Annotated in this window: 56 protein-coding genes, 1 tRNA gene and 1 pseudogene (1 of these 58 running past the window's edge); 24 read left to right on the forward strand and 34 right to left on the reverse strand. The window is 65.9% G+C overall.

Annotated elements, in window-relative coordinates:
* The first annotated feature begins 210 nt into the window (after positions 1-210).
* Genes J0F76_RS08480 through J0F76_RS08490 form a run of 3 tightly spaced genes read left to right on the forward strand, consistent with a single transcriptional unit; the run spans position 211 to position 1,993 of the window.
* A complete protein-coding gene (locus J0F76_RS08480; protein WP_207468080.1) occupies positions 211-765 on the forward strand; it encodes a thioredoxin family protein in 555 nt (184 codons plus the stop codon).
* Positions 738-1,442, forward strand: coding sequence for a phosphoglycolate phosphatase (gene gph / locus J0F76_RS08485; RefSeq protein ID WP_242690085.1), 705 nt, complete (start codon positions 738-740; stop codon positions 1,440-1,442). Before J0F76_RS08480 ends, gph begins: the two co-directional genes overlap by 28 nt.
* Before the next feature lie 38 nt (positions 1,443-1,480).
* Positions 1,481-1,993 carry a protein tyrosine phosphatase family protein gene (locus tag J0F76_RS08490; protein ID WP_242690086.1) on the forward strand — a complete coding sequence of 171 codons (513 nt, stop codon included), beginning with the start codon at positions 1,481-1,483 and terminating at the stop codon, positions 1,991-1,993.
* Here J0F76_RS08490 and J0F76_RS08495 read toward each other — a convergent pair.
* The 5 genes from J0F76_RS08495 to J0F76_RS08515 all read right to left on the reverse strand — a co-directional run bounded on the left by J0F76_RS08495 (position 1,990) and on the right by J0F76_RS08515 (position 7,658).
* The gene (locus J0F76_RS08495; RefSeq protein WP_242690087.1) at positions 1,990-2,322 is read right to left on the reverse strand and encodes an arsenate reductase family protein; all 333 of its coding nucleotides are present in this window, start codon (positions 2,320-2,322) and stop codon (positions 1,990-1,992) included. The genes J0F76_RS08490 and J0F76_RS08495 overlap by 4 nt on opposite strands.
* Positions 2,323-2,467: 145 nt before the next feature.
* On the reverse strand, positions 2,468-3,775 hold the full coding sequence (locus J0F76_RS08500; protein WP_207467908.1) for a DUF3422 family protein: 1,308 nt from the start codon (positions 3,773-3,775) through the stop codon (positions 2,468-2,470).
* A gap of 55 nt (positions 3,776-3,830) precedes the next feature.
* Positions 3,831-5,273, reverse strand: coding sequence for an NAD(P)(+) transhydrogenase (Re/Si-specific) subunit beta (locus tag J0F76_RS08505; protein ID WP_207467910.1), 1,443 nt, complete (start codon positions 5,271-5,273; stop codon positions 3,831-3,833).
* Positions 5,274-5,283: 10 nt separating this feature from the next.
* Complete coding sequence (locus tag J0F76_RS08510; protein ID WP_207467919.1) at positions 5,284-6,858, reverse strand: Re/Si-specific NAD(P)(+) transhydrogenase subunit alpha; 1,575 nt, start codon at positions 6,856-6,858, stop codon at positions 5,284-5,286.
* A gap of 173 nt (positions 6,859-7,031) precedes the next feature.
* Positions 7,032-7,658: a hypothetical protein gene (locus J0F76_RS08515; RefSeq protein ID WP_207467921.1), complete on the reverse strand. Its 627-nt coding sequence runs from the start codon at positions 7,656-7,658 to the stop codon at positions 7,032-7,034.
* A gap of 198 nt (positions 7,659-7,856) precedes the next feature.
* Here J0F76_RS08515 and pepN point away from each other — a divergent pair, with 198 nt between their 5' ends.
* Together pepN and J0F76_RS08525 are read left to right on the forward strand one after the other, a co-directional pair.
* Positions 7,857-10,448, forward strand: coding sequence for an aminopeptidase N (gene pepN / locus J0F76_RS08520; protein ID WP_207467928.1), 2,592 nt, complete (start codon positions 7,857-7,859; stop codon positions 10,446-10,448).
* Between the two features lie 42 nt (positions 10,449-10,490).
* A complete protein-coding gene (locus tag J0F76_RS08525) occupies positions 10,491-11,399 on the forward strand; it encodes a 1-acyl-sn-glycerol-3-phosphate acyltransferase (RefSeq protein WP_242690088.1) in 909 nt (302 codons plus the stop codon).
* Between the two features lie 23 nt (positions 11,400-11,422).
* Here J0F76_RS08525 and J0F76_RS08530 read toward each other — a convergent pair whose 3' ends face one another.
* A complete protein-coding gene (locus tag J0F76_RS08530; protein WP_207467935.1) occupies positions 11,423-12,283 on the reverse strand; it encodes a D-amino-acid transaminase in 861 nt (286 codons plus the stop codon).
* Between the two features lie 154 nt (positions 12,284-12,437).
* Here J0F76_RS08530 and J0F76_RS08535 point away from each other — a divergent pair, with 154 nt between their 5' ends.
* The gene (locus J0F76_RS08535; RefSeq protein WP_207467943.1) at positions 12,438-13,394 is read left to right on the forward strand and encodes an L-malyl-CoA/beta-methylmalyl-CoA lyase; all 957 of its coding nucleotides are present in this window, start codon (positions 12,438-12,440) and stop codon (positions 13,392-13,394) included.
* Between the two features lie 16 nt (positions 13,395-13,410).
* Here the strand turns inward: J0F76_RS08535 and J0F76_RS08540 are convergent, their stop codons facing one another.
* Genes J0F76_RS08540 through J0F76_RS08550 form a run of 3 tightly spaced genes read right to left on the reverse strand, consistent with a single transcriptional unit; the run spans position 13,411 to position 15,736 of the window.
* The gene (locus tag J0F76_RS08540) at positions 13,411-13,974 is read right to left on the reverse strand and encodes a DUF2585 domain-containing protein (RefSeq protein ID WP_242690089.1); all 564 of its coding nucleotides are present in this window, start codon (positions 13,972-13,974) and stop codon (positions 13,411-13,413) included.
* Positions 13,975-14,000: 26 nt separating this feature from the next.
* The gene (locus tag J0F76_RS08545) at positions 14,001-14,822 is read right to left on the reverse strand and encodes a TIGR02186 family protein (RefSeq protein ID WP_207467947.1); all 822 of its coding nucleotides are present in this window, start codon (positions 14,820-14,822) and stop codon (positions 14,001-14,003) included.
* A complete protein-coding gene (locus J0F76_RS08550) occupies positions 14,822-15,736 on the reverse strand; it encodes a sulfite exporter TauE/SafE family protein (RefSeq protein WP_207467949.1) in 915 nt (304 codons plus the stop codon). The genes J0F76_RS08545 and J0F76_RS08550 overlap by 1 nt, the downstream gene beginning before the upstream one ends.
* Positions 15,737-15,911: 175 nt before the next feature.
* On the opposite strand from J0F76_RS08550, the gene surE reads away from it, so the two are divergent.
* The 4 genes from surE (at position 15,912) to J0F76_RS08570 (ending at position 18,923) form a co-directional block, all read left to right on the forward strand.
* Positions 15,912-16,739, forward strand: a complete 828-nt coding sequence (gene surE, locus J0F76_RS08555; RefSeq protein WP_207467950.1) for a 5'/3'-nucleotidase SurE — start codon at positions 15,912-15,914, stop codon at positions 16,737-16,739.
* On the forward strand, positions 16,736-17,398 hold the full coding sequence (locus tag J0F76_RS08560; protein ID WP_207467952.1) for a protein-L-isoaspartate(D-aspartate) O-methyltransferase: 663 nt from the start codon (positions 16,736-16,738) through the stop codon (positions 17,396-17,398). Before surE ends, J0F76_RS08560 begins: the two co-directional genes overlap by 4 nt.
* A gap of 40 nt (positions 17,399-17,438) precedes the next feature.
* Positions 17,439-18,560: a LysM peptidoglycan-binding domain-containing protein gene (locus tag J0F76_RS08565; protein ID WP_207467961.1), complete on the forward strand. Its 1,122-nt coding sequence runs from the start codon at positions 17,439-17,441 to the stop codon at positions 18,558-18,560.
* Positions 18,561-18,626: 66 nt separating this feature from the next.
* A complete protein-coding gene (locus tag J0F76_RS08570; RefSeq protein ID WP_207467971.1) occupies positions 18,627-18,923 on the forward strand; it encodes a PRC-barrel domain-containing protein in 297 nt (98 codons plus the stop codon).
* Positions 18,924-19,170: 247 nt separating this feature from the next.
* Here the strand turns inward: J0F76_RS08570 and J0F76_RS08575 are convergent, their stop codons facing one another.
* Positions 19,171-19,515 carry a hypothetical protein gene (locus tag J0F76_RS08575; protein ID WP_207467973.1) on the reverse strand — a complete coding sequence of 115 codons (345 nt, stop codon included), beginning with the start codon at positions 19,513-19,515 and terminating at the stop codon, positions 19,171-19,173.
* Between J0F76_RS08575 and J0F76_RS08580 the strand changes: the two genes are divergently transcribed.
* Together J0F76_RS08580 and grxD are read left to right on the forward strand one after the other, a co-directional pair.
* The gene (locus J0F76_RS08580; RefSeq protein WP_207467978.1) at positions 19,508-19,750 is read left to right on the forward strand and encodes a BolA/IbaG family iron-sulfur metabolism protein; all 243 of its coding nucleotides are present in this window, start codon (positions 19,508-19,510) and stop codon (positions 19,748-19,750) included. The two genes, J0F76_RS08575 and J0F76_RS08580, sit on opposite strands and share 8 nt — an antisense overlap.
* Before the next feature lie 41 nt (positions 19,751-19,791).
* Entirely contained in the window at positions 19,792-20,154 is a 363-nt protein-coding gene (gene grxD / locus J0F76_RS08585; RefSeq protein ID WP_207467987.1) for a Grx4 family monothiol glutaredoxin, read from the forward strand.
* Between the two features lie 50 nt (positions 20,155-20,204).
* Here grxD and J0F76_RS08590 read toward each other — a convergent pair whose 3' ends face one another.
* The 3 genes from J0F76_RS08590 to J0F76_RS08600 all read right to left on the reverse strand — a co-directional run bounded on the left by J0F76_RS08590 (position 20,205) and on the right by J0F76_RS08600 (position 21,484).
* Positions 20,205-20,858, reverse strand: a complete 654-nt coding sequence (locus J0F76_RS08590; RefSeq protein WP_207467990.1) for a phage holin family protein — start codon at positions 20,856-20,858, stop codon at positions 20,205-20,207.
* Between the two features lie 9 nt (positions 20,859-20,867).
* Positions 20,868-21,305 carry an ElaB/YgaM/YqjD family protein gene (locus J0F76_RS08595; protein ID WP_207467992.1) on the reverse strand — a complete coding sequence of 146 codons (438 nt, stop codon included), beginning with the start codon at positions 21,303-21,305 and terminating at the stop codon, positions 20,868-20,870.
* Positions 21,306-21,407: 102 nt separating this feature from the next.
* Positions 21,408-21,484, reverse strand: a tRNA-His gene (locus tag J0F76_RS08600).
* Positions 21,485-21,586: 102 nt separating this feature from the next.
* On the opposite strand from J0F76_RS08600, the gene J0F76_RS08605 reads away from it, so the two are divergent.
* Positions 21,587-21,802, forward strand: a complete 216-nt coding sequence (locus tag J0F76_RS08605) for a DUF6324 family protein (protein WP_207467994.1) — start codon at positions 21,587-21,589, stop codon at positions 21,800-21,802.
* On the opposite strand, the gene J0F76_RS08610 is transcribed toward J0F76_RS08605, so the two are convergent.
* The 5 genes from J0F76_RS08610 to J0F76_RS08630 all read right to left on the reverse strand — a co-directional run bounded on the left by J0F76_RS08610 (position 21,783) and on the right by J0F76_RS08630 (position 25,503).
* On the reverse strand, positions 21,783-22,247 hold the full coding sequence (locus tag J0F76_RS08610; protein ID WP_207468004.1) for an MmcB family DNA repair protein: 465 nt from the start codon (positions 22,245-22,247) through the stop codon (positions 21,783-21,785). The two genes, J0F76_RS08605 and J0F76_RS08610, sit on opposite strands and share 20 nt — an antisense overlap.
* Positions 22,248-22,589: 342 nt before the next feature.
* The gene (locus J0F76_RS08615) at positions 22,590-23,555 is read right to left on the reverse strand and encodes a DUF481 domain-containing protein (RefSeq protein WP_207468006.1); all 966 of its coding nucleotides are present in this window, start codon (positions 23,553-23,555) and stop codon (positions 22,590-22,592) included.
* A 410-nt stretch (positions 23,556-23,965) separates the two neighbouring features.
* Complete coding sequence (locus tag J0F76_RS08620) at positions 23,966-24,280, reverse strand: hypothetical protein (RefSeq protein WP_207468008.1); 315 nt, start codon at positions 24,278-24,280, stop codon at positions 23,966-23,968.
* A gap of 71 nt (positions 24,281-24,351) precedes the next feature.
* Positions 24,352-24,840, reverse strand: a complete 489-nt coding sequence (gene nusB, locus J0F76_RS08625) for a transcription antitermination factor NusB (protein WP_207468010.1) — start codon at positions 24,838-24,840, stop codon at positions 24,352-24,354.
* A gap of 54 nt (positions 24,841-24,894) precedes the next feature.
* Entirely contained in the window at positions 24,895-25,503 is a 609-nt protein-coding gene (locus tag J0F76_RS08630; RefSeq protein ID WP_207468012.1) for a riboflavin synthase, read from the reverse strand.
* 122 nt (positions 25,504-25,625) lie between these two features.
* On the opposite strand from J0F76_RS08630, the gene J0F76_RS08635 reads away from it, so the two are divergent.
* The 3 genes and pseudogenes from J0F76_RS08635 (at position 25,626) to J0F76_RS08645 (ending at position 30,205) form a co-directional block, all read left to right on the forward strand.
* Positions 25,626-26,960 (forward strand): capsule biosynthesis protein, encoded by a 1,335-nt coding sequence (locus tag J0F76_RS08635; protein WP_341351573.1) that lies wholly within the window; start codon positions 25,626-25,628, stop codon positions 26,958-26,960.
* Positions 26,961-27,101: 141 nt separating this feature from the next.
* Complete coding sequence (locus J0F76_RS08640) at positions 27,102-28,202, forward strand: polysaccharide biosynthesis/export family protein (protein WP_374299518.1); 1,101 nt, start codon at positions 27,102-27,104, stop codon at positions 28,200-28,202.
* 7 nt (positions 28,203-28,209) lie between these two features.
* Positions 28,210-30,205, forward strand: a pseudogene (locus J0F76_RS08645) (capsular polysaccharide biosynthesis protein).
* A 3-nt stretch (positions 30,206-30,208) separates the two neighbouring features.
* On the opposite strand, the gene J0F76_RS08650 reads toward J0F76_RS08645, so the two are convergent.
* From J0F76_RS08650 to J0F76_RS08660, 3 genes are read right to left on the reverse strand one after another with little or no spacing between them, the layout of a single operon-like run.
* Positions 30,209-30,850, reverse strand: coding sequence for a CDP-alcohol phosphatidyltransferase family protein (locus J0F76_RS08650; RefSeq protein ID WP_207468014.1), 642 nt, complete (start codon positions 30,848-30,850; stop codon positions 30,209-30,211).
* A gap of 3 nt (positions 30,851-30,853) precedes the next feature.
* Positions 30,854-31,801, reverse strand: coding sequence for a phosphatidate cytidylyltransferase (locus tag J0F76_RS08655; RefSeq protein WP_207468016.1), 948 nt, complete (start codon positions 31,799-31,801; stop codon positions 30,854-30,856).
* Positions 31,801-32,442, reverse strand: coding sequence for a lysophospholipid acyltransferase family protein (locus tag J0F76_RS08660; RefSeq protein WP_341351574.1), 642 nt, complete (start codon positions 32,440-32,442; stop codon positions 31,801-31,803). The genes J0F76_RS08655 and J0F76_RS08660 overlap by 1 nt, the downstream gene beginning before the upstream one ends.
* Before the next feature lie 245 nt (positions 32,443-32,687).
* Here J0F76_RS08660 and J0F76_RS08665 point away from each other — a divergent pair, with 245 nt between their 5' ends.
* From J0F76_RS08665 to cysW, 4 genes are read left to right on the forward strand one after another with little or no spacing between them, the layout of a single operon-like run.
* Complete coding sequence (locus tag J0F76_RS08665) at positions 32,688-33,785, forward strand: sulfate/molybdate ABC transporter ATP-binding protein (RefSeq protein WP_207468030.1); 1,098 nt, start codon at positions 32,688-32,690, stop codon at positions 33,783-33,785.
* Positions 33,782-34,777 carry a sulfate ABC transporter substrate-binding protein gene (locus J0F76_RS08670; RefSeq protein WP_207468032.1) on the forward strand — a complete coding sequence of 332 codons (996 nt, stop codon included), beginning with the start codon at positions 33,782-33,784 and terminating at the stop codon, positions 34,775-34,777. The genes J0F76_RS08665 and J0F76_RS08670 overlap by 4 nt, the downstream gene beginning before the upstream one ends.
* Positions 34,778-34,779: 2 nt before the next feature.
* Positions 34,780-35,631: a sulfate ABC transporter permease subunit CysT gene (gene cysT / locus J0F76_RS08675; RefSeq protein ID WP_207468034.1), complete on the forward strand. Its 852-nt coding sequence runs from the start codon at positions 34,780-34,782 to the stop codon at positions 35,629-35,631.
* Positions 35,628-36,461: a sulfate ABC transporter permease subunit CysW gene (gene cysW / locus J0F76_RS08680; protein WP_207468036.1), complete on the forward strand. Its 834-nt coding sequence runs from the start codon at positions 35,628-35,630 to the stop codon at positions 36,459-36,461. The genes cysT and cysW overlap by 4 nt, the downstream gene beginning before the upstream one ends.
* Here the strand turns inward: cysW and J0F76_RS08685 are convergent, their stop codons facing one another.
* Complete coding sequence (locus J0F76_RS08685; RefSeq protein WP_207468038.1) at positions 36,462-37,784, reverse strand: sigma-54-dependent transcriptional regulator; 1,323 nt, start codon at positions 37,782-37,784, stop codon at positions 36,462-36,464.
* Positions 37,781-39,463, reverse strand: a complete 1,683-nt coding sequence (locus J0F76_RS08690) for a sensor histidine kinase (protein ID WP_341351575.1) — start codon at positions 39,461-39,463, stop codon at positions 37,781-37,783. The genes J0F76_RS08685 and J0F76_RS08690 overlap by 4 nt, the downstream gene beginning before the upstream one ends.
* Before the next feature lie 205 nt (positions 39,464-39,668).
* Here J0F76_RS08690 and J0F76_RS08695 point away from each other — a divergent pair, with 205 nt between their 5' ends.
* Positions 39,669-41,039 (forward strand): dicarboxylate/amino acid:cation symporter, encoded by a 1,371-nt coding sequence (locus J0F76_RS08695; RefSeq protein WP_207468042.1) that lies wholly within the window; start codon positions 39,669-39,671, stop codon positions 41,037-41,039.
* Positions 41,040-41,094: 55 nt separating this feature from the next.
* Here the strand turns inward: J0F76_RS08695 and J0F76_RS08700 are convergent, their stop codons facing one another.
* The 8 genes from J0F76_RS08700 to J0F76_RS08735 are packed head-to-tail and all read right to left on the reverse strand — an operon-like array spanning position 41,095 to position 49,873.
* A complete protein-coding gene (locus J0F76_RS08700; protein ID WP_207468044.1) occupies positions 41,095-42,054 on the reverse strand; it encodes a 2-hydroxyacid dehydrogenase in 960 nt (319 codons plus the stop codon).
* Between the two features lie 6 nt (positions 42,055-42,060).
* Positions 42,061-43,659 carry a gamma-glutamyltransferase gene (gene ggt, locus J0F76_RS08705; RefSeq protein ID WP_207468046.1) on the reverse strand — a complete coding sequence of 533 codons (1,599 nt, stop codon included), beginning with the start codon at positions 43,657-43,659 and terminating at the stop codon, positions 42,061-42,063.
* A gap of 33 nt (positions 43,660-43,692) precedes the next feature.
* Positions 43,693-45,291 carry a GMC family oxidoreductase gene (locus tag J0F76_RS08710; RefSeq protein WP_207468048.1) on the reverse strand — a complete coding sequence of 533 codons (1,599 nt, stop codon included), beginning with the start codon at positions 45,289-45,291 and terminating at the stop codon, positions 43,693-43,695.
* Positions 45,291-46,289, reverse strand: coding sequence for a branched-chain amino acid ABC transporter permease (locus J0F76_RS08715; RefSeq protein ID WP_207468050.1), 999 nt, complete (start codon positions 46,287-46,289; stop codon positions 45,291-45,293). Before J0F76_RS08715 ends, J0F76_RS08710 begins: the two co-directional genes overlap by 1 nt.
* A gap of 1 nt (position 46,290) precedes the next feature.
* Positions 46,291-47,178: a branched-chain amino acid ABC transporter permease gene (locus tag J0F76_RS08720; protein ID WP_207468052.1), complete on the reverse strand. Its 888-nt coding sequence runs from the start codon at positions 47,176-47,178 to the stop codon at positions 46,291-46,293.
* Positions 47,179-47,180: 2 nt separating this feature from the next.
* On the reverse strand, positions 47,181-47,885 hold the full coding sequence (locus tag J0F76_RS08725) for an ABC transporter ATP-binding protein (protein ID WP_207468054.1): 705 nt from the start codon (positions 47,883-47,885) through the stop codon (positions 47,181-47,183).
* Positions 47,882-48,655 carry an ATP-binding cassette domain-containing protein gene (locus J0F76_RS08730; protein ID WP_207468114.1) on the reverse strand — a complete coding sequence of 258 codons (774 nt, stop codon included), beginning with the start codon at positions 48,653-48,655 and terminating at the stop codon, positions 47,882-47,884. Before J0F76_RS08730 ends, J0F76_RS08725 begins: the two co-directional genes overlap by 4 nt.
* A 15-nt stretch (positions 48,656-48,670) precedes the next feature.
* On the reverse strand, positions 48,671-49,873 hold the full coding sequence (locus tag J0F76_RS08735; RefSeq protein ID WP_207468056.1) for an ABC transporter substrate-binding protein: 1,203 nt from the start codon (positions 49,871-49,873) through the stop codon (positions 48,671-48,673).
* A 190-nt stretch (positions 49,874-50,063) separates the two neighbouring features.
* Here J0F76_RS08735 and J0F76_RS08740 point away from each other — a divergent pair, with 190 nt between their 5' ends.
* Complete coding sequence (locus J0F76_RS08740; RefSeq protein ID WP_207468058.1) at positions 50,064-50,942, forward strand: LysR family transcriptional regulator; 879 nt, start codon at positions 50,064-50,066, stop codon at positions 50,940-50,942.
* Positions 50,943-50,999: 57 nt separating this feature from the next.
* On the opposite strand, the gene J0F76_RS08745 is transcribed toward J0F76_RS08740, so the two are convergent.
* Genes J0F76_RS08745 through J0F76_RS08755 form a run of 3 tightly spaced genes read right to left on the reverse strand, consistent with a single transcriptional unit; the run spans position 51,000 to position 53,382 of the window.
* On the reverse strand, positions 51,000-51,626 hold the full coding sequence (locus J0F76_RS08745; protein ID WP_207468060.1) for an RraA family protein: 627 nt from the start codon (positions 51,624-51,626) through the stop codon (positions 51,000-51,002).
* 27 nt (positions 51,627-51,653) lie between these two features.
* Complete coding sequence (locus tag J0F76_RS08750) at positions 51,654-52,655, reverse strand: hydroxyacid dehydrogenase (RefSeq protein ID WP_207468062.1); 1,002 nt, start codon at positions 52,653-52,655, stop codon at positions 51,654-51,656.
* 52 nt (positions 52,656-52,707) lie between these two features.
* Positions 52,708-53,382 carry a GntR family transcriptional regulator gene (locus J0F76_RS08755; RefSeq protein WP_207468064.1) on the reverse strand — a complete coding sequence of 225 codons (675 nt, stop codon included), beginning with the start codon at positions 53,380-53,382 and terminating at the stop codon, positions 52,708-52,710.
* A gap of 483 nt (positions 53,383-53,865) precedes the next feature.
* Between J0F76_RS08755 and J0F76_RS08760 the strand changes: the two genes are divergently transcribed.
* Positions 53,866-54,747: an NAD(P)-dependent oxidoreductase gene (locus J0F76_RS08760; RefSeq protein ID WP_207468065.1), complete on the forward strand. Its 882-nt coding sequence runs from the start codon at positions 53,866-53,868 to the stop codon at positions 54,745-54,747.
* Positions 54,748-54,836: 89 nt separating this feature from the next.
* Positions 54,837-55,184 carry the 5' portion of a tripartite tricarboxylate transporter TctB family protein gene (locus J0F76_RS08765; RefSeq protein ID WP_207468067.1) on the forward strand. The gene runs 123 nt beyond the window's last position, so only the first 348 of its 471 coding nucleotides appear in the window; it begins with the start codon at positions 54,837-54,839; its stop codon lies off the right edge, out of view.

The raw sequence follows: 55,184 nt of genomic DNA on the forward strand, positions 1-55,184 counted from the left end.
GTCAGGTTGGTGAAAGGGCGCCTCATCACATCCTCCTGAATAGCTTCAGGAAACTATCGAGTGATGCATTCCAGAATGGAATGTGCCCGCCTACAATATGCAAGACTAGTAATCCGTATTATGGTGCATAAAATCCAGCTTACGACTATTGCCCGGCTTGTTCCTGCTCTAGAACTTTTGCAATCTGATCGCGCCAAAGATGGAGGACCCATGGCTGTCTCACCACCTGTCTGCGACTTTGGCGCACCTTGGCACGAGTTTGCTTTGCAAGGCACGGATGGTCGCAAGCACGGCCTTGCCGATGTCGCCGGCGCGCGTGGCACGCTTGTCATGTTTATCTGCAACCATTGTCCATACGTCCAGTCGATCATCGACCGGATCGTCCGCGATGCAACCCAGATGCAGGCTGCCGGGATTGGAGTGGCGGCAATATCAGCCAACGACGTTCAGGAGTATCCGCAGGATGGTCCCGAGCAGATGAGGATCTTCGCCCAGAAGCACGGCTTCACTTTTCCTTACCTGTATGACGATACGCAGTGTGTGGCACGAGCCTATGGCGCGGAGTGCACGCCCGACTTCTTTGGCTACAATGCCAGTGGAGAGTTGCAGTATCGCGGCCGCTTCGACGCTTCGACACGCATGGCCGCTCCGGTCGATGCACGACCCGAACTGCTGGAAGCCATGCTTCTGATTGCCGAAACAGGCAAGGGACCTGAAAGACAAACCCCCTCAATGGGATGCTCGATAAAGTGGAAAACTGCATGAACGTCTGCCTTGCCCCCTGTCCGGTGGTCTTCGACCTTGACGGGACGCTGATAAACAGTGCTCCGGACATTCATGGTTGCGTGAATGCGGTGCTGGGCCAGCATGGAACGCCCCTGCTGACCTTGGACCAGGTGCGCAGCTTCATTGGCGGCGGCGTGGATGTCCTGTGGCAGAAGATCATCGCGGCCCGTGAGCTGGAGGACGCGAAGAAGCCCGATTACATCGCGGCCTTCATGACCTGCTACCAGGATGCCACCCAGCTGACCCACCTGTTCCCCGGCGTGGAGGATGCGCTTCAGACGCTTGCCGATCGTGGCCATCCGCTGGGTATCTGCACCAACAAGCCGCTGGCGGTGACCCGGGCGATACTGGCCCATTTCGGCATACTCGACCTGTTCGGCTGTGTCATCGGCGGCGACTCCGTCCCTGAACGCAAGCCCCATCCAGCCCCTCTGCGCGCGGCCCTGCAAGGCCTTGGTGCCGATCCCCGGCAACCCCGGGCCTTGTATGTTGGCGACAGCGAGTTCGACGCGGCCTGCGCTGCCGCGGTTCCGATGCCGTTCCTGATCTACACCGAGGGATACCGGCAGACCCCTGTCGGCGAATTGCCTCATCTCGCGCCGTTCGACGACTTTGCGCGGTTGCCCGCCTTGGTCGAGATGCAGACGGCAGCGTGACCAAGCCAGGCAAGTAAGCCGATGCAGGAACGGGCTGGATGCAACCCCTGCCCCGCTTCCTGCAGGCGCTTGACATTCCCGCCGACATGGTCCCAATCGAGGCTCTTGCCAAGGAAGGGGTTGTCATGGACCTGCGCCAGCTTACGCCGAATCTTGCGGTTTCACCGCAGATTTCCACCGAAGACGTGCCGCTGCTGGCCCAGTCGGGGTTCAAGACGCTTATCAACAACCGCCCCGACGACGAAATCGGGGCCGTTGACCACGAGGCCATGGCGCAGGCTGCGGCCGATGCGGGAATGTCCTACCACTACCTGCCCTTCACTCCTGGCCATATCACGCCCGACCTGATCCAGGGCTTTGCCGCGGCCCTTGAAGGGGAACGGCCCGCCGTCGCCTATTGCCGCTCGGGCAACCGTTCGACCGTCCTGTGGGCGCTGAGCCAGTCGGGCAGGCAATCCGAGGACGAACTGCTGAGCACGGCAGCCGATGCCGGTTACGACCTGTCAGGCATCGTGCCACTGATGCGGTCTCTGGCGGGCAGCCGGGATTAGGCGGGAACGCCCAGGGCCCGCTTAACATTGGCAGTCCACCCCAGCAGGCGCTGATCGCCCGCGACGATGACCGGGCGCTTCATGACGCTGGGCCTGGCCGCCATCATCGCGACGGGATCGGCCGCGCGTTCGTCCTCCGACATCGCGCGCCATGTCAGGCTGGCGCGATTGACGATCTTGTCACCGAAATCCGCAACCAAGGCTGCGCGTTCATCATCCGTCAGGGGCTGCTTCTGCACATCGCGGAAGGACACCGACCAGCCATGAGCTTCCAGCCCCGCCTGCGCCTTCTGGCAGGTCGAGCAATGTGCAAGGCCGTATAACGTCAACTGCCCGGGCATTAGACGAAGGGCACCAGCGGCACGCCGCAGGCAGTCAGGGTCGCAAGGGCGGCAAGGGCAAGAAACAGTTTCACGATAGGTCCGACAGTTGTGGTTTTCATCGTCTTAGAGACATTTCTCCGCAACGGGCAAGCTACAAATCATCGCTTGGACCATGCTTGTGCAGGCTGCGGCGGACCTGCCGCATTGCCCACCAGACGATCAGGACCGCCAGCGGGGTCAAGCCCGCGATCAGATAGGCCTTGTCCACGCCCAGCTTGGCGGCGACGGGATACAGCGCATAGGACAACAGCCCCACGGCGTAATAGCTGATTGCCACGACCGACAGCCCCTCGACCGTGTGCTGCAGCCGCAGTTGCAGATCTGCCCGGCGGTCCATGCGCGCAAGCAGCAACTGGTTCTGCGCGGATCGCTCGACGTCAACCCGGGTGCGCAGCAACTCGCCCGCGCGCGCCGCGCGTTCCAGCATCGCGTTCAGGCGCGTCTCGGCCGAGGCGGCTGTCCGCATGGCGGGGCGGTAACGGCGGCGCATGAACTCGGTCAGCATCTGCCGACCAGAGAAACGGGTTTCCCGCAGCGCCGTGATCCGATCCATGACAATGGCCTCGTACGCCTTTGTCGCGCCGAAACGGAAGGAATGCTGGACCGCCTGGGCTTCCAGTTCCGCTGATACCGCAAGCAGTTCATGCAGCACCGCCTCGGCCGGGCGGGTTTCATCCGTCATTCCATCCACGATGGCCGACAGCCGGGGCTCAAGCTCGTTCAGGCGGTTGCTGAGACTGCGCGCTCGGCCAAGACCCAGCATGGACATGGCACGATAGGTTTCAAGCTCGACCAGCCGGTGAACGATCCGCCCTACCCTACCCTCGCCCACACCTGGTCGAACGAACAGCGCGAAGCGCATCCACCCATCGGCATCGATCCTGAAGTCGCCGGCGATCATGGCCGCTTCCTCCAGCACCCAGACGGCGGTCAGGCTGTCCCGCGCAAACCAGGTGGTAATGCGGTCCAAGGCTTCGTTGGGATCGTCGGGCAAGGTGTCGATCTGCACCAGGACCGCCGCCACGCGCTTGCCGGGCGCGGCCTGCTGCCATTCCTTCGAGAAGATGGCGGCGGCGCTTGGATCGAAGGGCCGGATCGGCAGGCCCGGAGTCAGCGCCATATAGGTCACGAATTCGGTATGGCTTTCCCATTTCAGGTCATGCCGCCCCAACCATCCCTGATAATGGCTTTCATGGGGATCGGGGCGCGGCCCGCCATGCCTGCCGGTCAGTGCCGTCAGGTGTGCCAGATCACGGCCACGGTCCCGATTGGCCGCGTCGCGCGGTTCCTTGAAGGCCACGAAGACGCATGTCGCGGGGGCAGACAGGCGGGGCGACGGCCGGGCGTGCAGTTCATTGACCAGGTCATATCGCAGCGGATGTTCGATTTCCGGCCCCACGCCATTCTCCTTCAGTGCCCGCGACGGACGGGGGCGGTCGCCCGCCCCCGCCGTTTCACTCGATCATCGGCAGCAGCTTGTTGAGGCTGTCCTTGGCGTCGCCATAGAACATGCGGGTGTTCTCCTTGAAGAACAGCGGGTTCTCGATCCCGGAGTAGCCGGTGCCCTGCCCGCGCTTGCTGACGAAGACCTGCTTGGCCTTCCAGACCTCCAGCACCGGCATCCCGGCGATCGGGCTGTTCGGATCGTCCTGGGCGGCCGGGTTCACGATGTCGTTCGAGCCGATGACGATCACCACGTCGGTCGAGGGGAAGTCCTCGTTGATCTCGTCCATCTCCAGCACGATGTCGTAGGGCACCTTCGCCTCGGCCAGAAGCACATTCATGTGGCCCGGCAGACGCCCCGCGACCGGATGGATGGCAAAGCGCACCGTCTTGCCCGCCGCGCGCAGCTTGCGGGTCAGTTCGCTGACCGCGCCCTGCGCCTGCGCCACCGCCATGCCGTAGCCCGGCACGATGATGACGCTGTCGGCGTCGTTCAGCGCGGCGGCCACGCCCTCGGCGTCGATGGCGATCTGTTCGCCGGTGATCTCGGCCGCCGGTCCCGCCTCGCCGCCGAAGCCGCCCAGGATCACGCTGACGAAGTTGCGGTTCATCGCCTTGCACATGATGTAGGACAGGATCGCACCCGAGGAGCCCACCAGCGCGCCCACCACGATCAAGAGGTCGTTGCCCAGCGTGAAGCCGATGGCCGCCGCCGCCCAGCCGGAATAGCTGTTCAGCATCGACACCACGACCGGCATGTCGGCCCCGCCGATGCCCATGATCAGGTGATAGCCGATGAAGAACGCCAGGAGCGTGATCAGGATCAGCCAGAAGATTGCCGGACCGACGCCCGCGCAGTAGAGGATGCCCAGCAGCACCGACAGCGCCAGCGCGCCCGCGTTCAGCATGTGCCCGCCCGGCAGCTTCCTGGGCTTGCCGTCCACCCGGCCCGCCAGCTTGCCGAAGGCCACGACCGAGCCGGTGAACGTCACGGCGCCGATGAAGATGCCAAGGAACACCTCGATCTTCAGCATCGCGATCTCGGCCGGTGTCTTGTGGGCCAGCACGGCGGCAAAGCCGTAAAAGAGGTCCACGCCCTCCTCGGCCTTGGCGCGCAGCACGCGGGCCAGCTCGATCTGGGCGTTGAAGCCCACGAAGACCGCCGCAAGGCCCACCAGCGAGTGCATGGCGGCGACAAGCTGCGGCATCTCGGTCATCTGGACGCGCTTGGCGACGACCCAGCCGACGGCGCCGCCGATGGCGATCATGACCAGCGACAACAGCCAGTTGCCCGCGCCCGGCCCGAACAGCGTGGCCAGCACGGCAAGCGCCATGCCGACGATGCCGTACCAGATCGCGCGCTTGGCGCTTTCCTGTCCCGACAGGCCGCCCAGCGACAGGATGAACAGCACGGCTGCGACCACATAGGCCGCGGTGGTGAATCCGTATTCCATGGCTGTCCCCTTACGACTTCTGGAACATGGCGAGCATCCGGCGCGTGACCATGAAGCCCCCGAAGATGTTGACGCCCGCCATCAGGACGGCCAAGGCGCCCAGCAGGACCACCCACCACGACCCCGACCCGATCTGCATCAGCGCGCCCAGGATGATGATCGAGCTGATCGCGTTGGTGATCGCCATCAGCGGCGTGTGCAGCGAATGGGCAACGTTCCAGATCACCCGGAAGCCGATGAAGCAGGCCAGCACGAAGACGATGAAATGCGCCATGAAGCTGGCGGGCGCGATGGCCCCGATGATCAGCAGGACGATGGCGCCGACGCCCAGCAGCGTGACCTGCGACTTGGTCTCGGCCTTGAAGGCGGCGACCTCGGCCGCGCGGCGTTCCTCGACCGTCAGGGCCCTGGGCTTTTCCTTGGGCTTCTGCGCGGCGATGGCCGCGATCTTCGGCGGCGGCGGCGGCCAGGTGACGTCATGGTCGCGCGTCACGGTCGCGCCCCGGATCACGTCGTCCTCCATGTTGTGCAGGATGACGCCATCCTTCCTGGGCGTCAGATCGGCCATGAAGTGGCGGACGTTGTTGCCGTAAAGCTCCGAGGCTTGCGCGCCCATGCGCGAAGGAAAATCGGTATAGCCGATGATCGTCACGCCGTTCTCGGTGACATGGCGCTCGTCGGGAATGGTCAGCTCGCAGTTGCCGCCGCGTTCGGCCGCAAGGTCCACGATCACGCTGCCGGGCTTCATCGCCTCGACCATGTCGCGGGTCCAGAGCTTGGGCGCGTCGCGGCCGGGGATCAGCGCGGTGGTGATCACCACGTCCATCTGCGGCGCAAGCTCACGGAACTTGGCAAGCTGCTTTTCGCGGAACTCGGGCGACGAGGGCGCGGCATAGCCGCCGGTGGCGGCGCCGTCCTGCGCCTGCTCGGCGAAGTCCAGGAACACGAACTCGGCGCCCATGCTTTCGATCTGCTCGGCCACCTCGGGGCGCACGTCGAAGGCATAGACCTGCGCGCCAAGCGACACCGCCGTGCCGATGGCGGCAAGGCCCGCCACGCCCGCGCCCACCACCAGGACCTTGGCCGGGGGCACCTTGCCCGCCGCCGTCACCTGGCCGGTGAAGAAGCGGCCGAAGTTGTTTGCCGCTTCGATAACAGCGCGGTAGCCCGCGATGTTCGCCATCGACGACAAGGCGTCCATCTTCTGCGCGCGGCTGATCCGGGGCACCATGTCCATGGCGATGGCGGTGATGCCCTGCTCCTTGGCAAGGGCCAGCATCTCGGCGTTCTGCCCGGGATAGAAGAACGAGATCAGCGTCTGCCCCGCGTTCATCTGCCGGATCTCGCCCTCGGCGGGCTGGCGCACCTTGGCCACCACGTCGACCGAGCCGATCAGGTCGGCCGCGGACGGCAGCACCGTCACCCCTGCCGCGCGATAGCTGTCGTCCGAGAACCCGGCCCGCGCGCCCGCACCGCTTTCCACAAAGACCTCGTGGCCCAGCTTCATCAGATGCCCGGCAGAGGATGGCGTGATCGCGACCCGAGCCTCACCCTCGAAACTTTCCTTCAACGCGCCAATCTTCATGGCCCTGTTGTCCCCCGCTCGTTCCGTTTCGGTTGGGGCACAGATAGCATCGCGAAAGATTTGTTCACAAGTCCGCGCGTAGGCCGTTCAGGACAAATGTCCAGGGGGTGTGGCGCACAAAAAAATAACGCCCGGGGCCGAGAGCCCCGAGCGTCAATCCGTATCGCTTTAGATCAGTTGGCAGGCGCCGGAGTAGCCGGTGCCGGGGTGGCCGGCGCGGGCGTCGTGGTGGCCGGTGCCTCGTCGACCGTGACAGCGTCATCGATCGCCTCGCCCGCGTCGCTGGCCGACTGCGCTGCGGCGTCCGCCGCGCTGTCAGCCGCTTCGCTTGCGGCATTGGCTGCGTCCTGGGCAGCGGTGCCGGCGGCGTCGGCGGCGTTGTCGGCGGCGGAGGCTGCGTTCTCAGCCGCGTTTTCGGCGGCTGCCGCGGCATCCTCGGCGGCGCCTTCCGTGGCGGCCGCGGCGTCATCGGCTGCGTTCTCGGTCGCTTCGGCGGCGCTGTCGGCAGCGGCCTCGGCATCGGCTGCTGCGGCTTCCGCATCGGCGGCGGCATCGCTTGCCGCGCCCGTATCCGGGGCTTCGGTCGTGGTCGTCACGGTGGTCGTGTCGCCGTCGACCGCCACGGTGTCATCGCCGGTAAAGCGCTGCAGCACGAAATATGCCAGGGCAAGTGCCAGAAGGACGCCGATGATCAGCGGCAGGGGCGAGGACCGACGCTCGACAGGTTCGACATAGGCTTCCTTCGGGGTCACCGGATCGACCGTGCGGGGACGGTTCGGATCGTTCGGGTCGTGGGTCATTGCTGGCCTCCAAGTGCTAGGTTGGGAAACCGGTTGAGTGTCGCGCGTTCTCCCGGTCTGCCTGGCAAGCCCGGCCATCGCGGCCAAGGGTATGCGTAGGTTGAACCAGCCGACTTGCGACCCGGCCTTCATGCGACTAACACATTGGTCCTGATACGGTTCCGCCGGGCGGAGCAGCTTTCTTCATGCGAGGATGCGATGACCCAGACCCACGGGCAGAATACGCACGATCTTGCCGACTATCGGCCTTATCCCTTTGTCCTGTCGGCGACGCGGATGCATTTCGACCTGCAGCCGCAGGCGACGCGGGTGCGCGCCGCCCTGTCCCTTGCCCCGCGCGATCCGGACCGCGCCGAGGACCTGGTCCTGGATGGCGGCAAGGCGGTCGAGCTTCTGTCGCTGGCCGTCGACGGAGAAGCGCTTGACCCCGCCCATGTCCTGCGCGAGGGCGAGACGCTGACGATCGCCGCCGCCGCCCTGCCCCCGCACCCCTTCCTGCTGGAGACCGAGGTCCGGATCGACCCCTCGGCCAACACCGCCTTCGAGGGGCTTTACATCTCGAATGGGATGTTCTGCACCCAATGCGAGGCGGAGGGGTTCCGCCACATCACCTTCTATCCCGACCGCCCGGACGTGATGGCGACCTTCCACGTCACCATCGACAGCGACCTGCCCGTGCTTCTGTCGAACGGCAATCCGGTCGGCCAGTCGCAGGGTCGCGCGGAATGGCACGACCCCTGGCCCAAGCCGTCCTACCTGTTCGCGCTTGTCGCGGGCGATCTGGTGGCGGTCAGCGACAGCTTCACCACGCGGTCGGGGCGCAGGGTCGCGCTGAACGTCTGGGTGCGGCCGGGCGACGGGGACCGGGCCGGTTTCGCCATGGAATCTCTGATCAAGTCGATGAAATGGGACGAGGATGTCTATGGCCGCGAATACGACCTGGACGTCTTCAACATCGTCGCGGTCGATGACTTCAACATGGGGGCAATGGAAAACAAGGGGTTGAACATCTTCAACTCGAAACTGGTCCTTGCCAGCCCCGAAACTGCGACCGATACCGACTATGAACGGATCGAGGCGGTGATCGCCCATGAATATTTCCACAACTGGACCGGCAACCGGATCACCTGCCGCGACTGGTTCCAGCTTTGCCTCAAGGAAGGGCTGACGGTCTTTCGCGACCAGCAGTTCACGTCCGACATGCGGTCCGCCGCCGTCAAGCGGATCGAGGACGTGCAGGCCCTGAGAAGCCGCCAGTTCCGCGAGGATCAGGGACCGCTGGCCCACCCCCCGCGGCCTGATCGTTACGAGGAGATCAACAACTTCTACACCGCGACCGTCTACGAAAAGGGCGCCGAGGTCATCGGGATGCTCAAGCGCCTTGTGGGCGACGACGGCTATCGTCGCGCGCTGGACCTGTATTTCGACCGCCACGACGGCGATGCCGCCACCATCGAGGACTGGTTGACGGTGTTCGAGGATGCGACGGGCCGCGACCTGAGCCAGTTCAAGCGCTGGTACACCGACGCCGGCACCCCGCGCCTGACCATGGCCGAGGATTGGCAGCCGGGCGAGGCGGGCGGCACGCTGACCCTGGCCTTCACGCAGGACACCCCGCCCACCCCCGGCCAGCCGGAGAAGCTGCCGCGTGTCATTCCGATCGCCGTCGGGCTGATCGGCCCGAACGGCGACGAGGTCGCGCCGACGCAGGTGCTGGAGATGACCGAGGCCAGCCAGAGATTCGTGTTCCAGGGGCTGGGCTCTCGTCCGGTCGTCTCGGCCCTGCGCGGCTTTTCTGCCCCGGTGATGCTGTCGCGCCGGCAGGATGATGCCACCCGCGCCTTCCTGCTGGCCCATGACACCGACCCGTTCGCGCGATGGGAAGCAGGCCGCGACCTGGCCCTTGCCGCGCTGATCGGGGCCGCGCAGGGACAGGCGGTCGGCAGCGACTATGTCGAAGCCATTGGCCGGCTGATCGCCGACGACGGGGCCGATCCCGCCTTCCGCGCCCTGTGCCTGAACCTGCCGGGAGAGGAGGAGATCGCAACCCGCCTGTCGGCCGAAGGCATCACCCCAGATCCCGACGCGATCCATGTCGCCCGCGAATCCCTGGCCCGCCAGATTGCCGAGGCGCATCTGGACCTGCTGTCGCGCATTTACGACGACATGGCCGTGGCGGGCCCCTACCGACCCGACGCCGCCGACGCTGCCCGCCGGTCGCTGCGCAATGCCGCGCTGGCGCTTCTGACCCGCATCGACGGCGGCGAGCGCGCCGAGATCCTGTTCGGCATCGCCGGCAACATGACCGAACGGTTGGCCGCCCTGACCGCCCTGCTGCGGCGCGGAAAGGGCCAGGCAGAGCTTGCGGCCCTGCACGATCAGTTCGCCGGCAACCGGCTGGTCATGGACAAGTGGTTCGCGATCCAGGCGATGGCCGCGCCCCCTGCCCAGGCTGCCGCGATTGCCCGTGCGCTGTCGCAGCGCAAGGATTTCGAGTGGAAGAACCCCAACCGCTTCCGCGCTTTGCTTGGCGGACTGTCCGGCAACCACGCGGGATTTCATGCTGCCGACGGGTCGGGCTATGACTTCACCGCCGACTGGCTTTTGCGCATGGACCCGGTGAACCCGCAGATCGCCGCGCGGATGTCCACCGCCTTCGAGACCTGGACACGCTATGATGGCGGACGCCGCGCCAAGGCCTTGGCCGCCTTGGAACAAATCGCCGCTGCCGAAGGTTTGAGCAAGAACACCCGCGAGATGGTGTCGCGGATGATCGCCGCAGGTCGATGATGCCGCTTGCGGTTGCTCCGGTGCCGGGGCAGAAAGGCCGGAATGACTGACCGACACGCCGATGCCAAGGCCGAGATGCAGGCCCGTCTGGACCCGCTGATCGCCGAGCGGGCGCCCTGGCTTTATTCCGGCAAGCCGCATCACCGGCTGGTGAAGTGGGCGATGATGGGCCTGCTGCGCTATCCCACCACCATCCGCCTGGGTGCCGAGTTCCGCGACGCCCCTACGGTCGAGATCATGCGGCGCATGACCGACCTGATCGTCCGCGATGTCCGGGTCGAGGGGATGGAGCATATTCCCGCCACCGGCCCCGCGCTGATCGTCGCGAACCACCCGACGGGGATCGCGGACGGCATTGTCGTCCACGCGCTGATGTCGCAATTGCGCGACGATCTGTTCATCTATGCCAACCACGACATGATCCGCGTCCTGCCGCAAACGGCCGACTTGATCGCGGGTGTCGAATGGCGCCTGGAAAAGCGCAGCCATGCCAAGACAAAGGCCACGATGGACTACACGCGCGAGGCGCTGGCTGCCGGGCGGATCGGGCTGATCTTCCCGTCTGGCCGTCTGGCCAAGCGTCACGGGCTGGCCCTGCACGAACGTCCCTGGATGGCAAGCGCGGCGATGATCGCGCGCAAGTTCGGCGTGCCGATCATCCCCATGAACATCCGCGCCCGCAACTCGGCGCTGTTCTACCTGCTGGATGCACTGCACCCGACGCTGCGCGACGTGACGCTGTTCAACGAGGTCCTGAACAAGCGAAGCCAGCCCTACCGCATCACCATCGGCGCCCCCATCGACCCCGGGACCCTGCCCAGGGGAGAGGAGGCGATCAGCGTCCTGCGCGATACCGTGCTGGCCTTGCCCGCGCCGGGTCCGAACGCCGCCCGGCTCATGCAGGATCGCGGCCGCGCGCGACTGGTCCGCGGGTCGGAAGGCTTGGCCTGACCCGGTCGGGTCAGGCCGCCGCCTCAGATCGCCGCCTTGCGGCTTTCTTCCAGATAGATCTCGCGCAGCCGGGTCGCCACGGGTCCGACCTGCCCCGTTCCAACCGCCGCGCCGTCGATTTCCACCACCGGCATCACGAAGGCCGAGGCCGAGGTGATGAAGGCCTCGTCCGCCGCTTGCGCTTCGTCGATGGTGAAGCTTCGTTCCTCCACCTGCATCTGCGCCTCGGCGGCAAAGCGCAGCACGGCGGCGCGGGTGATGCCGTGCAGGATGTCGTTCGACAGGGCGCGGGTGACGATGGTGCCGTTCCTGACGATATAGGCGTTGTTGCTGGTGCCTTCGGTCACCATCCCGTCCTCGACCATCCAGGCGTCATCGACGCCGCGCGCCTTGGCCTCCATCTTGGCCATGGACGGATAGAGAAGCTGCACCGTCTTGATGTCGCGGCGTGCCCACCGCTGGTCCTCGATGCTGATGACCTTCCAGCCCGTTCTTGCCGCAGGCGCATCGGCCAGGCCCGGCTTCGACTGCGTAAACATCACCACGGTCGGACGGGTGCCCGTCGCCGGATAGGTGAAATCGCGGTCGCCCGGATTGCCGCGCGTGACCTGCAGATAGACCAGCCCATCGGTGATCGCGTTCTTTTCCACCAGCGCACGGAACGCCGCCAGATACTCATCCTTGCCAAGCGGGTTGTCCATCGCCAGTTCGGCCAGCGACCGGTTCAGCCGCACCAGATGGCCTTCGAAATCCAGAAGCTTGCCGTCCAGGACGCTGACGACCTCGTAAACTCCGTCGGCCATCAGGAAGCCCCGGTCGAAGATCGAGACCGTGGCCTGATCCTCGGGCAGGTAATCGCCATTGACATAAACCGTGCGCGTCATGTTTCCCCCGTGGTTCCCGCGTCGTGGCGTGGTCCTGCGCCCAAAGAGCGCCATCGTCAAGACGAAGGTCGATGCCGCGCCGCAGCCCTTGATGTCGCGGCTGCGAAATATTATTGCTGCAAGCGTCACCTTTCTTTTCGGAACGGATCCCTGCATGAGCTTTCGCGCCCAGCCCCTGCCGCCTGCCCGCCTGAACCGCTGCCAACTTTTCGGCCCCGGATCGCGGGAAAGCCTGTTCGAGAAGATGGCCAAATCCGCCGCTGACGTGATCAATCTGGATCTGGAGGATTCGGTCGCGCCTGACGACAAAGACCGGGCGCGGGCCAACATCATCCAGGCCATTGGCGACATCGACTGGGGCGACAAGACGCTGTCGGTGCGCATCAACGGGCTGGACACGCCGTTCTGGTATCGCGACGTCGTGGACCTGCTGGAACAGGCTGGCGAGCGTCTGGACCAGATCATGATCCCCAAGGCCGGGAACGCCAGCGACATCTATGCCGTGGACGCGCTGGTGACGGCCATCGAGCGGGCCAAGGGTCGCAGCAAGCGCATCGCTTTCGAGGTCATCATCGAAAGCGCGGCGGGCATCTGCCATGTCGAGGAGATCGCGGCCTCGTCCCCCCGGATGCAGGCGATCAGCCTTGGCGCCGCCGATTTCGCCGCGTCCATGGGCATGGCGACAACCGGGATCGGCGGGACCCAGGAAAACTACTACATGATCCGCGAAGGTCAGAAATACTGGCCCGATCCCTGGCATTGGGCGCAGACCGCGATTGTCGCCGCCTGTCGGACCCATGGCCTGCTGCCGGTCGATGGTCCCTTCGGCGACTTCAGCGACCCCGATGGCTTTGTCGCCCAGGCCCGCCGGTCCGCGACATTGGGCATGGTCGGGAAATGGGCCATCCACCCCAGCCAGATTGCCTTGGCGAACGAGGTCTTTTCGCCAAGCGACGCCGCCGTGACCGAGGCGAAGGAGATCCTTGCCGCCATGGACAAGGCCAAGGCCGAGGGGTCGGGTGCGACGGTCTACAAGGGCCGGCTGGTCGATATCGCCTCGATCAAGCAGGCCGAGGTCATCGTGCGCCAGGCCGAACTGATCGCCGGGTGATCCCCCAGGCGGGTGTCTATGCGCCCGCCTGCCAGTCACGCACGCCTTCGACCGGCCACAGCAGCATCAGCACGTTCAGCGCCAGACCGTCGCGGATCAGCCAGATCGTCAGGACCTCGAACCCGACCACGATGGCGACGGACAACCACACCGGCAACCACCGTGCCAGGTAGAACCCCGCCACCATCGCCAGAATGTCGGCAACCGAATTGACAACACTGTCGCCGTAATAGTCCAGGGCGATCGTCACCGCGCGATAGCGTTCGATAACCGCATCGGAGTTTTCGACGATCTCCCACGCAGCCTCGACCAGGGTGGCGATCAGCAGGCGCCATCCAAAGGACAGCCGGCGCGCCACCAGCCACAGCACGGCATAGAAGATGATCCCGTGCAGCAGGTGCGAGGGCGTATACCAGTCCGACAGATGCTGCGAGTTCTCGGAACTGACCGTCTGGCCGTGCCACAGCTTGACGGTGCCGCATTCGCAGATCGGCACCCGACCAGCCACCAGCAGGATCACCGCGGCGATCAGGATCGACAAGGCGGCAAGCCAATACGGAATGAACTGTTTCTTGAACAACTTGGCCACGCAATGCTCGAAATTTTCTAGGGACGCCGCAGCTTTCTGAACGCCGCCGAGGCTCCCCATCCCGCGAACACCGCCACGCCCAGCGACATCAGCCCGTATAGGAAGGGCTGGTCAAAGGCGAGTCGGTAAAGCCAGCGTTCAAGCCCCACCTTCCGCACGTTGATGGGGGCCACGAAGACGTCGATCACCTGCCCCTGCCGCAGCAGGAATATGCGTGTCTTGTAGGCGCCCTCGACAAGGTTGGCGGGCAGGCTGACGTCGGCGCGAAACAGGGTCTGGTCGATCAGCGAAACGCTGCCTTCGTCCAGGCGATACAATCCCTCGTTCTCGCGGATGCGGATCAGCGCCTCGGTAAAGGGGACGGCGCTTTCCACGGCGATCTGGCCCGCGAAGGCCCTCATCGCGTGGGACAGTGATATGCGATAACGGCTGTCCCATTCCGGCAGCAGGATGTCGCCCAGTGCGGCCGAGGTCGCGACGGCATAGAAGCCGGGCGCGGCCCCGATCCTGACGGCTTCCGAATTGATCCAGATCCCGGCCTTGCGTTCCTTGCGCCAGACAGTGACGCCGCTTGACGGAGCCTCGACCGTGACGATGACCTGCAAGGGCGGCCCGTCGGGGATGGGCGTTTCCCGCTTGATGGCCCCATAAATCAGGATGTCCGAGCCGTCGAAGCTGGCCGTGATCGCGACCGAGTCGCTGGACAGGCCCGCCACCACCGTCTCGGCCGGAGCGGCCTCGACCGGCAGCGCATCGACGTCACCCTGCGGCACCGTCGATTGGGCGCTGGCGGTGCAGGTCAGGGCCAGCAGCAGCAATCCGGCAAGCTGCGCCCGCATCAGCCGATCCCCGGCTGGATGGCGTAAAGATCGTCGGGCGTCAGGAACAGGTCCAGCGCCAGCTTGCCGCAGACCGCCAGCACCAGCAGCGCCAGAAGGATCCGCAACTGCTCGGCCCGCAGGCGCGCCCCCAGCGTGGTGCCGAACTGCGCGCCGACGACGCCCCCGATGATCAGCAGCACCGCCAGCATGATGTCCACGGTGTTGTAGCTGACGGCGTGCATCAGCGTCGTGAAGGCGGTCACGAAGGTGATCTGGAACAGCGAGGTGCCGACCACCACCTTTGTCGGCATACCCAGCAGGTAGATCATCGCGGGCACCATGATGAAGCCGCCGCCGACCCCCATGATCGCCGCCAGCACGCCGACCGCCAGCCCGACCATCAGCGGGGGAAAGGCGCTGATGTAGAGACCCGAGGCGCGGAACTTGACCTTCAGGGGCCAGCGGTGGACCCAGTTGTGCTGGTGCAGCCGCTTGCGATAGCCGGGCATGGACGAACGCCGCAGCGCGCGGATGCTTTCCTGCAGCATCATCGCCCCGATGAGGCCCAGAAACACCACATAGCAAAGCTGAACGACCAGATCGACCTGGCCCACCGCCTGCAGCAGCGTGAACACCCAGACGCCCAGCCACGACCCGACAAGGCCGCCGGCCAGCAGCACGCCGCCCATCCTGAAATCGACGCTCTTGCGCTTGACGTGGGCCAAGACGCCCGACACCGACGAGGCGACCACCTGGTTGGCGCCGGTCGCCACGGCGATGGCAGGCGGGATGCCGATGAAGAACAGCAGCGGCGTGATCAGGAAGCCGCCGCCGACGCCGAAAAGCCCGCTCATCAGGCCGACCAGGCCGCCAAGGCCGACCAGGGTGAAGGCGTTGACCGATACCTCGGCGATGGGAAGATAGATCTGCATGAAACCGCGCGCCGCCTGCGTCAGGGCCAAGTCTGCAACGGTAGGGCATTCAGGTCAAACCGCTTTCCCCCGCTTCATGGCCGACTGACGCTTGAAGCGCGCAGGTCACCCGGCTAAGCAGGAAACGAAGACGTGAACAGGCGCTGTTGGCGGCGCAAGACATGCGGGCCGGACAATGCGAATCTTGATCACCAATGACGACGGCATAAACGCCCCCGGCCTCCAGGTGCTCGAGGAGATCGCCGCGACCCTTGCCGGTCCTGCGGGCGAGGTGTGGGTGGTGGCGCCGGCCTTCGAACAGTCGGGCGTGGCCCATTGCATCAGCTATGCCCACCCCACCATGGTCGCGCGCCTGGACGAACGCCGCTACGCGACCGAGGGAAGCCCGGCCGACTGCGTGCTTGCCGCCGTCTGCGACGTCATGGCCGACAACCCGCCCGACCTTGTCCTATCCGGCGTGAACCGGGGCAACAACTCGGGCGAGAATGCGATGTATTCGGGCACCATCGGCGGCGCGATGGAGGCGGCGCTGCAGGGCCTGCCCGCCATCGCGCTGTCGCAATACCTGGGGCCGAGGACTGCCAGCCTCGCCGATCCGTTCGAGGGATCGCGCCATCATGGCGCCGCCGTCATCCGCCGTTTGCTGGATCATGGCGACTGGACCTCGGACGCGGATTTCCGGCTGTTCTACAACATCAACTTCCCGCCGGTTCCGGCAGCGGCCGTGCGCGGCACCCGTGTTGTTCCGCAGGGACGGCGCCAGGGAACCAATTTCAGCGTGGTGCCCTATACCGCGCCGAATGGCCGGCGCTTCATGTGGGCGGCGGGCGGGGCGCAGAATGCCCCGGCCCGGCCCGGCACCGATGTCGCCGTCAACATGGACGGCTTCATCTCGGTCACGCCGATGCGGGCGGACCTGACCTGCCATGCCTCGCTGCGCGAGATGTCGGGACTTTTCGACGACAACACCCCTCGCCAGACGGAGGCCGCCGAGACCCCATGACGGTCGATCACGACGACGAGGACGACCCCGCCGAGCGCAAGATGCGCTTTCTGTTCCAGTTGCGGTCGCGCGGCGTGACCGATCCGCGCGTCCTGGCGGTGATGGAGCGGATAGACCGGGGCCTTTTCGTGCGCGGCCAGTTCGCCGACCGTGCCTACGAGGATACGCCGCTGCCGATCCCCTGCGGGCAGACGATCAGCCAGCCGTCGGTCGTGGGCCTGATGACGCAATCGCTGAGCCCCGGCCCGCGCGACACCGTGCTGGAGATCGGGACCGGGTCCGGTTACCAGGCGGCGATCCTGTCGGGGCTGTGCCGCCGCGTCTATACCGTGGACCGCCACCGCCGCCTGGTGCACGAGGCCGAGGCGATCTTTCGCCAGCTTGGCCTGCACAACATCACCGCCCAGGTGGCCGACGGATCGCGCGGGCTGCCCGACCAGGCGCCCTTTGATCGCATTCTTGTCACCGCCGCGGCCGAGGACCCGCCGGGCTCGTTATTGGCACAGTTGAAGATCGGCGGTATCATGGTCGTGCCGGTGGGACAGTCCGATGCGGTTCAGACCCTGATCCGTGTCACCCGGACCGAGACCGGCTTCGACTATGATGAGTTGCGTCAGGTGCGATTTGTGCCGCTGGTCGAAGGGTTGGGGCAAACGTGACCCGCATCCGCGGCAAGGCAGGCTAAGGACGGCAGGACGAATGAGCAGGACTATCAGGCGGGTCGCCGGAACCGGAGCGGCGGTGCTTCTTCTGGCCTCATGCGGCGCGACGGGCTTCGACCCCGACCTGCGTGGCTGGATGCCCGGCGCGCTGAACACGGCGGATGCCGCCGCCCGGGCCGCGCCCCGGCCGCAACCGGACAGCCGGGGGATCATCACCTTTCCAGGCTACCAGGTTGTCGTGGCGCAGAATGGCGACACGGTGACAACCGTTGCCCGCCGCCTCGGCATCGACGCGTCCCGCCTGGCGCAGCACAATGCCCTTCCCCCGAACGCTCCTCTTGCGGCGGGCCAGACCCTGGTCCTGCCGCAGCGTGTCGGTGCAACTGGCGGGACGGGTGTCGCGACGGGCGCGGTCAGGGATCCGTTTGCGGGCCAGCCCGCCCAAGGACGCGGGACAGCCCCGGCAGCGGCGCCTGCAACGGCGGCCAACCCGGCCCAGCATACCGTGGCGGCGGGGGAAACCGCCTGGTCCATCGCACGGAAATACGACGTCGGCGTGCAGGATCTGGCGGTCTGGAACGGTTTGCCCACCAGCATGTCGCTGCGCGTGGGACAGCGCCTGGTCATCCCGGTCGCGGGGCAGAAGGCGCCCAACCCGACCGCCGTCACCACCATGCCCGGCAGCGGCAGCCCCACCCCGCGCCCTCCATCCGCCGCGCAGCCCCTGCCCGCCGAGAACACGGAACCGGCAGCATCGCCGGGCCCCAAGGCGCCCGCGACCGATCTTGGCGCCACGCGCACGGCAGCGTCGTCCGGGGGGCGGTTCCAGATGCCGGTGTCGGGATCGATCATCCGCCTTTACGAAAAAGGCAAGAACGACGGCATCGACATCTCGGCCACGGCGGGAACCGCCGTCAAGGCCGCGGGCAGGGGCACCGTCGCGGCGGTCACCAAGGATACCAGTGGCGCGCCCATCGTCGTGGTCCGCCATGACGGAAACCTGATGACGGTCTACACGGGCCTTGACGGCCTGGACGTGTCCAAGGGCGACAGCGTCTCGGCCGGGCAATCCATCGGCAAGGCGGGTCGCGGGGGTTTCGTGCATTTCGAGGTGCGCCAAGGCTTCGACAGCGTCGATCCTGAAAAGTACCTGAACTGATCGGACGGAACACCTGCCCCGGACGGGCGTTTCCGTCCCATGAGCAACGCCAGCGGAGCACATGGCATGGACCATTCTGAACATCCCCGGCTTTTGCCGGACGAACTGACCGACGCGGTGCTGACGGGCGCGACGATCTATGGACCGGGCGACGATACGGTGGGCACCGTGTCCCATGTCCACGGATCGGGCAGCAGCGCGCAGGTGGTGATCGACGTCGGCGGCTTCCTGGGAATCGGCTCCAAGCCGGTTCTGGTGCCGGTGGCCGACTTGGACATGATGCGCGACGGCGACGGCGTGGTGCACGGCGTGTCGCGCTGGACCAAGGAGGACCTCAAGGCCCTGCCCGAACACACCGACTGACTTTCGGGGCGGCGGTCCGGCCGCCGCCCTGCTTGCGCGAAAGCACGCGCAAAGCTACCGTCTTGCCGAGCGATGGGCCTGCACCTCAGGCAGGAGACACGGGTTCGTTCCAAGACGGTACCACCCCCATGGTGGCCGGGACGTTCCCGGTCGAAATCCCGCGTTTTCATGCCGGCAACGTGACACCGATGATTGCCGGCAATCACAAGGGTCATCTGGCGGATGCGTGCGGACTCACCGGAACTTTTCAGCGCCTCCGTGCTTTCCTGAACGAAGGTAAAACTTGGCGTTCATAGGGGATGATCCGATGCGAGTACTGACCGCAAGTCTTTTGGGTTGCATGGTTTTCGGACTGGCTGCCTGCGGAGACAATGCAACCGAACGCGCCGCAACCGGCGGCCTTGGCGGCGCCGTCATTGCCGGCCCCGCAGGTGCGGTGGTGGGCGGGACCGTTGGTGCAGCCACTGCCAACTGATCCGACCGGAACCTGGACGGCCGCGCTTCGGGCGCGGCCGTTTTTGTTGGTCTTGCGGGCTGGTGATGCTTCCCCTACATCTGCTTGATAAAGGCAGAAGGACAGCCACATGGCCATGGAAGCGCACGACATCGAAGCCCTTATCCGCACCGCTTTCCCACATGCGCAGATCACGATTACCGATCTGGCCGGTGACGGTAACCACTACGCGGCCGAGGTGATCGACGAAAGCTTTCGCGGCCAGAACCGCGTCCAGCAGCAGCGCGCGGTCTATGCCGCCCTTCAGGACAAAATGGCCGGAAAGTCGGGCGAGCTGCATGCCTTGGCGCTGACGACCAAGGCTCCTGATTAAGGCGCTGCCTTGGACAGACCATCAGAAACAGGATGACGAAAATGACCCAGGTAACTGAAAAAATTCAAGAATTGGTCGATCAGGCCGATGTCGTGCTGTTCATGAAGGGCACCAAGGAAATGCCGCAGTGCGGTTTTTCAAGCCGCGTCGCCGGTGTGCTGAACTACATGGGCGTGGACTATCGTGACGTGAACGTGCTGGCTGACGACGACGTCCGTCAGGGCATCAAGGATTTCTCGGACTGGCCCACGATCCCGCAGCTCTACGTCAAGGGAGAGTTCGTGGGCGGCTGCGATATCGTCACCGAGATGACGCTGTCCGGCGAACTCGACCAGATGTTCGACCAGAAGGGCATCGGCTACGACAAGGCGGCGGCCGACAAGATCCGCGAGGCGAACGCCTGACGCCACCTGCATCCGGAAAAGAAAACGGGCCGTCTCGCGGCCCGTTCCAGTCACAGGATGTCGTCCTCGTAGGGGTCAGGGTCCCGGCCCTCTCTCAACTTCGCGGCCAGCGTGATGCCCACCGCGAACGCGCCCAGGATCTTGGCCATGCTGGCGGCGTTGGTGCTGTTGGCCCGCGACAACGTCGCGTTGGCGTTCTGGACCTTTGACTTGACGGTGTTGATGTTGGTCGCCGTCAGGCCAACCGCCTCGGCGGCATTTCTGGCTGCACCATAGACACGGCGTTCGGTGTCGTCCGCCAGCTTGTTTGCCCGATGGCTTGCATCATCCATGAGCGAAGCAACCTTGTTGCCCGCCATGTCCATCAGGCGATCCGCCTCGGTCCTGGCCTTTTCGGCGGCAGCCTCGGCGGCAAGATGAACGCGGGCCTCGACCTCCTTGCGAAGATCCTCCTTGGTCGGCATCTCGTGCTTGGCGCGCTTGGACATGGCCAGCAGGATCACCGCCACGGCGACGAACAGGATACCGACGGCAAGCGAAGCAAGGGCCGGTCCCCAGCCCAGGTCATGCGCGAGGAAGGACCAGAGCGCCGCCACAAGAAAGCCGAAGGCGATGGCAAGGACGACCCCTGCCACCGCCTTCATCGCCGACCTGCGCGCCGTATCCTTGAGAGCCAGTTGAAGACGCTGCGCATAGTCGAACATGGCTAGCCCTCAACGACGTGCGAGAATCAGACCGACCAGAAAGCCGACGCCTGCCGCGATTCCCAGCGCCTGGGCGGGATTGCGGCGAACCATCTCGGACACCTCGTCATAGCGGTCTTCGGCATAATGGGTCAGTTCCGACGCCCGCTGCTGGCCCTGCTGGTACAGCCGCTCGGCCTCGGCCTTGGCGCGTCCCGCATATTCCCCGCCAACCTCGCGCGCGCGCTCCACATAGTCCTGTGCGGTGTCGCGCGCGTTCTGCGCCATTTCGGCGCCACGGTCCTTGAGGCTTTCGGCGCCGGAATTGTTCGCCATCTTGTCGGCGGTGTCGCGGATGTCACTGCCGATCTTGCTGGCGCCCTCGCGCAGATCGGATTTCGCCTGCTGACCAGCAGCCGCGGCGTCTTTCTTCAGGTTGTCGGCGGTGGGATTGTTGGATTGAGCCATCTGGATGTCCTCCGGTGTGATTGTCACCATCAGGGCTTAAACCCCCCGAAAACATCAAGGTTCCGCGTTCCGGCGGTTTATTTGAACGGCAGTGTCCGGGGATGGTACCGCCTCCCCGGCTCGAACGGGGGACCTCTAGATCCACAATCTAGCGCTCTAACCAACTGAGCTAAGGCGGCACGGATGCGTTCTCTAACGCCGCTTGAGGGCGGTTGCAAGCCCGACTTGCAGGGAAAATACGCGCGCGATACAGAAAGCGATCACAGCAAGGGGCAATGGCCATGAGCATCAACAGCCAGAGCAATATCGCGGCCAACCTGCAGGTCGGGCCGACGGACCAGGGCATGGTCAGGATCTATCTTGAAGCCGAGGGTATTGACCTGCCCCTGGACTTCGACCCGGACGAAGCGACCGAGATCGCCGAGGAACTGCTGGCCGCTGCCGAAGCCGCCCGCCAGATCGGCCAGGGCGACAAGCCTAAAAAGCCGCGCCGCTGAACGCCTCGGGGTCGGTTAGGCCCTGCAGCCGCAGAGCGGACACGCGCGCGAAATCCCGCATAACCTTGGATCGTCGCGCGCCCGCAAGCCGGGTTTCCGGCGCCATCCGCTGGATTTCCGCGCCATAGGCATCGGCGCAGATCAGCCCGGTGTCGTCGGGCAGAAGATCGGTCGGAAAATCACAGTCGACGGCCCAGAAGTAGCGGTCGCACCATTCGACATAGCCCTGCCATTTTCGGTCGCCCATGAAATCCGCACGGCAACTCTTGCACTCGACGATCCAGAATTCTCCCTTGGGGCCCATGCTGATGACATCGACCCGCAGCCCTCGGCTGGGGACGAATTCGGTCAGCACGGCATGATCCATGCTGCGCAGCAGCCGGGCGACGCCGCGCGCAAGACGTTGACCCGGCATCGCGGGAAGGGACAAGGTGGTTCCGCTCATCCCGAAGTTATAGAACGAAATGGAAACACGCTTCAACCCGCTTGAACTGCGCCGCCTGCGTCCCTATCTGCTAGCCTTGGCGGGCTTCTGCTCTTCTCGCGTGCGGCCATTTTTCCACTGGCCTATAACTTTTCCGAGGGGGCTGGCTCTGGCGTGACCCTGGTCTCGTTATCCGGCGCCCACCTGGTAATCCAGGCTTTCGGGAAATCTCGTGCTGCCGCGGTTGCTGCGGTTCCCGCCACCCTTGAACCGCCCTGCCCGGCAGCGGCGGTTTTTTCCATGCGAAAAGGGCGGCCTTGCGGACCGCCCTTTCCAGTTTGCTTCCGATCAGAGGGAGGGAAATCAGAAGCCGTAGACGACCGACACGCCCAAGGTGTTGTCCGTCCGGATTTGACGGTCTTCCTGGTATTCGGTGGTGTAGCTGATGCGGGTCGCCAGCTGGTCGGACATCCGGAAGTTGACGCCGAACTGGTTGGTGATCACGTCAGCCGAGTCTTCCGACGACAGGTAGTCGGTGTCGTTGGTGATGAAGACCATGTCGTTGAAGCGGTGGTAGAGGCGCGACGACACGATATAGCCGATGCCGCTGTCCGACGATTCGTCGACGGCAACACGCTCCAGGACGCCATCATCGTCTTCATCGACGTAGTCGAAGCCGGACTTCTGCGCACCCGTCTGCGTGTAGCGGTAGCCGATGCCGGCCTGGACGCGCCATGCGGTGGTGTCGGTGTTGATCACGCGATAGCCCGGACCGACGCCGATGAACCCGTCGCGAGCAAAGTCGCTCAGCTTCTCGTCAATCTCCTCGATCGGCTGGCCGTCATAGTCGGGGTCGCCATTGGCCAGACCATCCACGCTGAAGCGGCCCAGGACGAAGGCATAGAAGCGGTCGTTGAAGTAGTAGGCGCCATCATAGATGGTCGACACTTCTTCCTTGTCCTTGTTGCCCTGGTCGTCATCGCCGAATTCGATCAGCATCCCGACCGACTGCTGCCAGGGTCCCTGGTTGCTGGACACGCGGCCCGCCAGCGAAAAGTCCTGGCTTTCATCGTTGCCCGTGCTGCCGGCATAGGTCAAAGCCACCGAACCGAACAGGCCTTCGCGGCGGTCGGGGTTGCCGAAGCGCGCGTCGTCGTTGTCGCGGTCGAAGTCGTCCTGAACGGCATCCTCGACGTCGATCAGCCGGTCGTTGATCTCGGAAATGCCCGTCGCATCGGCACCGGTGGCGATCTCGGTCTGTGCAAAGGCCGGGGCGGAAAGGGCGGCCATCAGCGCGGCGGTGCCGGTCAGCAGCGTAACTTTTTTCATCTTTTCCTCACGAGCTGAGTTTCGTTGTTCTGGAGCCTGAAGGTCGCCAGAGCATCTCTGCGGGATTAGAAGTAATCTTGCTCTGCCGCGGTTCAAAGCACCAAGGAAAAGGACGGCGAACGGCAAAATCCGGACGGATCGAGATAAACCCCGCGTTGCGCCATTTTTTGCCGAAACAGAGGTTTGATGAGGTTTCTCGGAACCTTTTGCCGCTTCGCGGAAGCAATTGTCAGGGCTGGATTTGGTTGGGCTTCACGATTTCCTCACGCCTGTTTTTGCCTGATGCGAGAGTGAAACAAATCCGTGACTGCCTGTAAAAACAGCAGCTATGCAGTGCGGCGTGATGGCATCATCTGTTGCACAATAAACACGCCCGGCAAATCATTCGCGTGCAGGTAGCATGACAGTGGTCAGCGATGGCGGCGAGGCGCGGGCAAGGTTGCAGGCGCCTTGATCGCGGATCTCTGCCGGAAGAGACGCTTTCCACGCCCATCCCTCGGCGGCGACTCGGCCTGCCCCATCACGACAAGCGCGAATTGAACACCGGCAAACACGATGGCGTTGAAGGCGACCAGCAGGACCACTGCCAGCCAGCCCACATCGCTGCCAAGGATCAGATGGCGCAAATGCGCCACATCAAGCGCCAGCAGTGCGGCCACGAAGCCACAGGCAAGCAGCACCCCGATGAAGACGCTGCGGATATAGACGCGAACCATGTGCGGCATGGGTGCACCCCACCTAAAGACATCCCCGCAGTATACGCTTTGACGCGAAAAGATGCAGGAAAAATCGCAGGTCAGAATGCTTCGGGTCGCAGTTCGCGGGCGACATGGTCAAGCACGGCGTTCACGAACTTCGCTTCGCGGCCCTCGGGGAAGAAGGCCTCGGCCAGGCGGACGTATTCGGTGATGACCACCTTCGGCGGAGTCTGGGGGGTCACAAGCTCTGCCCCGGCGGCGCGGAACAGGGCGCGCAGCACCGGGTCGATGCGGTCGATCGGCCATTTCGCCACCAGCCCGCGATCCGTCGCCTGGTCGATTCGCGATTGCCAGTTCACCGCCGCGTCCACGACGCGGGTGAACAGGGCCTCGTCCGCGGGCAGATACTGGCCGTGTTCATCCTCGGCCCCCAGGCGGTGAAGCTCGAACTCGCGCGTGACGCGATCGGCGGACTGGCCCGCCGCCTCCATCTGGTACAGCGCCTGCACCGCGTAAAGCCGCGCGCCACTGCTGAGGGCGCGCCGCTCAGCGCGCTTGTCTTTCGCCTTGTCGTCGTTCGCGTTCATGGATCAGGGCCCCGCACCAAAGACCGGCTGCAATGGAACGAAAGCCGCCGGGCGTCAACCCCCGGAAAGGGCCGAAGCCTCGACCAGGCGGGCGACGTAGCGGGCCATCGTGTCGATTTCCAGGTTGATCGCGTCACCCGCCGCGACCTTGCCCCAGGTCGTCACCTGCCGCGTATGAGGGATCAGGTTGATGCCGAAGCGGTTGCCCTCGACCTCGTTCACGGTCAGAGAGGTGCCGTTCAGCGCCACGGAGCCCTTGGGCGCGATGAACCGCGCCAAGGCCTGCGGCGCCTCGAAGGTCAGGCGCAGGCTGTCGCCCTCGTCATGCATCTCGACGACATGGGCCACGCCATCGACATGACCGCTGACGATATGGCCCCCCAGCTCGTCGCCGACCCGAAGCGCGCGTTCCAGGTTCAGGTGCTTGCCGACCTGCCAGCCGTTCGCGCCGATATTGGTCTTGGACAGGGTCTCGGCCGAGATATCCACCGTGAACCAGCCCTCGCCCTTGTCCACGACCGTCAGGCACACGCCATCGCAGGCGATCGAGGCCCCCATGTCGACCGTCGCCATGTCATAGCTGCAGCCGATCCTGGCCCGCATGTCGCCACGCATTTCGACCGAAAGAACCGTTCCGATGTCGGTGATGATGCCAGTAAACACGCGAAAGCCCTTTTCTTCGTCCGAGACCTAGGCGATACAATCATCGAGTGCAAGGTTTAGGCATTAACGCCTCGTTCATCGCGTCGTGATTTGATGACCTAATTCCTTGAAGGGATGCGCAAGTGACGCAGGACCGCCACGATTTCACGCCGTTCTTGAAGGCCACCTCGGAAGAGCCGCACCAGAAGGTTTTTCTGCTGCTGCAGGGGCCGCACGGGCCATTCTTCGACAGGTTGGGCCGGCTGCTTCGCGCGGCCGGGGCGCAGGTCTGGCGTTGCGCCTTCAACGCGGGGGACGAGTTCTTCTGGTCCGACAAGGCTCGCCTGCTGCGCCACCAGGGCAGCAGCGCGGAATGGCCTGCCCGCCTGGCGCAGATCATCGCAGAAAAGGGCGTGACCGATATCGTCCTTTATGGCGACGTGCGTCCTGTCCATGCCGCGGCGCGGTCGGCCGCGCAGGCCCTGGGCTTGCGTCTTCACGTGTTCGAGGAGGGATACCTTCGCCCCTACTGGATCAGCTACGAACGCGGGGGCTCGAACGGGCATTCGGCATTGCTGGGCGTCTCGCTCGACCGGATGCGGGCGACGCTGCGCGACACGGCAAGCGAGGTGCGGCGCCCGCCCGCCCATTGGGGCGACATGCGCCAGCACAAGTTCTATGGCGCCTTCTACCATTTCCTTGTCCTGGTCGCGAACGGGAAATACCGGCAGTTCACCAGCCACCGCGCCCTTTCGATCGGCGAGGAGTTCCGGATGAATCTGCGCCGGCTGGTCCTGACACCGTTCCACGCGGTGACTAGGGCGGTCCAGTGGCGCCGCTTCCGCCTGTCGGGCGATCCCTACGTCCTGGTGCCGATGCAACTGGAACATGATTCAAGCCTGCAAGGGCATTCGCCTTTCAAGAAGAACAGCCAGTTCGTCGAGCAGGTCGTGGCCGAGTTTGCACGATCGGCGCCCCGCCATCATCACCTGTTGTTCAAGGCGCATCCCCTTGAGGACGGACGGGCACGAAACCGGCGTTCGATCCGCAAGGCCGCCGCGTGCCACGGGGTTGCGGACCGGGTTCATTACTTCCGCGGCGGCAAGCTTGCGGACATGCTTGCCCATGCCCGCGCCGTCATCACCGTCAACTCGACGGCGGCCCAGCAGGCCCTGTGGCGTGGCCTGCCGGTCAAAGCCCTGGGAAGGGCGGTCTATTGCAAGGCCGGCCTCGTTTCCGAACAGGGACTGCCCGAGTTCTTCAGGGACCCCAAGCAGCCCGACCTAGCGTCCTATCGGGTGTTCCGCGATTACCTGCTGCAGACAAGCCAGGTGCCGGGCGGGTTCTACTCGCGCCGTTCGCGGGCCCATGCGCTGCGCCTTGTGGCCGACCTGATCCTTGCGCCGGACGATCCTTATCGCGCCTTGGCGGCCGGGCGGTTCCAGCGGCGCCAGCAGATCGGCGAACTTCTGGACTGAACGGCAGGAAGTGATGGTATCCGCCAGCGGCACGGGCTACATTGCCCGCACAACCGGACGGCAAGTCCGGGCTAAAAGGAACAGGAGTTTCGAGAGGTGACAGTGAAACTTTCTCCTGCCCGTCCGGCGGCGGGCCAGGCCATGCGTCTGGTCCTGATCGTCGCGATGACCCTGCTTGCGGCCTGCAGCCTGCCCCGTTCCGGTCCCAGCAAGAATGAAATCTATTCGGGCGCCGTCGAAAAGGGCGGCAACGCGCATGTGATCTATGTGAACGACCACGTCGCCCGGGCCACGAACTTCGCCCCGGCCTATGGCTTTTCCAACAGCTTCCTGGGCGCCGGACAGGTCGGCGCGGACGAGATTCGCGCAGGCGACGTGCTGGGCCTTGCCATCTGGGAGAACGTCGACGACGGGCTGCTGACCTCGCTGGGCGCAAGCTCGACGGCGCTGCAGGAAATCCAGGTCGACAGCAGCGGCTACATCTTCGTGCCCTATGCCGGCCGGGTGCAGGCTGCCGGAAATACCCCGGACCAGTTGCGCCAGATCATCACCGAGCGGCTTTCGACCCAGACCCCCGACCCGCAGGTCACGGTGGCCCGCGTCGCGGGCGATGGCGCCACCGTCTCGGTCATGGGCAAGGTCACGGCCCAGGGCGTCTACCCAATCGAGCGTCCGACGCGGACCCTGTCCGCGATGCTGGCACGCGCGGGCGGTGTCTCGATCGAGCCCGAGATCGCCGTCATCACCGTCAAGCGCGGCAACAACACCGGCAAGGTGTGGCTGACCGATCTTTACTCGAATTCCAGTAACGACATCGCGCTCCGCCCCGGCGACGTGATCCTGGTCGAGGAGGATCAGCGCAGCTTCACCGCGCTTGGCGCGCTGGGCGGACAGACACGCGTCCCCCTGGGCAACGAGATGATCAACGCGGTCGAGGCCGTGGCGATGGTGGGCGGCCTCAACTCGAACCTCGCCGACCCGACGGGCGTGTTCATCCTGCGGGACGAGCCTGAATCGGTCGCGTCGCGGGTTCTGGGCAAGACGGTCTATGGCACGCAGCGCATCGCCTATGTGCTGGACCTGACGCGGCCGAACGGGCTGTTCCTGGCGCGCGACTTCCTGATCCGGGACGAGGATACGGTCTATGTGACCGAGGCGCCCTATGTGCAATGGCAGAAGCGTCTGGCGACTCTGACGGGGCCGCTCAGCACGGCGAACACGGTCACGAACCTGACGCGGTGATTCCCTGATGCGGGACGACACGGAAGCCGCCGGTGAACAGAACCGGCGGCTTTTCGCATACAATCGCGGTTTCTGGCACGGGCCGCGCCTGCGCCGCATCCTGGAACTGGCGGGATGGGACCTGCGGCTGGGGCTGCCCGGGCCCGGTGATGCGGTGGCCGTCTGGGGCGGCAGTCCGACCGCATGGCGGGGCCGCGCCGTCGCGGCACGCCGGGGTGGTGACGGTCGAGGACGCCTTCCTGCGCTCCGTCCTTCCGGGCCGGGCGCCGGATCGGCTGGCACGTCGCGGTCCCCTTGGCCTGCTGGTCGATCCGTGGGGCTGTCATTTCGACCCATCGCGGCCCTCGCTGGTCGAAAGGCTGATCGTCGAGGGGAAAACGGCAGGGCAAGAGCATTCCGCCCGCGACGGCATCGCAAGGCTGCGCGCGCTCGACCTGTCGAAATACAATGCTCATCAGCCCAACCTGCCTGCGCCCCAGCCCGGCTACGTCCTTGTCATAGACCAGACCCACGGCGACGCGTCGCTGATGGGCGCGGGGCGCGACCGTTTTCTTGCGATGCTGGCTGCGGCGCGCGACGAACATCCCGGCCGCCCCATCCTGCTGCGCAGCCACCCCGAGACCATCCGGCACTTGCGCCCCGGTCATCTGGGTCCGGCGGACCTGCGCCCCGGCGACAGCCTGTGCGATGGTGACATCTCGCCCTGGCGGCTTCTGGAAAACGCCCATGCGGTCTATGCCGTCAGTTCGCAGCTTGGCTACGAGGCTATCCTTGCGGGCCACAGGCCGCGGCTGTTCGGCCAGCCGTTCTATGCCGGATGGGGTCTGTCCCATGATGAAGCGCCCCTGCCGCAAGGCCGCCGGGGAACGGCCTCGGTCGAGACCCTGTTTGCCGCAAGCCATCTTCTGGCGCCCGTCTGGTACGATCCTTGCCGTGACCGCCTGACCGGCTTCGACGGCGCGGTCGACCAGCTGGAGGCCGAGGTGAAGGTGTTTCGCCAGGATCGCGGCGGGCACTTGGCCCATGGCATGCGTTTGTGGAAGCGGCCCTTCATTGCGCGGGCCTTCGGTGACGCGCATCGCGTCCGCTTTGCCAAGCGGCCTGGGCCTGACGTGACGCTTGCCTGGGCGGGCAAGGCGTCGGACACCCCGCAGGCGGTCCGGGTCGAGGATGGCTTCATAAGGTCGCGCGGGCTTGGCGCGGACCTGACGCCACCCCTGTCGCTGGTGGCTGACGATCTGGGAATCTACTACGATCCGACCCGTGAAAGCCGCCTGGAACGGCTGATCGCAGAAGGGCCGCCACCTGGGGGCACTGCACGGGCGGAACGGCTGATCCAGGCGATCCGGGCCGCCGGATTGTCGAAGTACAACCTGTCGGGAAGCACCTATCATCCCGCCGGAACGGCCCGACCGCGCATCCTCGTGCCCGGTCAGGTCGAGGACGACGCCTCGATCCGTCTTGGCGCGGGCGCCGAGCGCACCAACCTGGACCTGCTGCGCCGCGTCCGCCGTGACAATCCCGGCGCCCATCTGATCTACAAGCCCCATCCCGATGTCGAGGCGGGCTTGCGTCCCGGCGTCATTGCCCCCGACGCCCTGCGCGGGCTTGCCGATGAGGTCGCCGCCGCCGCCGACCCGATCGCGCTGCTTGCGCATGTGGACGAGGTCTGGACGATCACCTCGACCCTCGGGTTCGAGGCCTTGTTGCGCCACGTTCCCGTCACGGTGCTGGGTGCGCCCTTCTATGCCGGCTGGGGGCTGACGCGTGACCTGGGCCCCGTCCCCGCGCGGCGCGTGGCACGTCCGGATCTTGCGGCCCTGGTCCATGCCTGCCTGATCGCCTATCCCCGCTATCGCGATCCCGCCACCGGCTTGCCCTGCCCGGTCGAGGTTGCCATTGATCGCCTGCAGGACGGCTCCAGCCCCCGGCCGCCCATGCTGCGCCTTTTGGCAAAGGTGCAGGGGGCGCTGGCGGGGCAAAGCTGGATCTGGAGGCGGTAGGCCCTAGCGGCGCTTCAGGAAGCGGATCAGGCGCGACGATCGCCGCAAGGCCGTCACGCCCGCAAGCGCCACCACGATCCACAGGCCGATCCGCAGAACCTGCCCATGGCCCGACCAAAGCGGCTCCACGGCCGACAGCAGCGCTGCCAGGGTGATCAGCGCCATCCGGTGCTGCTTGGCCATCGGGCCGCCGAAGTCGGCGGGCGCCCCGCAGGTGACGCCCAGTTCCCGGACATAGGCGGTCAGGACCGCCATCGCCGCCGCCGCCCAGCCAAGCGCGGGAAAATCAGCCCCGATGCCGACGCCGACCAGGATCAGCATGTCGGAAACACGGTCGGGAAACTCGTTCCAGAAGGGACCGTCCGGCGCACCCTTGCCGCCCTCGACCGCGACCATGCCGTCCAGGAGGTTGCAGACCAGGCGCACCTGGCAGAACAGCGCCGCAAGGATCGGCAGGGCGGACCTGCCCCATCCTGCAACGTCTGCCGACAGGGCGAAGCAGCCCCCTGCCACCAGGGCCGCGACCATTCCCGCGACCGATATCCGGTTCGGCGTCACGCCCGCAATCGCCAACCTGCGTGCCGCATGGTTCGCCCATCGGGTCTGGCGGCTGGCAAGCGGACGGCGTCTGGACGTGTCGATCATGGCTTACCCCGTGGCCCAGAAATACCGTGTGAGATGAAAGAAGATCGGCGCCGAGAAGACGACCGAATCCAGCCGGTCGATGAAGCCGCCATGACCGGCAATGGCGTGGCCCCAGTCCTTGACGCCCCGGTCGCGCTTGATGGCGGACATCACCAGCCCGCCCAGGAAACCCATCAGCGTGATCACGGCCCCCATCAACGCCGCGTGCCAGGGCGAGAAGGGCGTCATCCACCACAAGCCCGCCGCGATCAGCGTCGCCGACAGCGCGCCGCCGATGAACCCCTCGATCGTCTTCGACGGCGACAGCGCGGGGGCGATCTTGCGGCGCCCGGCCAGCTTGCCCCAGACATATTGCAGCACGTCGCTGATCTGCACCACGATGACCAGGAAGGCGATCAGAAGGACGTTCCGCCCCTCGTATCCGGGGATGGGCAGGTTCAGAAGCGCCGGGACATGGGACGCGCAATAAACGCAGATCATCAGCGCCCATTGCATCTCGGCGACGCGGACCAGGAAATTGCGCGTCTCGCCCCTCAGGGCCGAGACGATGGGCAGCAGCAGAAACACATAGACCGGGATGAAGATGGCGAAGATGCCATATTGCTGGTGCCAGATCAGCGCATACTGGACCGGCAGGACGACAAAGAACGCGCCCACCAGCGTCCAGTGATCGGACCGGGTTGCATTGGTCAGGGTCATGAACTCTCGCAGCGCGGCCAGCGAGCAGATCGCAAACAGCAACAGCACGCCCGCCTTGCCGCCCAGAAAGGCAAGCCCCAGCGCGATCACCATGACCCACCAGGCGCGGATGCGATCGTTCAGGTTCTCGACGGCTTCGTTCCGCCCGTCGGGGGACAGCTTGCGCCGCAAGGCCCAGCCAATCGCCGAGGCGACAAGCAGCACGACGCCGATCCCGGCCAGAACGGTCAGCAGGTCGGATCTGGCGGTCATCAGGCGGCCTCTCGCACGGGGCGCAGCGCAAGAAGCGCATCGCGGGCGCGGCCCAGGAAGGCGTCCTTCTCCTCGGCCACGTCAAGGCGCAGGGGCGCGCCGAAGATCACCTTGCACATCAAGGGCACGGGAATGAAGGCGCCCTTCGGCAGCACGCGGTTCAGGTTCTCGATCCAGACGGGCACCAGATCCACCTGCGGACAGGCCCGCGCCAGATGGTAAAGGCCGCTGCGGAAAGCCAGCAGGTCGGCATCGGTCAGGTTGCGCGTGCCTTCGGGGAACAGGATCAGCGATGCGCCTTCGCGCAAGGCCTCGGCCATCTGCCCCACCGGGTCGCTGCCGTCCTGCGCCCGTGTCCGGTCGATCAGCACCGCATTGAACACGTCGCGGCCGACAAAGCGCCGGATGCCGCCGCCCCAATAGTCCGCGCCGGCGACCGGGCGCGTCCTGCGGCGCAGCGGATCGGCCAGGACCGTCCAGATCAGGATGAAGTCGCCGTGGCTGGCGTGGTTCGCGAAATAGATCCGTTGCCGCCGGTCCAGCGGATCGGCCCCGCGCCAGATGGCCTGAACCGCCGTCACAAGACGCGCGAACAGCGCAATGGCGCGGCCGACAAGCGTTGCGATTGTGTCGCGGATCACGACGTCTCCTGTGTTGGTGGGGGAACGCTACAGGCGGCAAGTCCCGGGAAAAAGGAAAATATCTGCTTGGAAAGCATTGCAGCGCCAGAAACGTCGTGGATCGGGCGCCCCTGTGGATCAACCCCCTTCCTTCCGGCCGCAGAAGGGAACAACGTCCTGATATCCGGCAAGCAAACGCAGCCTTCGCTTCCTTGGCAATCACCTGTCCCGTTGCTAACTGTGACGCGCAAACAGGAAGGCTGCCCATGTCGCTTGTCATCTCGCATCTTGCCCGGCGCTTCGGCGCGACCCCTGTCCTGCGCGGGATCGAGCTGGAGGTGCGGCAAGGCGAGCTGATCGCGCTTCTGGGGCCCTCGGGGTCGGGCAAGACGACGCTTCTGCGGATCATCGCCGGGCTGGACTGGCCGGATGCGGGCGGGCTGTCCTTCGACGGCACGGACTGGCTGGCAAAGTCGGCGGCCGAACGCCGGATCGGCTTTGTGTTCCAGCACTATGCCCTGTTCCCGCACATGACCGTGCGCGACAACATCGCCTTCGGGCTGACGGTCCTGCCGCGAGCGACCCGTCCGGGCCAGGCCCAGATCGCGGCAACGGTCGACCGGCTGCTGCGCTTCCTGCAGATCGACGGGCTTGCCGACCGCTACCCGGCGGAACTTTCGGGCGGACAGCGCCAGCGCGTGGCCCTGGGCCGCGCCATGGCGATCGAACCGCGCGTGCTGCTGCTGGACGAGCCCTTCGGCGCGCTGGATGCCCAGGTCCGGCGCGACCTGCGCCGCTGGCTGCGGGGCGTCCATGACAGCACGGGCACCACCACCATCTTCGTGACCCACGACCAGGAGGAAGCGTTCGAGCTTGCCGACCGGGTCGTGGTGATGAACGGCGGCGTGGTCGAGCAGATCGGCCACCCGGACGAGATCTACGACCATCCCGCCACGCCCTTCGTCGCGCGCTTCCTTGGGCTGACGGTCGAACTGCCCATCGCCATGCGCGCCGGCCGGGCCGAGGCGTCGGGCCTCGATCTGTCCGCCCTGCCCCGGCGCGCCATTCCGGACGGGCCTGCCACGCTGTTCCTGCGCCCGGCCGACATCCAGCCCGTCCCCGACCCCGCCGCCCCCTTCCGCGTGACCGAGATCGCCTCGACCGGCGCGCTGCTGCGGATCGTCGCCGAGTCCGACACCGGCTGCCGGATTGAGGCCGAGGTTTCCCGCCGCGAGGGCCGCGACCTTCGTGTCGGCCACGCCGTCGGCCTGCGCCCGGCAGCAGGCCAGATTTTCCCCGGCGGCGCGACACCCCTCGCCCGGCCGGCATCCGCACCAAAGGCCCTGAAGGAGGCTCGCCCGTGAAAACCCGTCTGACCACCGCCCTTGCCCTTGCGCTGGGCCTTGCCTCGCCCGTGGCCGCCCAGGATGCGATCCTGAACGTGTCCTACGACATCGCGCGCGAGTTGTTCGCGGAACTGAACCCGGTCTTCGCGCAAAAGTGGCAGGAACAGACCGGCCGCAGCGTGACCATCGACCAGTCGCATGGCGGATCGTCCAAGCAGGCCCGCGCGATCCTGGAAGGGCTGCCCGCCGACGTTGTGACCTTCAACCAGGTGACCGACATCGACGTCCTGGCGGAAGGCGGCCTTGTCGATGAAAACTGGCGCGAGGCGTTCCCGAACCAGGCCTCGCCCTATTATTCGCTGCCCGCCTTCCTGGTGCGCGAGGGCAATCCGAAGAACATCGACGACTGGGACGATCTTGCCCAGGACGGCGTGCAGGTGATCTTCCCGAACCCCAAGACCAGCGGCAATGCGCGCTATACCTATCTGGCGGCCTATGCCTATGCGCTGGACAAGAACAACGGCGACCAGGCGGCGGCGCAGGACTTCGTGAAGAAGGTCTTCGCCAATGTCCCGGTCTTCGACCAGGGCGGCCGCGCGGCCACGGCGACCTTCGCCGAACGCGGCATCGGCGACGTGCTGATCACCTTCGAGGCCGAGACCGGCGGCATCGCCCGGCAATATGCCGACGCCAAGCTTGAACGGGTCACGCCTTCCCTGTCCGTGCTTGCCGAATTCCCCGTCGCCGTCGTGACCGAGAACGCCGAGGACAAGGGCACGGCCGAGGTGTCGAAGGCCTACCTGGATTTCCTCTACTCGCCCGAAGCGCAGCGCGTCCTTGCCCGGAACTTCAACCGCGTGCATGACGAGGGCATCACCGCCGAGTTCGCGGCCAACTTCCCCGACGTGAAGCTGGTCACGGTCGAGGATGTCTTCGGCGGCTGGGACAAGGTGCAAGAGGAACACTTCGCCGAAGGCGGCATCCTCGACACGGTCTTCGTGAACCAATGAGCATGGCGGCGATCACGGCGGCCCAGGCGGGGCGCCAGCGGCGGGTGCTGCCGGGCTTTGGCCTGACGATGGGGCTGACGCTGACCTATGTCGGCATCATCGTCCTGCTGCCCGTGATCGCCCTGGTCCTCAAGGGGGCCGAGATCGGTCCGGTCCGCTTCTGGGCCATCGTGACCGCGCCCCGCACCCTAGCGGCGTTGCAGTTGACGATCACCGCCGCCGCCCTGGCCGCGGCCTTCAATGCGGCCTATGGCCTGCTGATGGCCTGGGTGCTGGTCCGCTACCGCTTTCCGGGGCGCAGGCTGCTGGACGCGATGATGGACATCCCCTTCGCCCTGCCGACCGCCGTGGCGGGCCTGTCGCTGACGGCGCTGTTTTCCGAAAACGGCTGGTACGGGCAGTTCCTGGCGCCCGCCGGGTTTCCGGTTGTCTATACCATCTGGGGCGTGGCCATCGCCATGTCCTTCACCTCGATCCCTTTCGTGGTCCGGACCGTGCAGCCGATCCTCGAGGACATGGACCGCAGCCAGGAGGAAGCCGCCCGCACCCTTGGCGCGACGCCCTTGCAGATCTTCGTCCGGGTGATCTTTCCGGCGATCCTGCCGTCATTCCTTGTCGGCACGACGATCGCCTTCGCCCGGTCGCTGGGAGAGTTCGGCGCCGTCATCTTCATCGCGGGCAACCTGCCCATGAAGACCGAGATCGCCTCGCTTCTGGCGGTGATCCGGCTTGAGGAATACGACTACAACGGCGCCGCCGCCATCGCGCTGACCCTTGTCGCCATCGCCATGGTGCTGCTGGTCCTGTCGAACTGGCTGCAGTCGCGCCTGACCCGGCGGAGGGTTCCGGCATGACGCCCGTCACCCCGCCCGCGGCACTTGCCCCGCGCCAGGACCGCAAGGCGCAATGGCTGCTGATCGGGCTTGCCGTGGCGCTGACCCTGTTCATCGTGGTCGTGCCGCTGCTGTACATCCTGTGGCGCGCGCTGTCCGAGGGGCTTGCGGTCTTTGCCCAGAACATCCTTGCGCCCGACACGCTGCACGCGATCTGGCTGACCTCGGCGGTGGCGATCGTCACCCTGCCGGTCAACCTGTGTGTCGGCATCGCCGCGGCCTGGCTGATCGCGCGCTTCACCTTTCCCGGCCGCAAGGCGCTGCTGACGATCATCGAGCTGCCGTTCTCGATCTCTCCGATCATCGCGGGCGTGTGCTATCTGCTGCTTTACGGCCGCCAAGGCCTGCTTGGGCCTGCGCTTGCCGCCGCCGACATCAAGATCCTGTTCGCGCTTCCCGGCATCGTCCTTGTGACGCTTTTCGTCACCGGCCCCTTTGTCGCGCGCGAGGTCCTGCCGCTGATGCAGGCCCAGGGGTCGGAACAGGAACAGGCCGCGCTGACGCTTGGCGCCTCGGGCTGGCAGATCTTCCGGCGCGTGACATTGCCCAACATCCGCTGGGCGCTGCTTTACGGCGCCGTTCTGGCGACGGCGCGGGCGGTGGGCGAGTTCGGGGCCGTGTCGGTCGTCTCGGGCGCGATCCGGGGGCAGACCATGACCCTGCCCCTGCAGATCGAGCTGTTGTTCAACGATCTGAACGTCGTGGGGGCCTTTGCCGCAGCCTCGACCCTGACGCTGATCGCGCTTGTCGTGCTGGTTCTGAAGACGCTGATCGAGGCGCGGACCCGCTGATCAGGGCCGGTAGTCGGTTGCCTTGATCCCGTGGCGGGCAAGCTTGTCGTAGAAGGTCTTGCGCGGCAGGTGCAGGCGCTGCATCGCGGCCGTTGCGTTGCCGTCCGCCAGCCGCAGGGCATCGCGGATCAGTTCTGCCTCGTAGGTTGCGACCAGTTCCGACAGACCGGCGACGGGCGCGTCGGGCCGGGGTGTGAACGTGGTCACGCCGATGGCCTGGCTTTCGGCGAAGCCGCGCAGTTCGGGCAGGTTCCCCGGCCAGCCATGGGCCGACAACCGCGCCTTGACCGCGCCGGTCATGGGCGGCGCGGGCCGGTCCAGGCGCGCGCAGGCGGCAAGAAGGAACTGGCGGTAGAGCGCCGGTATATCCTCGCGCCGGTCGGCCAGCGGCGGCACCGGCAGGACGGTTCCCGACAGGCGATAGAACAGCCTTCGGTCGAAACCGCCCTCGGCCGCAAGCCGGTCGAGGTCGGCATTTGTCGAGGCAAGCAGTTGCACATCCATCGCGCGGGGCGCAGCGGCGCCTGCGGGCCAGAACTCGCCCGCCTCCAGGATCGACGACAGTCGCGCCTGCATGATCGGCGACAGCGTATCCACCCGATCAAGAAACAGCACCCCGCGTTGCGCCCGCTCAAGCTGTCCGGTCTGACGGGCGCCGCGCGGTCCCGTGGCCTCGCTTCCCAGCAGGTCCGCATCGAAGCGTGCGTCGTCCAGGGCATCGCAGGCCAGGTGGACGAAGCTGCGCGACCGGCGCGGCCCTTGCCGGTGGATGGCGCGGGCCACGATCAGCTTGCCCGAACCGTCCGGCCCGCTCAGCAGGGCATTTCCCCCGGCATCGGCCACGCGGTCCAGCGTCGCGCGCAGATGCTGCATGACCTCGCTGCTGCCTCCAAGCTCGGGGAAGCTGTCGGCGGCGTCGTGGCTGGCCTGCCGCAACTGGCGGTTTTCCAGAACAAGCGCTCGGGCGCCGGCGGCGCGGTTCAGCGCGGCCAGAAGAACGTCGCGCGCCACCGGCTTGGTCAGGAAGTCATAGGCCCCCGCCTTCAGCGCGGCCACGGCCATCGGCACGTCTCCATGCCCGGTCAGCAGGATCACCGGCAAGTCGGGGTCGATGGCATGCAGGTGCCGGAACAGTTGCAGCCCGTCCATGCCCGGCATCCGCACGTCCGACAACACCACGCCCGGAAAGTCGGGCGTGATGCCTGCCAGGGCCCCGGCCGCCGTTCCGAAGTCCTGGACCTCGAACCCCGCCATCCGCAAGGTCTGGACCTGCGCCGCGCGCAAATCCTCGTCGTCGTCCACAAGCCGGACCAGTCCCGTCATGCCGCTTTCCTCAGGGTCAGGCGGAACGTGGCGCCTTGTCCAGGCACCGGCGCATCTGCGGTCAGCTCTCCGCCAAGATCGCGGGCAATGTCCCGAGAGATGACAAGCCCCAGCCCAAGACCCTGCGCCTTGCTGGTGGCGAAGGGGGCGAAAAGCTGCTCTGCGACCTGGGGCGAAAGGCCGGGGCCATTGTCCGAAACGGTCAGCGTGACGCGGTCGCCCGTCGCATCGACCCCGATGCGGATCCACGGGTCGGGGGCGTTCTCCTGCGCCTCGAACGCGTTGGTCAGCAGGTTGACAAGGATCTGCTCCACCCTGACCTGCTCGCCGATGACGGCAAGTTCGTGGGGGATCGGGGGCAGATGAACCGGCATGTCGCTGGCCTTGCGGCGGCTGGCGGTCAGCATCAACGATGCCTCGATCACCGGGCGCAGAGCGACGGCGCCCACCTCTCTGGTGGGCTTGCGGGCGAAGCCGCGCAACTGGTCGGTGATCTGGCCGATCCGGTCGGTCATGCGCGCGATGCGCGCCAGGTTGTCGCCCACCGGCCCGCCGGGCTGCATCGCCTGCCCGTTTTCGGCCAGAAGGCGAATCGTGGCGAGCGGCTGGTTGATCTCGTGCGCGACGCCCGCGGTGATCTGGCCCATCGTGGCCAGCTTGTTGGCCTGCACCAGGTCGGACTGCATCTGCGACAGGCGGTGCTGCGCAGACTGGCGCTCGCGGATTTCCTCGGATAGATCGCGCGTGCGTTCGGCCACCGCGCGTTCCAGTTCGGCGCGATAGGCGCGATCGGCCTCGGCCTTGCGCAGGCGGCGGCGGTGCGAACGGCGGGCCTGATCCCCCATCGCCAGCAGCAGCAGCATCGCCAGACCTGCGGCCCCTGCGGCATAGGCCGCGGTTTGCCGCGCTTCCCGCGTGGGCACAGACATGGTCACGGTCCAGTCCGTTCCCCTGACCGGCAAGGCGATCGGCAGACTGTCGGGGGATGCGGGCAGGCCCAGGGTGAACCGACGCGCGGCATCGGTCGTGATGATGACGCGGCCATCGCCCTCGGTGACGTGCGTGGCGTTCGGACTGCGCGCCCAAGCAGCCTCGATGGCGTCGAATTGCACCTTGACAACCACAACCCCCAGTAGCGCCGCGCCGTCCCGTATGTCGTGGGACAGGTACAGGCCCGGCTGCCCGCTGACCGTGCCGAGGGCGAATTCCATCGCGGTCGGCCGCGCCCGGCGGAAATAGGCGCGGAAGCTGTAGTCATGTCCGACAAAGCTGTCGGGCCGGTTCCAGTTGGACGCGGCAATGGTCCTGCCGCGCGCGTCCAGCAGATACAGCACCGTGCTTTGCGTCGCGACCCGCAGGCGTTCCAGCTTGGCCGAGACCGCGTCGCCACCCTTGTGCCCGGGCTCGCGCAGCGCATCCTTGACCATCGCGTCGTCGGCCAGGATCGCCACCACCGCCCGCTGCCGGTCCAGGATGCTTTCCAGCGTCAGTGCCCGCGACTGCGCGGCGGCCAGACCTTCGTCGCGCAGGTTCTGCAGGGCCCCGCTGCGGATCGCCCAGAAGGTCGCGACGGGAACCAGCAGCAGCAAGGCCAGCGCCGCCAGCAGCACGAGCCAGCCTGCCAGGCGCGGCAAGGACGAATCATGCGCGATCTTTCTGACGCCTTGGGTTTCCTGCACGCGGCGGCTTCCTGCTGGGTGTTTCCATTTCCACACTAGCAGGTCCCGCCTGTGTGGAAAACCACACATATTTGCGGCGCTATCAGGTGAAAACAGCCATGTTTTCAGCGCATTGCCGATATGACGCAAGTTTTTTGGGCGCCGCTGCCAACGACTTAGGATGGCCGTCATCCAATCGACACAAGAGGCAGGAGGAGGCCTTTCCATGCAGCTGGACACTTCCGCGCATCCCGTGGCCCATGAGAAGCGGCCGTTCTATCGTCATCTGTATTTCCAGGTCATCATCGCCATCGCGGCGGGCGCCCTGCTGGGCCATTTCTATCCCCAGACCGGCGAGGCGCTGAAGCCGCTGGGCGACGGCTTCATCAAGCTGGTGAAGATGATCATCGCACCCGTGATCTTTCTGACCATCGTGACCGGGCTTGCCGGCATGGGATCGCTGCGCGGGGTGGGGTCGGTCGTCGGCAAGGCCTTTGCCTATTTCCTGACCTTCTCGACCCTGGCGCTGATCGTCGGCCTGATCGTGGCCAACGTGATCCAGCCGGGCTCGGGCATGAACATCGACCCGGCCTCGCTCGATTCCTCGACGGTGGCGACCTACACCGAGAAGGCGCACGAGACGTCGCTGACCGGCTTTGTCATGGACATCATCCCGACGACGCTGGTTTCGGCCTTTGTCGAGGGCAACATCCTGCAGGTGCTGTTCGTCGCGATCCTGTTCGGCATCGGCCTGATCCTGGTCGGCGACAAGGGCAAGCCGGTCCTGAACATCCTTGAATCCGCCTCGTTCGCGATCTTCCGTGTCGTGGACATCCTGATGAAGGCCGCGCCCATTGGCGCCTTCGGAGCCTTCGCCTTCACCATCGGCAAGTACGGCATCGCGTCGATCATGAACCTGGCGATGCTGGTGGGCACCTTCTACCTGACCTCGGCCATGTTCGTGATCGTGATCCTGGGCGCGGTCTGCCTGGCCAACGGCTTCTCGATCTTCAAGCTGATCTCGTACCTCAAGGCGGAAATCCTGCTGGTGCTGGGCACCTCGTCGTCCGAATCGGCACTGCCCTCGCTGATGGAGAAGATGGAAAAGGCGGGCTGCGCCCGTCCCGTGGTGGGACTGGTCGTCCCGACCGGCTACAGCTTCAACCTGGACGGCACCAACATCTACATGACGCTGGCCGCGCTGTTCATCGCCCAGGCGACGAACACCGACCTGTCGCTGCAACAGCAGGTCCTGCTGCTGCTGGTCGCGATGCTGTCCTCCAAGGGAGCTGCGGGCGTCACCGGCGCGGGCTTCATCACGCTGGCCGCGACCCTGTCGGTCGTGCCCACCGTTCCCGTCGCCGGCATGGCGCTGATCCTGGGCGTGGACCGCTTCATGTCGGAATGCCGCTCGATCACCAACTTCATCGGCAACGCCGTCGCCACCGTCGTCGTCAGCCGCTGGCAGGGTGCGCTGGACCGCGAGAAGTTCGACGCCGTGATCGGCGGCCGCGAACCCGAGGGTCTGGCCGCCCCCGTCACCGGCCTGGCCATGCACCCCGCCGGGCTGCAACTGGGCGAACGCAGCGCCGACTGATCGTTCTTCGGCAAGCATGAAGGCACCGCAGCGATGCGGTGCCTTTTTTCCATTGTCAGACCAGGATGTCGATCTGGCGCGGCGGCGTGCCGTTCTGCACCGCCACCAGGTTCTCGATCATGCGCATGACCGAAGGGGCGAAGCCGGACGCATCGAGGGCCGCGAGATGGGGGGTCAGAACCACCCGTTCCAGCCCCAGCAGGGGATTGTCCTGCTCCAGCGGCTCGACCGAGAAGACGTCGATCCCGGCACCCCGCAAGCGGCCTTCGCGGATCGCCTGGGCAAGGTCGGCCTCGACCAACACGCCCCCTCGGGCGGCATTGACCAGGATCGCGTCGGGTTTCATCAGCGCCAGCCGATCCCGGTCGATCAGGTTGCGGGTGCTGTCGTTCAGCTCACAGTTCAGCGTGACCACGTCCGACGCGGCCAGCAGATCCTCCAGCGGGACATGGCGGGCGTTCAGATCCGCCTCCTCGGCCGTGGGCAGCGGGGTACGCTGCGTGTAGAGGACAGGGCACCCGAAGCCGCGCAGCAGCCGCGCCAGGGCCTTGCCGACATGGCCCATGCCGACGATCCCGACCGTCCGCCCCGACAAGGTGGTCGAGGTCGGCCCCACCTCGCCCTTGGGCCAATCGCCGCGCTGGATGCCGACATGGCCGCGCACGATGTTGCGGTTGACGGCAAGGATCAGGCCCAAGGTGGTTTCCGCGACAGCCGCGGCGTTCGAGCCGGTGGTCCGAAGCACCCGCACCCCATGCTGGCGCGCGGCCTGAAGGTCGATCCCGTCATAGCCGACGCCCCATTTGTGAACCGCCCGCAGGCCGGGCACGGCAAACATCGGCGCAGTCACCGGCACGTCGCCCGTGATCGCGAATGTGGCGCCCTGCAGCCCGGCCAACTGGTCCTGCGGGGCACGCGAGGTCGTGGTGGCGATGGTCCACCGTTCGGGCAGGAAGGGGCGCAGACGCTCCAGCCGCTGGGGGGTCGAGGGGTCGAGAAGGACGATCTTCGTCATGGAACCTCAGATCACGAAGCGGATGCCGGGGCGGGCAAGCCCGCCGCCTTGCGCCATGACGGTGCCGTCCGCGCGCCAGCAGGCCGCGCCGGTCATGGTGCCGTTGGCGGCGAAGCCGATGGCGTTCATGCCGCCGCCGATGGTCTTGACCAGCCGCACGTCATGGCCGCGCGCGCGCATCGCCGGTGCCAGGTCGGCGTAGGCCGGTTCCAGCTCCAGGTGATGCCCCTCGGTCCACAGGCGCGGCGCCTCGACCGCCTGTTGCAGGGTCATGCCGTGGTCCAGCAGGTTGACGATGGCCTGCATGGCCGACGGAAAGATCCGCACCCCGCCCGGCAGACCCAGCGCATAAAGCGGGCGGCCATCCCGCATCACCATCATGGGCGCCATCGAGGTCGGCACCCGTTTGCCCGGCATGACCGACAAGGCGCGGCCCGGCCGGGGGTCATAGTTCAGCATGTAGTTGTTCGGGATGATCCCCGTCCCCGGCACCATGAAGCGGGCACCCCACAGCCCGTTGATCGTATGCGTCGCGCTGACGATGTTGCCATCCCGGTCGGCCACCGTCACATGCGTCGTGTCACGGCTTTCATGGGGCATCCGCAGCCTAGCATAGTCCTTGGACGTGAAGCGGTCCACCGGCACATCGACGAAGTCAGGATCGCCCGAGGCTGTCCGCCGATCCTCGAAGGCAAGCACGATGGCCCGCGCCATCAGATCCATCGCGTCGGGATTGCCGAAGCCCATGCCGCGCAGGTCATGGGGTTCCAGCATGTTCAGCATCTGGACGACATGAATCCCCGAGGATGCGGGCGGCGGCGGACCGGCAATGGTGAAGCCGCGATAGGTGCCGAAGATCGCCTCGCGTTCTATTGCCCTTGCAGAGGCCAGATCGGCCAGGGTGACATGGCCCCCACCCGCCAGCCGGTCCACCAGGGCGCGGCCCAGATCGCCGCCATGCAGCGCGGCGTCGCCCTGCGTCTGGATCAGCCGCAGGCTTTCAGCGTAATCGCCCATGACCAGCCGCGACCCCGGCGCCAGCGGGTCGCCGTCCGGCAGGAACAGGCGCGCCATCTCGGGGTCGGTGCGCAGATCGTCCTCATGCTCGCGAATGGCGCCGTGCAGATAGGGGCTGACGGCAAAGCCGCGCGCGGCGGCCCGGACCGCCGGTTCGACCACATCGGCCCAGGGCAGGCGACCATACCGCCGCTGCATCAGGCACCAGCCGCGCAGGTTGCCGGGCACGGCGACGGCCGACGGCCCGACAAGGTTCCGTCGCCCCTCGGTCTCCATATAGGCGTCGGGCAGGTCGGACACGGGACGGAACATGTCCGGCCGCGCGCCCTGCCCCGCCGCCGACAGCGCGTCGATCACCACATGCCGCCCGTCCGCCAGCCGCAGATGCGGGATGCCTCCGCCCGCGACGCCGACCATCATCGGCTCCACTACCGTCAGGGTCAGCAGCGCGGCCACGACGGCATCGACGGCATTGCCGCCGATGGCCAGCATCTCGGCCCCCGCAGCCGTCCCAAGCGGCGCGTTGGTCACGACGACGCCCGCCGATCCCGAGGCCGGGCGCTTTTCGCAGGTGAAGGGCAAGCTCATGGCGACCACCCTAGGCGGCGGATGGAAGTGGGATCAAGCCCGCGCATCCTCCAGCATCATGCGTGCGGCCTTTTCCGCGATCATCATCACCGGCGCGTTGGTGTTGCCGCTGGTGATCGTCGGCATGACCGAGGCATCCGCGATCCGCAGCCGCCCAAGCGCCCGCATCCGCAGGCGCGGGTCCACGACGGACCCGTCGTCCGCGCCCATCCGGCAGGTGCCGACCGGGTGGAAGATCGTCGTGCCGACCGCGCCCGCCGCCTTGACCAGATCGTCGTCGGTCTGGAAGGCGATGCCCGGCACATGCTCGCTGGGATCAAAGCGGGTGAAGGCAGGCTGGGCCGCGATCTTGCGCGCCAGCCGGATCGCGCGGACCGCCACGTCACGGTCGCCGGGCGTGGAGAGGTAGTTCGGCCGGATCGCCGGATGGGCGCGGAAATCCGGGCCGGTGACATGGACGGACCCCCGGCTTTCGGGCCGCAGGTTGCACACGCTGGCCGTCATCGCCGGAAAGGCATGGACCGGGTCGCCGAACTTGTCGAGGCTGACCGGCTGGACATGAAACTCCAGATCCGCCGTCGCCTTGTCGGGACCGGATCGCGCGAAGATGCCAAGCTGGCTGGGCGCCATGGACATCGGGCCGGAGCGCTTCAGCAAATATTCCAGCCCGATGGATGCCTTGCCCAGCAGGCGCGAGGCCTTCTCGTTCAGCGTCGGCACGCCCGTGACCTTGTAGACCAGCCGCAGTTGCAGGTGGTCCTGAAGGTTCTCGCCGACGCCCGCGACTTCGACCTGCGGAGCAATGCCCGCCGCTTGCAGCATGTCGCCGCGTCCGATGCCCGACTGCTCCAGGATCTGCACCGATCCGATGGCGCCCGCCGACAGGACGGTTTCGCGCGCCGCTCGCGCTTCCTGACGCTGGCCGCCGTGGTGGAAGGCGACGCCCTTGACCTCGCCGTCTTCGATCACCAGCCGCTCGACCTCGGCCCCGGTCAGGACGCGCAGGTTCGGGCGGCGCAGGGCGGGGCGCAGGAAGGCCTTGGCCGCGCTCCATCGCCAGCCGCTGCGCTGGGTCACGTCGAAATAGCCGCTGCCCTCGTTGTCGCCCCGGTTGAAGTCGTCGGTGCGGGGAATGCCCGCCTGCTCGGCCGCCGCCATGAAGGCATCCAGCACGGCCCAGCGGACGCGGGCGGTTTCCACACGCAGTTCGCCTCCCGCGCCGTGGGTGTCGTCGGCGCCGCGATAGAAATCCTCCTGTGCCTTGAACAGGGGCAGGACGTCGTCCCAGCCCCAGCCGGTGCAGCCCATCTGCCGCCAGCCGTCGTAATCCGCCGCCTGTCCGCGCATGTAGATCATGCCGTTGATCGAGGACGACCCGCCGATCACCCGCCCGCGCGGATACAGAAGCTGACGACCGCCCAACCCTTCCTCGGCCTGGGTCTTGAAGCCCCAGTCGGTGCGTGGGTTGCCGATGCAATAGAGGTAGCCGACCGGGATGTGGATCCAGTGGTAGTTGTCGCGGCCCCCGGCCTCGAGCAGCAGCACGCGCGCCTTGGGATCGGCGGACAGGCGGTTCGCCAGCACGCAACCGGCGCTGCCCGCGCCGATGACGATGTAATCGTAGGTTTCCATCAGCTTTCCGACCTGAAGCCCAGCTTGCGGCCCAGGCGGCTGGCGAAGAACTCTCCGATAAGGCCGCGCCGGAAGACCAGCACGCAGACCATGAAGACCACGCCGGTGATGATCGTCACGGGGAAGTCCGAGGTGGCAAGATAGTTCTGCAGCGTCACCACCAGCCCCGCGCCCACGACCGGGCCCGCCAGCGTGCCGATGCCGCCCAGAAGGGTCATCAGGATCACCTCGCCCGACATCTGCCAGGTCACGTCGGTCAGCGTCGCGAACTGGAAGACCAGTGCCTTGACGCCGCCCGCCAGCCCGGCAAGCGCCGCCGACATCACGAAGGCGCCCAGCTTGTAGCGGCTGACGGAGTAACCAAGCGAGATGGCGCGCTGTTCGTTCTCGCGGATCGACTTGAGGATCATGCCGAACGGCGAGTTCACGAAGCGCCAGATCACCAGCAGCCCCAGGACGAAGACCGCCAGCACGAAGTAGTACATGGTCATCGTGTCGGACAGGTCGATGATGCCGAACAGGCGGCCGCGCGGGACGGACTGGATGCCGTCCTCGCCATGGGTGAAGCCCGCCTGCAGGCAGAAGAAGAAAAACATCTGCGACAAGGCCAGCGTGATCATGGCGAAATAGATGCCTTGGCGGCGGATGGCGATGGCGCCCATCACCAGCCCAAGGGCCGCCGCGCCCAGAACACCCAGCAGGATACCGGCCTCGGGCGACCATCCCCAGACCTTGACGGCATGGGCGGTGAAGTAGGCGGAGCCGCCGAAGAAGGCGGCATGGCCGAAGGACAGCAGCCCCGTGTAGCCCAGCAGCAGGTTGAAGGCCGCCGCGAACAGGCCGAAGGCCAGAAGCTTCATCAGGAAGATCGGATACAGGAACTGCGGCGCCAGCAGCAGCGCGGCGGCGATCACGGCCAGCAGCGCAAGCTGGATGGCCCCGGCCTTGGGATGGATGGCGACGTGTTCGGTCGGGATGGGTTCGGATTTGCCGGCCATGTCAGGCATCCTTTCCGAAAAGGCCCGCGGGCCGGAGGATCAGGACGATCGCCATGATGACGAAGATCACGATGTTGGACGCCTCGGGGTAGAAGACCTTGGTCAGCCCCTCGACCACGCCCAGCATGTAGCCGGTGACGATGGCGCCCAGGATGGACCCCATGCCGCCGACCACGACCACGGCGAAGACGATGATGATCAGGTTCGACCCCATCAGCGGGCTGACCTGATAGACGGGCGCCGCCAGCACTCCGGCAAAGGCCGCAAGCCCCGCGCCAAGCGCATAGGTCAGCGTCAGCAGCAGGGGCACGTTGACGCCGAAGCTTTGCACCAGCACCGGGTTTTCCGTGGCCGCGCGCAGGTAGGCGCCGAGCTTCGTCTTTTCGATCAGGAACCAGACGCCCAGACAGACGATCAGCGAGGCCACGACCACCCAGCCGCGATAAACCGGCAGGAACATGAAGCCCAGGTTCACCGCCCCCGTCAGCGCGGCGGGCGCCGCATAGGGCATCCCGGATGCGCCGTAGAAATACCGGAACGTCCCCTCGATGGCCAAGGCAAGGCCGAAGGTGAACAGCAGCCCGTACAGGTGGTCCAGCTTGTAAAGCCTCGACAGCATCGTGCGCTCGATGATCGCGCCGAAAAGGCCGACGATCAGCGGCGCGGCGATCAGCGCCAGCCAGTAGTTGACCCCGCCAACCGTCAGCAGCAGCAGCGCCGTGAAGGCGCCCAGCATGTATTGCGCGCCATGCGCGAAGTTGATCACCCGCAGCAGGCCGAAGATGACGGCGAGGCCAAGCGACAGCAGCGCATAGAACGACCCGTTGATCAGGCCGACCAGCAACTGTCCCATCAGCGCGGCGACGGGGATGCCGAAGATCATGGTCATGGTTACACCCCCAGTTCCCGATGCAGCAGGTCCATCCGGTTCGGCAGGTCCGACACGGGAAATTCGGCGGTCATCGTTCCGTGGTCCATGAGGTAGAAGCGGTCCGCGACCTTGGCGGCGAAGCGGAAGTTCTGTTCCACCAGCACCACGGTCATGCCGCGTTGTTTCAACTGCCGCAGGACGTCGCCGATGGCGTTGATGATGACCGGGGCCAAGCCTTCGGTCGGCTCGTCCAGCAGCAGGCAGCGCGCCCCGGTGCGCAGGATGCGCGCCATGGCCAGCATCTGCTGTTCACCCCCCGACAGCTTGGTGCCGGGGCTGTTGCGGCGTTCCTGGAGGTTCGGGAACAGGTCGTAGATCTCGGCCACCGACATGCCGCCCTCGGCGACCTTGGGGGGCAGCATCAGGTTTTCCTCGACCGAGAGGGTGGCGAAGATGCCGCGCTCCTCGGGGACGAAGCCCAGGCCCGCGCGGGCGGTCTTGTGCAGGGGCACGGACATCATGTCCTGGCCCGCAAAGGTGATGCGGCCGGTGCGCTTGCGCAGGATGCCCATGATCGCGCGCAGGGTGGTGGTCTTCCCCATGCCGTTGCGGCCCAGGATGCAGATCATCTCGCCTTCGTTGACGTGCAGGTCCACGCCATGCAGCACATGGCTTTCGCCGTACCAGGCCTGAAGCCCGGCGGTTTCCAGAAGCGGAGCCGTCATCCTTCGGTTCCCATATAGGCGGTGCGCACGCGCGGATCGGCCGAGACGGTGGCATAGTCGCCCGTCGCGATGATCTCTCCGCGTTGCAGCACGGTGACGTGGTGGCAGATGTCGGCGACCACGTTCAGGTTATGCTCGACCATCAGGACGGCGCGGGTTTGCGCGACGTCGCGGATGATCTCGGCCACCATGCGCACGTCCTCCTGGCCCATGCCGGCCATGGGTTCGTCCAGCAGCAGCACCTCGGGGTCCAAGGCCAGCGTCGTCGCGATCTCCAGCACGCGCTTGCGACCATAGGACAGGTCGGCGGCGCGGTGGTCGCGATAGGGCGTCAGGCCAAGGTCGTCGATCAACTGGTCCGCGCGCCCGTTCAGCCGGTCCAGCGAGGACAACGGCTTCCAGAACTGCACCGCCAGCCCGGCGGGACGTTGCAGCGCGACCTTGACGTTCTCGCGCACCGTCAGGTGGGGAAAGACGGCCGAGATCTGGAACGATCGCACCAGCCCCATCCGCGCCACCTTGTCGGGCTTAGTCTGGGTGATGTCCTGGCCCAGAAGGGTGATCTTGCCGCGCGTGGGTTGCAGGAACTTGGTCAGCAGGTTGAAGACGGTGGTCTTGCCGGCGCCGTTCGGCCCGATCAGCGCGTGGATGCGGGCATGTTCCACGTCCAGGTCGACGTCGTTGACGGCGGTGAAGCCTGCAAAATCCTTGCCGAGACCGCGGGCGGACAACACCACCCGCGGTTCGGTTTGCGTCATGGCTGGCGCAATGGTCATGAACGCGCCTTACTGCGTGACCAGCGGGCAGCCGCTCTTGGCCGGGTCCATGAAGGCTTCGCTGCCCGGAATGGTCGCCAGCACGTTGTAGTAGTCCCACTCCTCGGTGATGTCGGCGGGGGCCTTCACCTCCATCAGGTAGACGTCCTTGATCAAGCGGCCGTTGGCGCCCACCCTGCCGTCCTGCGCGAAGACGTCGTTGATCGGCAGTTCGTGCAGCTTGGCCGCGACGGCTTCGGTCTCATCCGTCCCGGCGGCCTCGATGGCCTTCAGGTAGGAGGTCACGGCCGAATAGGTGCCCGCGTGGACCATGTTGGGCATCGACCCGGTGCGTTCCAGGAAGCGGCGGCCGAATTCCTCGCTTTCGGCATTGCGCTTCCAGTAGAAGCTTTCGGTCAGGTTCAGGCCCTGCGCCGCCTCGGCGCCCAGGCCGTGGACGTCGGCCAGCGTGAACAGCAGCGCGGCCAGCTTCTGCCCGCCCTGGGTGATGCCGAATTCCGCCGCCTGCTTGATCGAGTTCTGCGTGTCCGCGCCCGCGTTCGCTAGCCCGATCACTTTCGCGCCCGAGGCTTGCGCCTGCAGCAGGAAGGACGAGAAATCGGTCGAGGCCAGCGGGTGGCGCACCGATCCGACGACCGTGCCGCCCTGCCCCTTGACGAAGTTGCCGGTGTTTTCCTCCAGCGAATAGCCGAAGGCATAGTCGGCGGTCAGGAAGAACCAGCTGTCGCCACCTTCCTTCACAAGGGCGCCGCCGGTGCCGACGGCCAAGGCGTGCGTGTCATAGGCCCAGTGGAAGCCATAGGGCGAACACTGCGCGCCGGTCAGTTCGGTCGTCGCCGCGCCGGTGTTGATGGTGACCTTCTTTTCCTCGACGCTCAGCGCCTGGACGGCCAGACCCACGGACGAGGTCGTCAGTTCCATGATGGAATCGACCTGTTCGTTGTCATACCACTGACGCGCGATGTTCGACGCGATGTCGGGCTTGTTCTGGTGGTCGGCGGTCACGACCTCGATCGGTGCGTCCAGAACCTTGCCGCCGAAATCCTCGACCGCCATCAGCGCGGCTTCATAGGAATTCTTGCCGCCGAAGTCGGAATAGACGCCCGACTGGTCGTTCAGGATGCCGATCTTGACCTTGCCGTCGGAAACCTCGGCAACGGCGGGCGCGGCGATCAGACCGACGGACGCGGCGGACAAAAGCAGTTTACGCATACAACCTCCCCTAAGGCATGACCCCTTGGCGCCGCGACGAAGGGCCGCAAGCCGGGATGATGTCCTGTTCAAAATGACGAAGGCTTCTCCTCTGACCCTCGTTCGACGAAAGGATGACCCTAAAGTCACTTTGACACAAGCGTTCAAACGCGTCTAATTTCGTTCAGGTTCTGAACAAATTTGAACAGTCATGCTGAGTTGGGACGATCTTCAATTTTTTCTCGCCGTCTCGCGCGAGGGGCAGCTGTCGCGCGCCGCGCGCGTGCTGGGGACGTCGCACGTGACCGTGTCGCGCCGGATCGACCGGCTGGAACAGGCGCTGAACACACGGCTGTTCGAACGCAACCCTCGCGGATACGAGCCTACCCCGGCTGGCCGCCGCCTGGTCGAGATGGCGGAACGGATGGAGGAAGCGGCCGACCAGGGCACCGTGTCACGCCAGGCGGGTCCGCTTCGACTGGCGGTCCCGGAAGGCTTCGCCAGCCTTTTCTCGACCCACCTGTGGCCCGATTTCATCGCCAAGTTCCCGCTGATCTCGCTGGAGCTGATCACCATGTCGCAGATCCTGTCCTTGTCGCGGCGCGAGGCCGACATGTCGGTGACGCTGGACCCGATCTCCAGTGGCCCCTATCGGTCGGAACGGCTGGCGAACTACACGCTGCATCTTTATGCGACCGAAAGCTGTCTTGCCGCCAACGGGCCCATCACCCGGCGCGAGGATCTGCGCCGTCACCGCATCATCGGCTATATCGAGGAGATGATCTTCGCCCCCGGCCTCGACTACCTGGGAGAGGTCCTGCCGGGGCTGCGGGCCTCGATCAGAAGCTCCAGCGTCTTCAACCAGCTGGCTGCGGCGCGAAACCACCTAGGGGTCGTGGTGCTGCCGCATTACATAGCGGTCAAGTACCCGGAATTGCGGATCATCCTGCCTGACGAGGTGACGCTGACGCGCAGCTATTGGCTGACCTGCCATCGCGAGGTTCGCGCCATGCGACGGGAACGGGCGGTCATCGCCTTTCTGACCGACAGCCTTACGGCACGCGGGTCCGAACTGATCCGGACGCCCTGAAGATCCAACCCCTTCTCGGGAGGCCGCAATGGTTGCCTGCCACGGGAAGCCTCCAGCTTACCTGGCGTAGGCGCCCTTGTAGGTTCCCGTCGCGATCTGGCCCATGATCTCGGCTTCCTTGTGTTCCTGGGCAAGCGTGGCTTCAAGAAGGGCGGGCGCTTCATCCTGCGTGAAGGCGACAACCCCGTCCTCATCGCCCACGACGATATCGCCGGGCGAGACGACCATGCCGTCAAGGGAAACGGGAACGTTGATGAAGCCCGGACCGTTCTTGTAGGGACCGCGGTGGATGGCGCTGCGGGCAAAGACCGGGAAGCTGTCCGCGCCGATCTCGGCGGTGTCGCGGACCGAGCCGTTCAACACGAAACCGGCCGCGCCGCGCGATTTCGCGATGGCGACCATGATGCCGCCGATCAGGGCGCGCGTCGTCTCGCCGTCGCCATCAACGACGATGACGTCGCCCGGCTGCACAAGCTCCAGCGCCTTGTGGATGAACAGGTTGTCGCCGGCAGCGACGCGCACCGTCAGGGCGCGCCCGACCATCAGGCCCGCCGGCTTGTGGAACGGCCGCAGCCCGTTGGCGGCGGGCAGGCGTGACAGGTTGTCACTGATCAGCGCCGTGGCGGTTTTGGAAAACGCCTCGAAAAGGGCCTTTTCCTCGGCGGAGTTGGGTTCGAAGCGCATTGGTTTTTCCTTTCGGTTCAGATGCGGTTAGCGTGGCGCGGCTGGCAGTCGGCACGGTGCCCGTGCGGGGTCGGTCAGCGGCTGGTTGACGCAGAACCGGGGGCATTCTCCGCGCAGGACGGCCGCGATGTCAGCCAGGGCGGTCAGTCCGACCTGCCTCAGCGCCTCGTCGGTCTGGCCCGCCACATGCGGCGTCACGATCAGGTTGGGCAGGTCGGCGATGGGCAGGCGGTTGTGGGGAAGCGGCGTGACCATGTCGATGTTTTCCGCATCGAGGACATCCAGTCCCGCGCCGCCAAGCCTGCCCGACGCAAGCGCCCGGGCCAGGGCGTCCTCGTCCACCAGGCCGCCCCGTCCGGTGTTGATCACGATCGCACCCTGCTTCATCCTCGTGATGGCTGCCGCGTCGATGATGCCGCGCGTGGCCGGAAGAAGCGGAAGGTGAAGGCTGACCACGTCGGCCTCGGCCAGAAGGCGGCCCAGCGGAACGACATGGGGAAGGGTCTGGTCAAGACCCGGATCGGTGACAAGAACCGTCATCCCCAGAGCCCGGCCGATCTCGGCAACGACAGAGCCGATGCTGCCTTGGCCGACAAGCCCAAGGGTGCGGCCCGCAAGTTCGATCCCGTTCAGTTCGGCGCGCCGCTCGCCCCAGATCCCGCCCTGCGTCTGTGCGGACGCGACAGGCAGCTTGCGCGCCAGGCTGAGGATCAGGGCAAAGACATGCTCGGCCACCGCGCGGCTGTTGCCGCCCGGCGTGTTCGTGACCCAGATGCCGCGCCGGGTGGCGGCGGGGATGTCGACCGTGTCGGTTCCCACGCCATGTCTTGCCACGATCCGCAGGTTCGACGAGCCGGCCATCATGTCATCGGTGAAAAAGCCGCTGCGAAGCAGGACGGCATCGGCTTTCGCCTTTATGACGTCATAGGCCACAGCGTCGGGACCATAGCCCAAGGCAACCGTACCGAGTTCCGCTGCCGATGAGAGCACGTCGGAATGGACAGGACTGGAGACAAAGATCAGGGTCATGACCGTGACCCCGCCATTGCCGGGCAGGTTTCAGCCTGTGCCCAAGCCAGACTTACGGGTGCTCTGCCATCGCCTTGTGGGTCGATGCCTGTTTCGCCTCGAAGAAGGTACCTATGCTGACGCGCAGGTGGACCCACATGGCTTTGGAGGCGGCCTCGCGGTCGCGCATCTGGATGGCCGTCACGATGTCTCTGTGATGGCTCAGGCTGCGATACAGGGAGCTTTCGTCCATGACGTAGTAAGTCCCCAGCAGCATGGGCGTCCCGGCCGTCTGCATGGCTACCGTCTTCAGACGCGGCGAGGCCGAGGCCTCGATGATCAGGCTGTGGAAGTCGAAGTTCGTCCGTTGGAGTTCGGCAAGCCGGGACGGCCTGTCGGACTGCAGAATCTCGTGCATCCGCGTGTTCAGCGCCTCCAGCCCGGCGATCTGTTCGTCGGTTGCATGGTCCGCCGCCAAGGCTGCCGCATGAGGTTCCAGCACAAGCCGCAGCGACCAGACGTCCTGGATGTCCCGGTCGGTCCATTCCGCCACGAACATGCCGCGATGCGTTTCCGAGACGACAAGCCCGTCCTCGACCAGCCGCTTCAGGGCCGCGCGGACCGGTGTGCGGCTGATCCCCAGCTCTGCGGCGATGGCTCCTTCCTTCAACTGCGTCTTCGGCGTGTAGTGACCGGTCGTGAGCCGCTGCCGCAGATAGACATAGGCTGTTTCGCTTGCGTTGCTCATGCCGCCTTCCTGCACGACCGGACCTGTCCCCTTTTTCACAAGATGGCCCGCCAAGACAACCGTCCTGAACAAGGCAATGGCCGCCGATCCTGCCACAACGGCAGGCCAGTCCGTCGCGGGCGCTTCGGCCTGCAAGGCTCGACATCATCCTGTGTTCCTGCTTGGGCAAGCACTGCCTCCCGCAGTGTTCCGCAGCGCCGACAAAGCGCAGCGCGTATGTGCAAAATAAATACAATATCCGGTTAAGGTAAATATGGGAGCTCATTTTTTCCTCCACGGCTGGCTGGTACCTTTCTGCGCAGAAGGGGGATATGCCTCATAATACAATGTAAGTAATTGACTAAACTAAACTTATTAGATTTTTTTAGGATCATAACCACTCCACGCGGAGTATGCAGGATGCTTCAGGCGCATTTCCCGGCAAAGCAGCTATAGACGGACCGCTCAAAGATTGTTTATTAATTGTACAAGAGGAGAATCACCATGACCACTTGCTTCATCGGCTTCGGAGAAGTGGGACGCATCTACGCGCAAGCCTTTTCCGAAGCCGGGATAAGCGTCGACTACGTCTGCGAGGCTCGCTTTTCGGATGCCGGGCTGACGCTGGCCGGGGAACTGGGCGCCACCAAGCAGGCCTCGGTCGGTCCATGGCTTGCCGACTGCGACCTGGTCGTCTCGGCCGTCACCGGGTCCGTGGCCCTGGATGTTGTACGCAGCGCCCTGCCCCATATGCGCATGGGGGCGCTGCTTGTGGATCTGACCACGGCCGCCCCCGACCAGATGCAGCAGGCCGCGCAGGCCGCAAGGGAAAGCGGGCAGTCCTTCGTCGATGTCGGCATCCTGGGCGCCGTGTCGATCAGGAAAGGCGCCACGGCGCTTGTGGCAGCTGGCGACGGGGTGCAGACCTTTGTCCCGATCGCCCGGAAGCTTGGCGCCAGGATCAAGGTTCTTCCGGGCGAGGCCGGCGATGCCGTGCGGCTGAAGCTGTTGCGCAGCATCTTCACAAAGGGGCTGGAGGCGCTGGCCGTAGAAACCCTTGTTGCGGCAGAGTTGCAGAATCTCCGCGAGGAGTTCTACGACATCGTCGCCGATCTCGACGAAACGCCCCTGCGCCAGATCCTGGAGGTGTTCGTCCGGACCCATGTCGTCCATGCCGCGCGCCGGAGCCACGAGGTCCATGACGCCGGAATCCAGCTTGACCGCCTTGGCTTGACGCCGCTTGTCACGGACAGCGTGGAAGAACTGTTCCACCGGACCGCGTCTTTCGCCGGAACGTCCGGCTTTGCCGAGCCGCCTTCGATCGAAACCGCGCTGTCCTGGCTTGCGAACACCGCCACTGAACAGTCCAGGCAGGCCGTCGGCTAGGCCGATCCATACGGGGCCGGGAGGAGCCGTCCCCATGCCGGAACTCATGCCACGCCTATCGCGTGCAACAAGGGGAGGAGGGTGGGACCATGTCTCAAGCCCGCAATGCTGCTGGACGAAACGTCCTGAAGGAAACGAATGTCCTGGCCGGCATCCTGTTCATGGCCCTGGGCGGGGCCGCGTTCCTGCTGACACGCCATCTGTCGCTGGGCAACGCGCTGATGATCGGAAGCGGCTTCATGCCGCAGGCGGTCTCGGTCCTGTTGGTCCTGTTCGGCGCGGGCATCGCCATCGCCGGGCTGCGCCATCCCAGCGACCCTGTCGAGATCGGGTCGCTGCGCCCGTTGCTGACGGTGACGGTCTGCATTGCCGTCTTCGCCTTCACGCTGGAACGCCTGGGCCTTGTCGCGGCGATCCTGCTGGTGGTCGCGCTGTCG

It is taken from the genome of Paracoccus fontiphilus (genome assembly GCF_017356265.1).
In the GTDB taxonomy this organism is placed as follows: Bacteria; Pseudomonadota; Alphaproteobacteria; order Rhodobacterales; family Rhodobacteraceae; genus Paracoccus; species Paracoccus fontiphilus.

Coding starts and splice junctions, on each gene's coding strand:
- J0F76_RS08565 (WP_207467961.1), top strand. CDS start 17,439: ATGAGCAGGACTATCAGGCGGGTCGCCGGAACCGGAGCGGCGGTGCTT.
- J0F76_RS08570 (WP_207467971.1), top strand. CDS start 18,627: ATGGACCATTCTGAACATCCCCGGCTTTTGCCGGACGAACTGACCGAC.
- J0F76_RS08545 (WP_207467947.1), bottom strand. CDS start 14,822: ATGCGGGCGCAGCTTGCCGGATTGCTGCTGCTGGCCCTGACCTGCACC.
- ggt (WP_207468046.1), bottom strand. CDS start 43,659: ATGAGCTTGCCCTTCACCTGCGAAAAGCGCCCGGCCTCGGGATCGGCG.
- J0F76_RS08530 (WP_207467935.1), bottom strand. CDS start 12,283: ATGACGCGCACGGTTTATGTCAATGGCGATTACCTGCCCGAGGATCAG.
- J0F76_RS08505 (WP_207467910.1), bottom strand. CDS start 5,273: ATGGAATACGGATTCACCACCGCGGCCTATGTGGTCGCAGCCGTGCTG.
- gph (WP_242690085.1), top strand. CDS start 738: ATGCTCGATAAAGTGGAAAACTGCATGAACGTCTGCCTTGCCCCCTGT.
- J0F76_RS08715 (WP_207468050.1), bottom strand. CDS start 46,289: ATGGCCGGCAAATCCGAACCCATCCCGACCGAACACGTCGCCATCCAT.
- J0F76_RS08580 (WP_207467978.1), top strand. CDS start 19,508: ATGGCCATGGAAGCGCACGACATCGAAGCCCTTATCCGCACCGCTTTC.
- cysT (WP_207468034.1), top strand. CDS start 34,780: ATGGCGGCGATCACGGCGGCCCAGGCGGGGCGCCAGCGGCGGGTGCTG.
- J0F76_RS08620 (WP_207468008.1), bottom strand. CDS start 24,280: ATGCCGCACATGGTTCGCGTCTATATCCGCAGCGTCTTCATCGGGGTG.
- surE (WP_207467950.1), top strand. CDS start 15,912: ATGCGAATCTTGATCACCAATGACGACGGCATAAACGCCCCCGGCCTC.
- J0F76_RS08665 (WP_207468030.1), top strand. CDS start 32,688: ATGTCGCTTGTCATCTCGCATCTTGCCCGGCGCTTCGGCGCGACCCCT.
- J0F76_RS08750 (WP_207468062.1), bottom strand. CDS start 52,655: ATGACCCTGATCTTTGTCTCCAGTCCTGTCCATTCCGACGTGCTCTCA.
- J0F76_RS08740 (WP_207468058.1), top strand. CDS start 50,064: ATGCTGAGTTGGGACGATCTTCAATTTTTTCTCGCCGTCTCGCGCGAG.
- J0F76_RS08510 (WP_207467919.1), bottom strand. CDS start 6,858: ATGAAGATTGGCGCGTTGAAGGAAAGTTTCGAGGGTGAGGCTCGGGTC.
- J0F76_RS08590 (WP_207467990.1), bottom strand. CDS start 20,858: ATGTTCGACTATGCGCAGCGTCTTCAACTGGCTCTCAAGGATACGGCG.
- J0F76_RS08760 (WP_207468065.1), top strand. CDS start 53,866: ATGACCACTTGCTTCATCGGCTTCGGAGAAGTGGGACGCATCTACGCG.
- J0F76_RS08735 (WP_207468056.1), bottom strand. CDS start 49,873: ATGCGTAAACTGCTTTTGTCCGCCGCGTCCGTCGGTCTGATCGCCGCG.
- J0F76_RS08550 (WP_207467949.1), bottom strand. CDS start 15,736: ATGCAGATCTATCTTCCCATCGCCGAGGTATCGGTCAACGCCTTCACC.
- J0F76_RS08605 (WP_207467994.1), top strand. CDS start 21,587: ATGAGCATCAACAGCCAGAGCAATATCGCGGCCAACCTGCAGGTCGGG.
- J0F76_RS08650 (WP_207468014.1), bottom strand. CDS start 30,850: ATGATCGACACGTCCAGACGCCGTCCGCTTGCCAGCCGCCAGACCCGA.
- J0F76_RS08610 (WP_207468004.1), bottom strand. CDS start 22,247: ATGAGCGGAACCACCTTGTCCCTTCCCGCGATGCCGGGTCAACGTCTT.
- J0F76_RS08640 (WP_374299518.1), top strand. CDS start 27,102: ATGCGTCTGGTCCTGATCGTCGCGATGACCCTGCTTGCGGCCTGCAGC.
- J0F76_RS08720 (WP_207468052.1), bottom strand. CDS start 47,178: ATGACCATGATCTTCGGCATCCCCGTCGCCGCGCTGATGGGACAGTTG.
- J0F76_RS08525 (WP_242690088.1), top strand. CDS start 10,491: ATGACTGACCGACACGCCGATGCCAAGGCCGAGATGCAGGCCCGTCTG.
- J0F76_RS08725 (WP_207468054.1), bottom strand. CDS start 47,885: ATGACGGCTCCGCTTCTGGAAACCGCCGGGCTTCAGGCCTGGTACGGC.
- J0F76_RS08560 (WP_207467952.1), top strand. CDS start 16,736: ATGACGGTCGATCACGACGACGAGGACGACCCCGCCGAGCGCAAGATG.
- pepN (WP_207467928.1), top strand. CDS start 7,857: ATGACCCAGACCCACGGGCAGAATACGCACGATCTTGCCGACTATCGG.
- grxD (WP_207467987.1), top strand. CDS start 19,792: ATGACCCAGGTAACTGAAAAAATTCAAGAATTGGTCGATCAGGCCGAT.
- J0F76_RS08615 (WP_207468006.1), bottom strand. CDS start 23,555: ATGAAAAAAGTTACGCTGCTGACCGGCACCGCCGCGCTGATGGCCGCC.
- J0F76_RS08595 (WP_207467992.1), bottom strand. CDS start 21,305: ATGGCTCAATCCAACAATCCCACCGCCGACAACCTGAAGAAAGACGCC.
- J0F76_RS08745 (WP_207468060.1), bottom strand. CDS start 51,626: ATGCGCTTCGAACCCAACTCCGCCGAGGAAAAGGCCCTTTTCGAGGCG.
- J0F76_RS08685 (WP_207468038.1), bottom strand. CDS start 37,784: ATGACGGGACTGGTCCGGCTTGTGGACGACGACGAGGATTTGCGCGCG.
- J0F76_RS08575 (WP_207467973.1), bottom strand. CDS start 19,515: ATGGCCATGTGGCTGTCCTTCTGCCTTTATCAAGCAGATGTAGGGGAA.
- J0F76_RS08655 (WP_207468016.1), bottom strand. CDS start 31,801: ATGACCGCCAGATCCGACCTGCTGACCGTTCTGGCCGGGATCGGCGTC.
- J0F76_RS08515 (WP_207467921.1), bottom strand. CDS start 7,658: ATGACCCACGACCCGAACGATCCGAACCGTCCCCGCACGGTCGATCCG.
- J0F76_RS08700 (WP_207468044.1), bottom strand. CDS start 42,054: ATGACGAAGATCGTCCTTCTCGACCCCTCGACCCCCCAGCGGCTGGAG.
- J0F76_RS08710 (WP_207468048.1), bottom strand. CDS start 45,291: ATGGAAACCTACGATTACATCGTCATCGGCGCGGGCAGCGCCGGTTGC.
- J0F76_RS08490 (WP_242690086.1), top strand. CDS start 1,481: ATGCAACCCCTGCCCCGCTTCCTGCAGGCGCTTGACATTCCCGCCGAC.
- nusB (WP_207468010.1), bottom strand. CDS start 24,840: ATGAACGCGAACGACGACAAGGCGAAAGACAAGCGCGCTGAGCGGCGC.
- J0F76_RS08755 (WP_207468064.1), bottom strand. CDS start 53,382: ATGAGCAACGCAAGCGAAACAGCCTATGTCTATCTGCGGCAGCGGCTC.
- J0F76_RS08535 (WP_207467943.1), top strand. CDS start 12,438: ATGAGCTTTCGCGCCCAGCCCCTGCCGCCTGCCCGCCTGAACCGCTGC.
- cysW (WP_207468036.1), top strand. CDS start 35,628: ATGACGCCCGTCACCCCGCCCGCGGCACTTGCCCCGCGCCAGGACCGC.
- J0F76_RS08480 (WP_207468080.1), top strand. CDS start 211: ATGGCTGTCTCACCACCTGTCTGCGACTTTGGCGCACCTTGGCACGAG.
- J0F76_RS08695 (WP_207468042.1), top strand. CDS start 39,669: ATGCAGCTGGACACTTCCGCGCATCCCGTGGCCCATGAGAAGCGGCCG.